The organism is Microvirga pakistanensis (assembly GCF_004458765.1).
In the GTDB taxonomy this organism is placed as follows: domain Bacteria; phylum Pseudomonadota; class Alphaproteobacteria; order Rhizobiales; family Beijerinckiaceae; genus Microvirga; species Microvirga pakistanensis.
In genome coordinates, this window is record NZ_SPJX01000251.1 from 1 (window position 1) to 50,392 (window position 50,392).

The following is a 50,392-nucleotide window of genomic DNA, read 5'->3' on the forward strand; positions in this document are numbered from 1 at the left end:
GGCGCGCGCCCCTTGAAGCGCGTGATCCAGAAGTACGTGCAGGACCCGCTGGCCGAGGCCATCCTCGCCGGCGAGATCAAGGACGGCGAGACCGTGCCCGTGCATGCGGGACCGATCGGCTTGACGATCGGGAATGAAGCTGAGAGCCCGAGCCAAAAGATTGCGGCATAAGGCTCAAGGCCGGAAGGATCGAGGATGCTCGTCCTCACATTGATCCGCGTTCTGTATGCGCTTCGTCCATGTGGCCAGCTCTCAGGGCGGCCACATGAACCTTCCTCGTCAAGGGAGGGCAGGGGATGAACATGCTGACACCTTTCGTTCTCGGGAGCATCGTCTCCGGTGGGCTTGTTATGTTTTCATGTCCGTTGGTCTTCGGGGTCCCGACGTCTCTGCGGTATCCGCGGCCACAGCGAGGGCGGCGGACGGTTGGAGCTAACCAACAGAGTGGCCGAGCCACGAGCATGCTGTCGTCGCAGCGAAGTATGTCTCCTCTGCGAACCCCAAATTGGCAGCGTACTGACAGGGGTATCCGCGGCATCCATAAGAGGCGACAGCGGGTTCATGGGATTTATCATCCGGAACTGCGTCATGCGGCAAGGCTGGCCCGGGCTGCGCAGGCGAGAGCTCGTAAGGCTGGTAATGAATCACGATGACACCGGTGTCCTATCACTCACAGCGGGAATCCGCTTGAGAGAATGGACCCCTCTATGGTTGGAGGATCCTTATGCATCGGAGACTTCTTACAGCGTTGTTCCTGAGCCTTGCGGCTCTTCCGGCGGCCTCGGCGCACCAGGGCCCGACGCTGGTTTCACAAGCGCAGACCGCCACGTACGAACGGGATCTGAGCAGAGTGGAGGACGCACAGAAGTCGAAACCTGACGGTCGGCAGCGTGTCGGGCTGTCCAAGAAGCACGAGCGGCTTCTGAGTAGAGACCCGAGAGAAATCATCCCAGATATCTGCATCGGCTGCTGATCAGCCCGACGGCACCCCTGGACTGTCATAGGCGAAGTCGCCGGCAGTCGACGCTCACCGGTGTATTGCCGAATCGCGAAAAATCCCTTGTCCGGCCCTTGTGTTGAAAGCGGTACGACTTGCAAGCGTTGCTGCGCATTCTCATCTCTATAGCGTCAAGCCGGCACCTCGCGGACATGGCTTGGCCGATGCACTCCGACGAGGCTTAGGACGGACCCTCTCGCGCCACTTTGCGGGGCAGGGATGTCTCCTCGGGCGAGATCCGCATGAGCCTTTTCGAGTCGTCGCTGAACCTGATCGGCAACTGTTTTGAAGAGGTTTGTCATGTCTCGGTGGAATGACAATTCTCGCCTGGCGCCATACGGGTTTGGGCCAGGCACGTTCGCGCCGTCGCGGGTCGAGTTTGACGCCGGCCTGCGGGCGCATATGATCGGCGTCTACAACTACCTGATGCTTGGGCTCGCCTTGAGCGGTGCCGTCGCTTACGCGGTGGTGAACACGGCGTTGGGCGAACTCTTCTACTCCGGCCCACGCGAACTGACCCCGCTCGGCTGGGTCGCGCTGCTGGCTCCCTTGGGCTTGATCCTGATCGCGTCGTTCGGGGCTCACAGCCTATCTCCGGCGAGCCTGCAGGGGATCTACTGGGGCATCACGGCCCTCCAGGGCGTCGGCCTCGCGGCCTTGCTCCAGACCTATACCGGTGAGAGCGTCACGCGCGTCTTCTTCATCACGGCCGCGTCCTTCGGTGCCTTGAGCCTGTGGGGCTACACCACGCGCAGCCATCTGTCCGGCTGGGGATCGTTCCTGCTCATGGGCCTGGTCGGGTTGATCCTGGCCTCGTTGGTCAACCTGTTCCTCGCGAGTTCGGCCCTGCAGTTCACGATTACGGTCATCGGCCTGTTCGTGTTCGCGGGCCTGACCGCATGGGATACCCAGCGGATCAAGGAGGAGTATGTCGCGGGCCTTGCCCACGGTGATGCTGCTCTCACCAGCAGGGTCTTCGGGGCGCTGAGCCTCTACCTCAACTTCCTCAACCTCTTCCAGCTTCTGCTGTCCCTCCTGGGCCAGCGGGAGGAGTAACGGAACGGAGGAAGCCATGCCCCTGACTGGACGATTCAATCTCCGCCGCACCATAGGCGGCAAGATCGTGCTGCAGGTTGAGGAAGAGGTCAGACGGCTCTGGCCGTTCTCCCGCAACCAGCTCACAAAACGGCGTTGGCGCGACGCAACCATCATGGACCTGGCGCAGCCTGAGCTGCGCCCGCTCATGGATCTGCGCTACAAGTCAGGTTTTGAATGGGCCCGGGTTTACGGTCAGCTCGGTCCGGCACGCCAAGATGGGTCTGTCGGTAGTGCGTCATCGCAGGACAACCCGTCGCTTGCCGTCGCTCCCGAGCCCTCGGTCAAGGCGAACGCTGCCATGTCGGCACCCCAGGGCGTGCCCGCTTAGGCCAGAGGATTCAAGAACAGCCGGGACGGCAGCATGCTGCCGTCCCGGCTCTTGCACCCCAGGGCGTAACGCCGATCTAAGGCCGCACTCTTCATGTGGCGCCCCAGAAGGCGTGGTCCGGCAAGCCCAAGAACGTCGAGGCGGGCCAGCGCGCTTTCAGGCACCCAGGCACCGCGCAAGAATGAGTGGTTTGGCCTCTATGGGGTAGTGGCGAAGAGAACGGAAGGAAACAGCAGCGTAGTCCTGGTCCAAGGGAGTGATACCTGGACGCGCGGGCGTCTTCCAGGGCGCTGCCGATTCTGCGTTCCGAACGTCGTGCCCGGGCCGGCTGGCCTATGACCTGGGCGGACCGCCGGCTTCGGCATGGAGGAACTCGCGCAGAATGCTCCGCAGGCCATGAACCTGGTCGACGAGGTTCAGAACGATGCCAATGCCCTCGTCGTTGACCCCGATCCCGTCCTTGAGGTCACGGATCAGCCGGACTCGTGCTACATCCAGCTCGGAAAAGGCGAAGCCTGCCTGGTCCCGCTGCGGAAGAAGCCAGCCTTCCTCAATCCAGACCTGGACCGTTCCCGCATCGACGTCCAGACGCAACTGGAACTCCTCCATGGTCAGCATCTACGCCTCCATGCCATCTCGGGGATTGTAGGACGCGCCGCCTGTCCACCGCTCCGCAAAGGCTTCGAGTTCCGGATCCGGGCGGTCCGGCAGGACGACCTTCAGGATGGCATGCAGGTCGCCATGGGTCCCGTCCGGCCGTGGTGCGCCCTTGCCTCTGAGCCGCAGGATCCGTCCCGTGTTGCTGCCCTTCGGAACGCTGACCATGACGGGGCCCCTCGGGGTCGGGATCTGAATGCGGCCTCCGAGGACGGCCTCGCGCAGGGAAATCGGCACCTCGAGGCAAATGTCGTCGTCCTCCCGCACAAAGAGGCGGTGCGGACGCACGTGGATTTCGATCAAGGCGTCGCCGGGCAGGCCGCCGATGCCTGGCTCCCCTTTGCCGGCGAGCCGCACCACCTGGCCGTCCCGGATGCCGGCCGGAATAGTGATGTCGAGCGACTGGCCGTTCGGCAGGGTTACGGTCTTGCGGGTGCCGTTCACCGCCTCAAGGAAGTCGATGACGAGACGGAAGCGAAGATCCTGCCCGGGCATCGCGAACCGGGTTCGTGCGCCGCGGCGGAGCAGTTCCGACAGGATGTCCTGATCCATGAAATCCGCAAAGCCGGAATCGCTGTGGTAGGACGGCCCAGCGTCCTCGGCCGCGAAGTCGCGATAGGATCGCCGCCGGGGCCGCTCGGCACCGGAAGCGTCGATCTCGCCACGGTCGAAACGGGCCCGCTTCTCAGGGGCGCTCAGCAGGTCGTAGGCGGCCGATATCGCCTTGAAGCGGTCCTCAGCCTTCCGGTCGCCAGGGTTCAGATCCGGGTGGTACTTCTTGGCCAGTTTCCGGTACGCCTTTTGGATCTTGTCCGCAGACGCATTGGGCTTTACGCCGAGCAATTCGTAAGGGGACTCGGTCACGACCTCCCTCCATTCAGCCGAGCGTTACAACTCCTTTTCAATGAATCGTGCGTTCCTGACGCAGGTTCACAACGCCGGTTCCGCTGGTCCGGATCCCTGAAATTGGAGGCCCTGCCGGAGGCTGTGGAAACACCGATCCCGTTCCGATGCGGTCGACATCCGGACCCAGGCCGGCCGGCGTGTTGTCCGCTCCGACAGAAATTCGTGACAGATTTGACGCTGACTTCGTTCAATTCGGCACGACCTGAAGATAGGAACCTTCCCAGTCCATCAATGTTAGTACGACGCGGACGGAAGCAATGTGCTGTTGCACGCGTCCGCTTCTCTCCCACACAGCGACAGGTCTTCCCGAGAAGTGGAAAGCTGTCGCATTCCTTGTGACGAAACTGAAAAAGCAGGGTGCCTGCTGCACCTTATTTTGGAGGAATGGTCATGAGAAAAACCCTGATTGGTCTTACCTCAGCACTCGCCATCGCAGCCTCAGCGGCCGCTGTGCCGACGCCGGCTTCGGCCTATCCGGGCTGGGTCATACCGGCGATTGCCGCCGCCGGGGTTGGCGGGATTGCTCTTGGGGCAGGGATCAGCTCCGCCCAGGCACAGACCACAGGATCGATCTTTTCCGTGTCTCCGGGTACCCCGATTCAGCCTCAGATCAGCTATGATCCAAATACGATGGTCCAGCCGGGCTGCCATCTTGCCCGCGAGCGCATTCGTGGAGAATGGCGCCGAGTCGAGGTCTGCCCCTAATCCTGCTGGTTAGCGCAAAAGCGCAATAACCGAACTTTTTGCCCTGTCGCGAGTGCCGGGACAGCCCCTCTCTCCTGAAGCCGGGGAGGGGATCGGCTGCCCCGGTGCTTCCGGCAAAATCTGGACCCCCAAGCCCGATGAATGGCCTGTCCTCCGGTTCAAGACTACGGACCGGCGATCGTGGCAGGGGCGACCATGAGGATGTTGCCGCACGGCGCCTGTGGGGTGATGACCGCGCTCGCCACGCCTACTAGCAGTGGGCCGCTCCTGCTCGGGATGACGACAGGACCTCCCGAGTCGCCCATGCAGACGCGGGCGCCGACCGTGCGCGCGATGATCAGTCCCGTTTCGGTCATCACAAGAGGCCTCAGCGCGGCTGTCTTGAGCGTTCCTGCCGCGTGTCCCGAGAGGCCAACGCCAGCCAGCTGCAGGGTCGAGGGAATGCGCTGCAATCGGTCAGCGAGCCTCAGGGGACTGCGTCCCCTGACTGGCGTCTCCAGGCGCAAGACAGCAATGTCGAGGGAGATCTCGTTGAGCATATCCGCCAGATCGCGGGACGCGAGGCGACCTGACCCGACAGCATGACGAGCCGCCGCGGCGACACGATGGGCGGAGGCAATTCGCCTGCTGCCCTGATAGAGACCAACCACAGCCCCCACCGGGTTCCCCCTGATGCAGTGCGCTGCTGTGAGAACAAGATCTGGAGCAATGAGAGCTCCTGAACAGCGGCTCAACCGGAGAGAGCCATCCGGCTGAACGAGTGTACCGACGGCGACTGTGGCGCGGGCGAGTTGATCGTTAGTCCGTGCGAGGGTGCCTCCTTCGATGCCGTGAGCCGGGCCAATGGACCATGTAAGTGCCATGGCCATGAGCCACCCGGGCAAATGACTGATGATGTGGCGCTTCTCGCCTTTCGCAGGAACGTGGAGGTGTTTCATGGTCATAACCAAAGTCAGATCATGAACGAACAAAGTCAGCTTTCAGCGACCTGTCCATAGAGCCGATGCTGTGGTGGCGGATGAGGTAAGAAAGCATCCCCTCGCTTCAAGGGTTGAGGATACCTCTGGAGTGGCGCGCTCCAGGCTCGTGCGATCCCTCAGGAACCCAGAACACGGTCTGCTGTTTTGAAGCATAGGCCATGACATTGAATATGCAGAGGAGGTCGACTTGCTCAAGCGCACGTTCCCCGGTGCATTGGCGGCTGCAGTCATAGGCGTTGCCGCCTCTGGATCATCGCTCCCCGATTTCGCTCAGGATATGCCAGCCCGCTGCCTGCCACAGGAGGTACAGGCCAGCGCCCTTCACGACGGGTGCAGCGGGGCCGTCACGTTCGGCATGAGAGGGCCCATGGTGGTGCCAGGCCAGGCTCCTGACATCGAGGCGACCGGCAGCATCACTCGAACCATGAGCGAGGACTCAACGGGGGGCAGCAGCGATCGCCCTGAGTGAGTCCTCGCATGGGTCAGCGCAAGCTGCAGCCGCGGGCGTGCTGCGGCTGCGCTGCTGCTATCCCTCGATGGCGACGAACAGGTACTGATCCTCACGTTTCACGCGCAGGAGCACCGGTCGCTTCTGACCCTGGGCGTCCGTCCAGGCTCTCGCCACATCCGCCGGAGCGCTCACCGGCTGGTTGTTGGCCGAGACAATCACGTCCCCCTGACGGAGACCGGCCTCCGCGGCGGGGCTGTTCCGATCAACCCGCTGGATCAGCACGCCCGACGTGCCGAGCTCCAGCCCCAGCTGACCTCTCGCTGCCTCAGGGATCGGACTGAGCGCCAGCCCGAGCCGCTTGCCGTCACCCGCTCCGTTGGGAGCTGTCGAGCTGGCGGCCTGCTCGTCGCTGCGCTGGCCGATGACGATGGCCAGTTCCTGAGGCTTGCCGTCCCGGATCACGGTCACCGACGCCTGGGTGCCGGGCTTCATGGCAGCGACCGCACGGGAGAGATCGCGACCACTCTCCACCGGTTTTTGTTCGAACTGCGTGATCAAGTCACCTGACTGGAAGCCCGCCTTGTCGGCCGGCCCGCCGGGCTCCACCGAGGCCACCAGCACGCCCTTGTCGTCCGAGCGGCCGAGCGCCTGAGCAATGGCCGGCGTGAGCTCCTGCAGGCGCAGTCCCACATAGCCCCGCTCGACCCGTCCGGTGCGGATCAGCTGGTCCGCCACCGCTTGAGCAGTCTTCGAAGGAACGGCAAAGCCGATGCCGATATTGACGCCGGAGGGCGAGAAGATCGCCGTATTCACGCCGATTACTTCGCCACGGGCGTTGAACAGCGGTCCACCGGAGTTGCCGCGGTTGATCGAGGCATCGGTTTGGATGTAGTCGTCATACGGGCCTGAGCGAATGTCGCGGGAGCGGGCCGAGACGACACCAACCGTCACCGTGCCGCCGAGGCCGAACGGGCTGCCGATGGCAATTACCCAGGAGCCCGGCTCGGCAGCATCCGAGTCGCCCCAGGTGGCGATGGCCATGTTGGGCTGAGGATCGACTTTTAGCACGGCAATATCAGTGGCCGGATCCCGGCCGACGAGGGTGGCAGGGACATTGGTTCTGTCACCGAACACAACGTGGATTTCGGCCGCATCCTCAACCACGTGGTTGTTGGTGATGATGTGTCCGTCTGAACTGATCACAAACCCTGACCCGAGTGCCTGCCGGGGCTGTTGCCGGCGGGGCTCCGGGCCTTCGCCATAGTAGCGGCGGAAGAACTCGCGGAAGGGCAGGTCGTCCGGCAGCGATTGCGCCTGCTCCTGTTCCTCGACGCGCTGCCTGGTGGTAATGGCGACGACGGCAGGCATCTTCTGCTTCACAATGGCTGTGAAGTCGGTCGGAACCTGCTGGGCCGCTGCTGGTGGCGCGGTGAATGCCAGGAGAGCGATAACTCCGGCTAGCACATGCCTTCTCAAGTTTAAGCTTGATCCAGAACGAGGCATAAGATCCTCCTGTGCAGAACATGAACGGCTCCGAGAGGCCAGAGCGCGGTGCCGAGGCCGGGGAAAGGAAGCGGTTCCCGTAGCCCGGCTTTGGACAATAGCTTTAGATAGGAGCCGTTCTCAGGCATCACTACTCCACGCGGAAACGACACGACTTTTCACGGCTGATTGGTTTTCCTCCTGCTGGGTGAGATATCCTCTATGGAATCAGGGAGTTCCTCGGGGGCCGGGTGGCCTAATGCTCGCACGCTCGGCGCGACCTCCCATGCGAGCTCACACAAAGGCCAGGCAAGGGCTGCTCGTGGCACTGCTGAGAAGTAAGCGCTCGGTCCGCTTCGACACTCAGGTGCTGACGTTCGATAATCGGCAGGAACGTGAGATTTTGACCCTGAGGCGACCTTGAGACCTGCGGCTACGTCGAACGTATGAGTCAGTATCACGTCTTCGTGATCCGCCTGCGGCACGTTGTCAGGTACTCTCATCAGCCTGTAGGAGCGTTGCGGACCGCCTTGGTAAGGAAGCTACCGAAAGACCATCGTGCCAACCGGTTCCTGGCCGCCTTAGAGCCCGACGACTTCACCCTGCTTGAACCCCATCTGGAGGCCGTCATCCTGCCCCGTGGGACTGTACTGTACGAGCCCGGGGATCCCATCCGCTACACCTACTTCCCGCACGATGTCATCGTCTCCCTTGTTGATGTCATGGAGGATGGCCGTCTGGCAGAAGTGGCCATCTTCGGCTGTGAGGGATTGTTCGGTCTCTTGACCGCGTTTGCGAGCCGAGAAGCTTTCGGGCGCTACGTTGTGCAGATCCCTGGAACCGCCTCCCGCATTCCCCTGGCCCGCCTCCATGAGGCGATCAGGACGCGCCCCGCTCTTCAGCGGCTGGTGTTGGCCTACAACGAGGCGCTGCTCGCGCAAGCGTATCATACCGTAGCCTGCAATGCCGTGCACACGGTCGAGGCCCGGTGTTGCCGCTGGATTCTGAGCACACATGATCGCTTGAACCAGGACACCTTGCCCTCGAAGGACTCGCTGCCCCTGACACACCAGTTCCTCGCCGAAATGCTTGGTGTGCAGCGTTCCACGGTCAGCCCCATCTTACGCGGCCTCCAGATGTCGGGCCTGATTGAGCAACGACGAGGCGGCATCGATGTGATCGACCGCGCCGGGCTCGAACGAGGGGCCTGCGAGTGCTATCGCAAAATCCGCTCCCGCTTCGACAAGTTCCTGTCCGGTACCCATGCCTCGGCTGGACGCGGCAGTCTGAGCAAAGCTACGGATTGAGTTCGATGCTGAGACTATGCGAGGTGGTTCACCACCGCAGGCCTGATGCTGTTCCAGCGCCTGATCGTCGTGCTGGGTCCGGTAGCGAGCATTGCGGATTCCCTGACTGTACTGGCACAGGAAAAGGCAATCGACGGGGCTATTCTTGACGTGAACCTCAAGGGCGAGAAGCCTTCCCGTAGCCGATGCCCTGCGCAAGTGCGCCATCCCTGCGTGCTTGCAACCGGCTACGAGCAATGGGCGCTGCCGGAGGCCTACAAGGAATCCCCCGCTGCGACAAGCCCGTCGACCTGCGCCTCCTTGCCCGAGCTCTGTTTGGCTGATAGGGCCAACCGACTCCGTCGTCGGCGGGAAGGGCAGCTATTGGCACGACGCGGAAGTAGAGCTGACTGTAAATCAGCATCGAATAAGGCCCCTGAGCCGACTGCCGCTACGCACGTGATATTGCGAGTGGACTCGTAGCGTCGGCGGGGTCACGATCGGCGCCGATCGTGNAGGGGTCAAGCTTCGGTGTCGATTCAAACAGGTCAGGAATATTCATCGATCAACCTTCTGGTGAACGTAGGCCCCTCATCGAAGCCTGAACTCGATCCGGTTGGGCCGGGGACCTGGGCGCCCCGTGGCGTAGAAGCCCATCTTCGTCAGCAGCCGGATGGAAGCGGCATTGTCGGGGCGCGTCTCAGCCAACACGGGGCGTGACGCCAGCAGCGGATCGGCTGCGATCTGGTCCAGTGTCGCCCGGAGCGCCTCAGACGCATAGCCCTTGCCCTGGTAGTCGACCCCGAACCAGTAGCCGACCTCGATGGTGCCGTCAGGATGGTCAATGATCCCCATGGCCCCAATCAGCGTCCCATCAGGGAGCCGCACCGCAAAGAAGTATTCCTTGGTCTGATCCTGGCTGGTGATGAGGGCCTGCGCCTTTTCCAGCGGGAAGCCGCCCTCCATGAAGGCCATCCATTGGCTCACAGCCGGGACATCGCTTATCCTGGCCAACTCGGGGGCGTCCTGGAGTTCCAGTTGGCGAATTGCGAGGCGTTCCGTCGTGAACGGCTTTAACATGCGTCGACCCTCCGACCGCCCCCCTTTGTACCATCGAATCTGGATGCGGTGAGGGCCGGATCGAGCGTTCCATGCAGCGTCTTCTCGGAAATTCGTGTGAGGCTCTATTCGATCACCTCATCGGTTTGAGCCAGGATTGTCGCCGGAACGTCCAGGCCCAGGGCTGCTGCGACCTTGAGGTTAATCACCAACTCGAACTTGGTCGATTGGATCACCGGAAGGTCCGCTGGTTTCTCACCTTTCAGAATGCGACCCACGTAGGCGCCAACCAAGCGGTATGCATCTGTAAAGCTCGTCCCGTAGCTCATGAGGCCGCCAGCCGCCGGGAAGTTCCGCGACTCGTAGATGGCCGGGATGCGATGCTGAGCAGCCAGTTCAACCAAACGGCGGTGCCGGGTGAAAAAGAAGGGGTCCGGGGTCACCATGAGGCCTCCTGCGCCCTTGCTTGCTAACGTCGCGAAAGCCGGCTCGAATTCTTCTTCCTCACGGGCTTGAACGATCACAACCTGGCACTTGCTTGCGGCAGCCGCTTCTCGCAGCTCCCTGATCTTCTCGGGGGCACTCGCACGAGCAGGATTGACGATTGCGCCAATAACATCAGCCTTTGGCAGGAGAGTACGCAGAAGTTCAAGCCGCTTGGCGTCCAGCGCGAAAGTCACTGTGACTACGCCAGTCATGTTGCCGCCGGGCCGGTTCCAACTCTTCACGAGGCCGCGCTGCACCGGATCACTGCCGATCGAGAACACAACTGGGATGGTGGAGGTCGCGGCCTTGGCGGCTAGGGCTGAGACCTCGCCTCCCGTGGCCGCGATGACGTTGACCCGCTGCTGAACAAGCTCGGCAGCCAGCACAGCCATTTGGTTGTAGTCTCCGTCAGCCCAGCGGAATTCCAAGTTTGCGTCCCGACCTGGGTTGAAGCCGACCTCCTTCAAGCCATTCAAGAATGCGATCCTTAGCCGGTCAAAGGTCTCCGGGGAGCCAGTGCTGAGGAAGCCGACGACGGGTACCTCCGCTTGTGCATGGACACGGTGGGCGGCGATGCTGGCGGTGAGAGCGAGAAAGGTTCGCCGTCTCATTCGACCACTCCATCAGGCTAGGTCAGACGAGGTCTACCTTAGTTCAGCCCAGCAGATGTGACGAGGTCTGTTCCACACGGCCTTCCGCAAAACTCGCCCACCCGGAAGGCATAGCTGCCGCGCCGCCCTGGAGGTCGCGCGAGCAGGGCGCTCGGTTGTAGGAACTCAAAGTCACCTGCGATCTGGCGCGGAGGCTGCGCGATCGCGGGCGGCGGCAGCGGCCCGTGACTTCCTGGGCCGATCCACGGCTGGTTTACGGAGGGCTTCGACGTCGATGATCTGGAGCGGGCGAAGACGTTGCGGGTGGGTCTGCCTGCCTTCGCCCCATACGCCTGATCGGCATCATCGCCGGTGAGACGTAACGCCGAAAGGCAGGCTGGCGAACCCGCCACTGCGTAAAGCCTACATGAAGCGTGCGCCACGCAATCTGCTATAGTGCGGTGGGGAGCACTGATGACGGGAACCTCCACGGGGGGACAGCGTCATGACGAAGACCATCGCATCCCTTGCCTGCGGCGTTGTGGCGGCGGGCCTCATGGCCACCGGTGTCTCGGCCCAGGCCACGCTCGCCAGCGTGAAGCAGAAGGGCTTTCTGACCTGCGGCGCGAGCAGCGGCTCCATTGGCTTCGGCATGCCCGATGCCCGAGGCAACGGGACGGGCTTCGACGTGGACTTTTGCCGCGCCATCGCGGCCGCGATCTTCGATGATCCGACCAAGGTCCGTTTCATTCCCCTCAATGCCAAGGACCGCTTCAGTGCGCTTCAGGCGGGCGAGGTGGATGTCCTGTCCCGTAACTCGACGCACACGATGTCGCGCGACACCCAGCTCGGCCTCGACTTCCCGGCGATCACCTACTTCGACGGCCAGGGTTTCATGGTCCGCAGGAAGCTTGGTGTCTCCTCTACCAAGCAGCTGAATGGCAGGTCAGTCTGCGTCCAGCAGGGCACCACGACTGAGCTGAACCTCGCCGACTACTTCCGCGCCAACACCATGAAGTACCAGACTGTCCTCTTCGCCACGGCGGACGAGGCCAAGAAGGCCTATGATGCCGGCCGGTGCGATGCCTTCACCACCGATGTGTCCGGGCTTTATGTGGCTCGCTCCTGGGTCTCGAATCCTGATGAGGACCTCATCCTGCCCGAGGTCATCTCGAAGGAGCCGCTTGGCCCGGCAGTCCGCCACGGTGACAATCAGTGGGGCGACATCGTCCGCTGGACCCACAATGCCATGCTGAACGCCGAAGAGCTCGGCGTGACCAAGGCGGATGTCGATCAGATGAAGACCTCCGACAACCCGGAGATCAAGCGCCTGCTCGGCACCGAGGGCAGGTTCGGTGAGGCCATCGGTCTGACCAACGACTGGGCTGTTCGCGTCATCAAGCACGTGGGCAACTACGGCGAGTCGTTCGAGAAGAACGTCGGCGAAGGCTCGCGCCTGAAGATCAAGCGCGGCCAGAACGCGCTCTGGACCAAAGGCGGCCTGCAATATGGGATCCCGGTGCGGTAGCCTGACAAGCACATCAGAGAATTACATTCCATGACGCGACACACATGACGTCAGTCGGGCGTCCAAGGCTGTGGCTGATGCCATTCCGTGGTAGCCTTGGGTCAACTCGCTTGAAGAGGTGGTCGCATGAGGCGACGCGATCTCATCCGGCTTCTCTGCGCATCGGCGTTGCTCCGGGCCACGCAGCCGGCAGCCCAGGTGTCAGGTGAGTCCGGCGGATCGGATGGGTGGAAACCTGGACTCTGCTCGCGCGGAACGACTGGGGGGACGTTGCCGAACACCTCCGGCCCCTGGGCTGGACGAGAGGCGTCAACGTGCAGGTCGAGATGCACGTGGCAACAGCCCCGGCCCAACTGCCAGGGCTGGCAAAGGAGGCCGTTGCGGCGCGTCCTGAGCTCATCGTGACGAACGGCACGCCCGCAATCCTGGCCGTGCTCGCCGAAACCAAAACCATCCCTGTGCTCTTCTTCGAGGTCGCCGACCCGGTCGGCAACGGCATCGTCGGCAATCTCTCCCGCCCCGGCGGCAACGCGACCGGGTTCACAACCTTTGAGCCGTCGCTTGGAGGTAAGTGGTTGCAGCTTCTCAAGGAGATCGATCCGCAGGTCAGGCGGGCCGCAATCCTGTTCAACCCGGAGACAGCGCGCAACCATGCGTCGCCTTTCATCCGTGAGTTCGAGGCGGTCGCCGCCTCTCTTTCGGTTGTGCCCGTCCTTGCATTCACCCAGGACGCTTCCGGGATCGAGCCAGTGATTGCGGATCTTGCAGCCGCACCTGGCGGGGCGCTCCTGGTGCTGCCAGATGTGTTCACCTTCGCGCAGCGGCGGTTGATCGTCGACCTTGCCGAGCAGCATCGGGTGCCGGCAATCTACGGTAGCCGCTACATGGCGGCGACCGGAGGCCTGCTCGCCTATGGTCCCACCGCGGAAGGACTTCACCAGGGCGTCGCGTCCTACATGGACCGGATTCTCAGGGGAGCCAGCCCCGGCGAGTTGCCGGTTCAGGCGCCGACACGGTACGAGCTTGTGGTCAATCTCGGGACCGCCAAGGCGCTGGGCCTCGCGATCCCGCCAAGCCTGCTGGCCGCTGCCGACGAGGTGATCGAATAGCGGGCACTATGAAAGGCCGCGATCCTACGGGGCGGATGGCCTCTCATCCACGGCTCTACCAAACACGGGCAGCTCCTCGTCATAACCCTTGATAGGCCGTGTTCCGAGAGGGATCAGGGGGCGCTTGTCCTTCACGGCGCCGGCAACAGTCTCATCCGTCAGGATCTCCCGATCCGCTGCTGCCGCGCAGAGCCGGGCGGCGAGGTTCACGACGCTGCCGATCGCCGTGTAGTCGAAGCGGCTCTCATACCCGATCCGCCCGACCGTGGCCGTTCCCATGGCTAGTCCCACCCCGAAGCCGATGCGGTGGCCGCGTGCTCGCCAGCCGATGATCAGTTCCTGCACCCTTTCCTGCATCTCCACCGCCAAGTCGACGGCCCGCAAGGCAGGCTCCTCGACTGGAACGGGCGCGTTGACGAGCACCATCAGGCCGTCACCCGAGAAGCTGGTGAGTGTGGCGGCATACCTGGTGATGATTGCTCCAAGCGCCTCGTAGTACTCGGAGAGCACACGCATGACCTCCTCCGGCGCCGCTTTAGCCGAGAAGGCGGTGAAGCCCCGCAGATCGCAGAACACCGCCACCACCTCGGTGCGCCGGCCCTCGAGCACAGTATCGTCACCAACGTGGTCGACGAGTTCGGCCACCTGCGGCGCCAGGAACCGCTTGAGCTTGGCGATGCGCTCCTGGCGCTCCTGCGAGACGGCAAGTTCAGCGGCCATGGCGTTGAAGCTGTCGGCCAGCCGCTGAAGCTCATCTCCCGTGCTGATTTTGATCCGGTGGTCGAACTGCCCGGCGCCAATGCGTTCAGTGCCTTCCTCGAGCAGGCGAATGGGCTCGGTCATCCTGCGTGCCAGGATGAAGGCGAGCATGGCGGCAAAGGCAGCACCGCCCAGCAGAAGGCCTCCGGTCCGCCAGAGGGCGGCATAGATCGGCCCGAACGCCTCGGAAAGTGGCTGCTCGACCACAACAGTCCAATCGGGGCCTGTGATGGGTGCAGCCGCCGCCGCAATGGCATTACCCTCTGCGTCCCAGCTCGTTGTGAGCCCGGCGCCGGCTCGCATGGTAGCCTCCCGGATCGCCCGGAAAGGGTTCAATGTCGCCTCGTCCGCCCCACGTAGGACGAGGCTGATGTCCGGGTGGGCAACGAGCCGGCCTGGTCCGTCCAGCACGAAGGCGTAGCCTGTCTCGCCAACCTTGATGGCCGAAATCACGTCCCAGATCAGCTTCAGGTTCACCTCGGCCACGACGATGCCGACCGACGGGCGATTGCCGGAGATCGCGACTGTCAGGTAGGGCTCGGAGCCGCGGTAGTAGCTAACCTGTCCGTACCAGATCCGCGCCGATCGGGCTCCGGCCACAGCGGGGTCCCCTGTTCGGTCGGTGCGGTTCTCGGTCCGGTTGAGGCCGATGCGCGACACGTACAACCGCTCGCGTCCGGTGCCGTCGACGAGCGTGAGGCTGACGATGGCGGGCACTTGGCGCAGCAGGCGCAGGGCATCAATCCGCCGCCGCTCGTCCGGCTCCTCGCTCCAGGGGAGTTGCACCAGCCACCCGAGCTGGTTGGTGATGCCGTCAAGAAAGCCCTGAATTCTGGCGGCCGCCGAGCGTGCCTCGACACCGAGCAGTTGGTCGAGCCTGGCCCGCTGATCGCGGTAGCCGAACCAGGCTTCGCTGATGCCGTTGGCAGCGAGCGGAATGACCACCGCCAGGAACAGCACAATGAAGTACTTCTGGAACAGGCCACGAAACCGGCGACGCCTCCTTATCATGGCCCTGAGCCTCAGCGGATCTCGCTCGAGGTGGAGTGGCCCGGGCGCAACCCGCGCATTGGGAAGCGGGAATGCTGCGCAATCATCATTCAATCACCTCATCAGCTTGCGACAGGAGGGACGGCGGCACAGTGAGACCGAGCGCCCTTGCGGTCTTGATGTTGACGATCAGGTTGTACCGGGACGGCTGCTCGACCGGCATGTCGGCGGGAGAGGCACCGCGCAAGATGCGGTCCACATACTGGGCGTGGCGGCGGGCAATCGCGAGCATGTCCGGGGTGTAGGCGATCAGTCCTCCAGCCAGTACCGGGTCACGGTTTGCGTACAGCGCCGGGAGCGGTGTCCGGGCCAGCAGATTGGGCACGCGGTTGGGGGGCGTGTTCAGGATCGCATCGCCTAGAACCAACAGCCCCTCGGCGCGGAGCCTCCTTGCACTCTCGACCGCAGCAGGAACATCGTTGGGTGCGCGAACCTCAATCACGTCAACGCGCAACCCGAACTGGGCAGCCATAGGCACTTCGCGGGCAAGGGCCAAACGATGGTCGTCATTGGCGGGGTTCACCAGCACCGCCACCCTTTGGGCCTGTGGCAGAAGCTCGCGCAGGATCTCGAACTGCTTGGCGAGGAAGGCTCCGGGCGTGATTGAAGCCACCCCAGTGACGTTGCGCCCGGGATGAGCCAAACTTTGCACCAGACCGATTTGGACGGGATTGGCCACGAAGGAGAACGCAATGGGGATCTCCGATGTAGCGTCCTTAAGGGCTCGGGCTATTGGTGCGCTCGGACCAACGATAAGGTTGGGGCGTGACCGAACGATTTCGGCAGCAAGCTCAGACGCACGCTCATAGCGCCCCTCCAGCGCCCGCCGCTCGATGGTGAGATTATGGCCCTCGACCCAGCCGAGCTTGCGTAGCTCGTCCTCGAAGGCGGTGTAGCCGGGACCGGCGCACCGGACGGGACACAGCATTCCAAGGCGGACCGGTTTGGCGGGCGTCTGGGCTGCTAAGATCGAGGTAAGCAGGACCGAAACAAGCGCAGCGAAGCATAGAGAGCGGCCCATCGGGAAGCCTCCTCTTGTTCGCATTCGAAGGAGCAAGCCTACTCGACTCCCCGCTCGTCAGCTAGATCCTCATCGACACCTTGGGTGTCTTTGATGCGGCAGTCGACCGTAGCAGAGCCGAGTTGGAGCTTCGAAGAATACGCCTGCTGATGCATGGTCGAGGTGGATCGGAGTGGCTGGCGTCGGGTTCGCCGCAGGGGTAACATCATGGCTGCCTTACGTGCATACAGATTCCTATGCGCATCTGGCGAGGTGGCCCAATGAGGCGGCGAGAGTTTCTTTCGCTGATTGGCGGGGCGATACTTTATCGATCGCGTGTCGCTCGCGGGCAGGCCGGCAGGATCCCGAGCGTCGGTGTTCTCTGGCACGCCGCCAGTGCCGAGGCACAAGGAGTGTACTACACGGCTGTTGTCGAGGGCTTCCGGGATCTCGGCTACATGGACGGGCGCACCATCGCCCTCGAGCACCGGTTCGCCGGCGAAAGCCCTGAGCGCTTCCGGAGTATGGCAGCCGAGTTGGTTCGGCTCGGCGTTGATGTGTTGGTGACGGTGGGCCCGCAGACGGCACCCTATGCCAAGAGCGCGACCAGCACGATCCCTGTTGTCTTCATGGGCGTTCCCGATCCCGTGGGAAGTGGTTTCGTCGACAGCCTCGCGCGACCGGGGAGGAACATGACGGGGCTGTCCAACTTCGGGGCAGATATCGTCTCGAAGCGCCTGCAATACCTCAAGTACATGAGGGAGGACCTGCTCCGGGTTGCCTTGCTCGTTAATCCCACTTCGCAACTGGCGCCCCTGTACAGGCGTGTCACTGAAACCGCAGCAGCCGAACTGGGGCTTGAAAACGTCACGTTCGAAGCACGTTCGCCTGATGAACTGGAGCGCGCCTTCAAGGCCATGGCTGAGGCTGGTATGCAGGCGGTGACGATCAACGGGGACGGTTTGGTTTACCAGCATCGATCCCTTGTCGGGAAGCTGGCCCTAACCCATCACCTACCCCTGGCGGTGTGGTCGAGGGAGACGTTTGATGGGGGCGCACTGATGTCCTATGGTCCCGATCAGGTTGCGATGTGCCGCCGCGCGCCTGCTTTCGTCGACAAAATCTTGAGAGGAGCCAAGCCGGCGGATCTGCCGGTTGAACAGCCCGCAAAGCTGGAGTTTTTCATCAATCTCAAGGTGGCGGGAGCACTAGGCCTGACAGTCCCGCCGATGTTGCTTGCGCTTGCCGACGACGTGATCGAATGAGACCTGAATGTGACGGCAGTCGCCCAGAGGATCTGCCGCCCCCCTCATCGGGCTGTACGGGACACTATGCGAGTTGGCTCTCGGCGTGTGGCATCGTAAGACCAGTCTCGCGTGGACATTGCGTCCTCCTTGAAGGTCAGGTTCTGGCACATCTGAGACATTGCGGCTTGGTCTGCATGCAGCCGCTAAGCGGAAGGTCAGGAACGTCCCGGCGCCTGCAGGGCCGAACGCTCTGACTCGCATCTTCGTGTGACCTTGTCCGACACTGAGTGCAATACGATCCTCGAGTACCCCGTACTGTAAGTAAGTTACGCTCTAATCGACTGCTCACGCCTTTCTGTCGAGCATTTCCGAGAAGCTTTGAGCCATAGGGATGGTCATTGTGACGCCCAAAGGCGGGACACTTTAAGCTTGACCGACCCTAGACGCTCAGAGGACTCTGCCATCACGAAAGCTTCGTTCGAGGGGCTAGGAACGAAGCAAACCAAAGAACATGATGTCTGCACCTGATACTGTCGCACCTGCCGCTGAGCGCCTTCACAATCTTCTGGGATATGTCGAGCAAGTGGTCCGGCTGGATGAGCGGCCAGCCCTGCGGCTGTCGGAGCATCGGCTTCCTACCGGACAGACCTTTGTGCTGCACCAGCACGAACTGCATGCCATGCCTGGGGTTCGTCACGATCTGGTGGACGAGGATGGCCCGGTGTGGCTGGCTGTGGAGCGGCTCCGGCGCAGTGATCCTCCCGCACCGCCAGAACCCACAGCAGACTGGCTGGAGATCACCCCCGATCCCGAGCGGGAGCCGAAACTGCGGGACTACCTGCTTCGGACGGTGGCGGAGACGGAACGGGATGAACTCCTCGCCTCCGGAGCCGTGCGCCCGGAGGATGTGGCGGAAGCCATCAAGAAGGACGAGACCATTCCCCGCTGGGATGTGCGCCTGCGCCTGGAGGATCGCCCCGACGTCTGGAGCGCTGCCGAGACGTGGATCACCGAACAATGGTTGCCCTGGTCGGTGGCGGAACGTCCAGTTCGGCGGTCCCTAGCGCTGTATCAGCGGCTGTTTGAGGTCACCCAACTCGCCGAACTCGGAGGAGGCGACAAGTCCTTCGAGCTTGTTTGGGGTATGGGGCTCTCTCGCTGGCTCAGGGATGGCAATGAGGTCGACCTTCCTCTGGTCGAGCGTCTCGTTGAGATCGAAATCGACGATTTCGGCGGCGGTGAGATCAAGGTCAGGCCCCGGGCGGCCACAGCCGGGGTTAACATGCGCCCGTTCGAAGAACTCGGTGTCGAAGGGGCTTCTCTGGCGTTAGACGCGTCTCGTCGGGCGATCGCGGCCGTCGATGCCGATGAGGGTGTCTCGCCTTATCGGCGCGAGGGATTCGAGCCTATCCTTCGTGCCTGTCAGGCCCGTCTGGATGCCGAAGGCGTGTATTTGCCCGATCGCCAGGCATTGGCACCCGATCAGCCTGTCCCTTCGGCCGGCGAGCACCTGACCGTCTCGGACCGTTGGGTTCTGTTTGCCCGGAGACGGTCCGACAGCTTCATCCTGGCCGATCTTGAGAACCTGAAGAAGTCGGTCGAGAAGGCCGCCGAGGAAGGCACTCTGCCGGGCCCGGCTCAGACCCTTGTGATGGGGCCTTCCTCCGAGCAGCCGAACGATATCTGGGCTCCACTGGGAAATCGCGTCGGCGAGACCATGGGCGGGACAGCCGAGGCAGCGCCCCAGGCCGAGGCGACGGACCTCTTCTTCCCCAAGCCCTTCAACGATGACCAGATCGAGATCGTGCGCCGTCTGGAAGGCACCGATGGCATCGTTGTGCAGGGTCCGCCCGGCACGGGCAAGACGCATACGATCTCCAACATCATCTGCCACTACATGGCCACGGGCCGGCGGGTCCTGGTCGTGTCGCATGGCGAGCCTGCCCTTGCGGTCCTGCGGAACCAGCTGCCCGAAGGGGTTCGGGATCTCGCGATCAGTATTACGGCCACGGAGCGAGAAGGATTTAAGCAACTCGAGACGGCTGTGCGCCTCCTGCAGTCAGTGGTGGAGAGTATCAAGCCCAGCGAGCAATCGCGTCTGATCCGGGACCTAGAAGCCTCTGTTGTTGGCCTCCGGACCCGACTTGAGGCGGTCGATAAGGAGATCGAGCGCTTCGCCCTGCTGCAGCTCGCCCCGACAGCGGCTGGTGAGCGGCCGGCGGAGCTTGCAAAGCGGATTGTCTCCTCGGCAGAGCAATACAGGTGGTTCGAGGATCGCCCGGAGCAGTCCGCGCAGGATGCTGGTCTGTCAGACGATGAGATCTCCGCTCTTCGAGCGGCCCGTTTGACCCTCGGTTCCCGTCTCGAGTACCTGGATGCGGTGCTCCCGTCGGTTGAGGATCTACCCGACGGGGAGGTCATTGCCCGGCTGCATGAGGACCTCGTCCGGTCCGAGCGCTTCGCGGGGGCAGCCTCACGAGATAGCTCGCTGACGATCCGCATTGGTTCCGCTGGTGCCATTGGGCAGGCGCTGCGAGGAGCCGAAGCCCTTGAGACCCTCCAGCGTGTTCAAGCGATTACCAAGGCCAATTCCTGGCTTGAGCCGGTGGCTCAGCATGCGATCGCTGACGAGCGGGGAGTTGGCGCTCTCGATCTGCTCCTGCGGTTCGTGGAAGACGCAAAGCCGATTGTCGAGGAGCGGAAGCGCTACCTGGCCCAGCCGGTGGAACTGCCTGATACCTTCGAGCCAGCAGCCGCTGAGGCGACCACGTTGATCGGTCGCCTCGCCAACGGCGAGGAGGTCTTTGGCTTCTTTGCCTTTCGCGAGAAAGCCCTCCGGCCGGTTGTGCAGGCCATTAAGGTGCAAGGGCGCGTGCCGGCTGCTCGGGAGGACTGGGATCACATTCGCCAATACCTCGTCTGGCGGGAGCAGATCACTTCACTGAGCGTCCGGTGGCGGGCGCTGGCCGAGGAGATTGGCGCTCCGTCTGCAGGGTCGGCGCGGGAAATCGAGCAACTCGTCAGCCTCCTTGATGCCGTCCTCGTGGAGGGGGCTGGCGCCATGCGCACGCTTGAGGATGTCTTCGGCCAGGTCGTACCTGGGGCGAGCGCGCCCCGGGATCTGTGGCGCGATCCTGGCCGGATGACAAACGTCGAGGAAGCGCTTCGAAATGCGGCCGCCTCCGCACAGCTCGCTGCCGCGGGCGTTGAAGTGTCCCGGCTCGAGGCGCTTTTCTCGGATGCATCAGGCAAGATCGGAAAACTGGCTCGCGACCTGCTGGGCGAGGCTATTGGCCGATCCAATATCGGGACAGAGACCGTTGCCCGCCTCTGGGGTGCCTTGAGGCGCCAAATCGATGATCTGAATCAGCATAAGAACCATTTGGGGCTTGCCCGCACCGTCACAGACCGGATCCGCGAAGCAGGGGCTCCTCTCTGGAGCCGGCGTCTGGCCATAGAACCAGTCGAAGGTGAGACGGATGCCTTGATCCCTGTCGACTGGCGTGAGGCATGGGATTGGGCGGCAGCCTCGGCCTACCTGGCGCGGATCGATGACCGGGATCGGCTGCGTAGCCTGGCCGAGGAACGGGTCCGCCTTGATGCTGAAATTCGGAAAACCTTTAAGCGGGTGGTGCGCGAGCGAACCTTCTATGAGCTTGGTCGGTCCATGTCTGGGCCGGTGCGCTCTGCCCTGATGATGTTCGCCACAGCCCTCCGTAGGACCGGTAAGGGCACCGGCAAGGGAGCCGTCCGGCATCGCCGCGACGCCCGTAGCGCTATGGCGCAGTGCTACGACGCCATTCCGTGCTGGATCATGCCGACATGGCGCGTTGCGGAGCAGTTGCCTGGCGAGGTCGGCTCATTCGACCTCGTCATTATGGACGAGGCCTCTCAATCGGACATCCGTGAGGTGCCGGCACTCCTTCGCGGCAAGAAGATCCTCGTGGTCGGCGACGACAAGCAGGTGAGCCCGACGGCTGCCTTTATCGAGAACGCGAAGATTGACCGCCTTGAGAACGGCTTCCTCAAAGGGCAGCCCTTTAAGACGCTTCTGCTTCCGGGAGCCTCGCTCTACGACCTCGCCAAGGTCATGTTCCCAGACAAGCTGGTCATGCTCAAGGAGCACTTCAGGTGCGTTGAACCGATTATCCGGTTCTCCATGCAGTTCTACCCTGAGCCTCTGGTGCCGTTGCGCGTGCCGACGGCGCATGAGCGGCTCGATCCGCCGCTCGTCGACATCTACGTGCCGGACGGGCGCCGCCAGGGGGATAAGCAGAACCCGCGGGAGGCGGAGGTGATCGTCAGTGAGATCCGCAAGATTGTTGAGGATCCCGCCCTTGCTCGTATCGAGGCCCAGGATCGCTGGCGCAGCATCGGTGTGGTGTCGCTGATTGGAGCGAAGCAGGCTGCCCTCATTAACCGCACGCTTCTCGATAAGCTCGGGGAAGATCTGATGATGCGCCACCGGATCGCCTGCGGTGACAGTGCTACCTTCCAGGGCAACGAGCGCGATATCGTCTTCCTGTCCATGATCGCTGATCCCAACAGCAAGCAGGCTCAGACGGCAGCCCAGTTCGAGCAGCGCTTCAACGTGGCGCTCTCACGTGCCCGCGACCGTCTCGTGCTCGTCCGCTCGGTCCGCGAGGAGGAACTCAAACCTGAGGACCTGAAGGCGCGTGTGATCCGTCACTTCCGTGATCCGATGGCCGGTGCGGCCACGCCCACGGGCGACCTTGAGGCCATGTGCGAGTCGGACTTCGAGCGTGAGGTGCTACGGCGTCTTCTGGAGCGCGGGTATCGGGTGACTCCGCAGGTCGGCGCCATGGGGTACCGCATCGACCTTGTCGTCGAGGGAGCCAACGGGCGGCGCCTAGCCATCGAATGTGACGGGGATCAGTATCATGGTCCGGAGCGCTGGGCGGACGACATGCGCCGTCAGCGCATTCTCGAACGGGTTGGTTGGCGCTTCTGGCGCTGCTGGGCGTCGAGTTTCACGCTCGATCCGAATGGTTGCATGGATGATCTGTTTGCGACACTCGAGCGCCACGGGATTGAGCCTTCCAATGGTGTGATAAGTCATAGGGTTTTCACCGCCCATATTACCTTGCCGTCGAGACTGGCTGATGCAGGGGCTGGCGATTCAGAGAAATCTGAAGAGCAGGTCGAACCTCAAGTTCAGGAGTACAATGGGGCAAGTCTCAACGATGTAGAGAAGCCAATTGGTTCCTCCACTGGGATCCGTGCTGGTGACCGAGTTGTCATCAGATACCTCGACGATAACAAGACGGCGACATTCACATTGAGCCCAATCCGGGACGATCTGACGAACGGCTTCCTTGCAGCGCACTCGCCGCTAGGCAAAGAATTGATCGGTCTGACAGAGGAAGACGAGGTCGAGTTTGAGGTGGATGGCCGACTGAGACGTGTCCTCGTGGTGCGAACTGAGAAAACAATTGTTGCTCAGTAGCAGGCAAAGCTAGGAGCTTCTATTCGCACATGATCAAGGGAAATGACGCAACCCGGACGAGGCGCTAAGGAAATTAAGATCGAAGCCCCTTCCAAGCGGAATGCGCTAGCGATGTTCGGAAGTGATCCACCTGTTCACCCAAAGGCTCAAAGTATGCAGTGGGTTCGACATAGCATCACAGGTATCCGCCGCACGCTAAAGAGCAAGGGTTAGCCTACATAAGGTCGGTGCGGATATGAATAGGGCCGCGGCAGTCGGGTAGACTAGCCTTGCTTCTATGCCTTAAGCAAGGCTGGCGTCTGTAGTAGCGCGACTTGGCAGGTCTAGACTGGGAAAGCTCGCTTATGGATCCTTTGACCTCGGAAGAAAAGCAATCAGCGACGTCAACTGAGCTAACAGGCGGAGCCGGCTTTACCTACGAAGACTCAGTGGTCGCCTATCATCTGGCCGCGTTGTTGCGAGAGGAGCGCATTGCCGGACTGAATGGCATCGTGAAGACGGTGGCGGTTCAGCAGGAGGGGCACGGCGACCCCATGGACGACATTATCGTCGAGCTTGACGATGCCGGCTTGCCACGGAGGCTGAGCCTCCAGGCAAAACGTACGATCCAGATTAGCGCCGCCAATGATGCCTTCCGCGACATCCTCGCGCGCGCCGTCGCGACCCGCGCAACTGATCGCTTCAATGGCGACTTCGATGCCTATGGCTTCGTCGTCGAGAATGTCGCCATCGGGCGTTTCCGGACGCTGAACCGGCTGATCGACTGGGCCAAAAGCAGTCCTTCCGGTGATGATTTTGCGCAGCGATTCGCTCCTGGAGGCGCTGCGGCCGCTGCCGAGCGATCCCTGCGTGAGGAACTGGCCCCGCTTCTTGGGGCCCAATCCCCTGATGAGGAGCGCAAGTTCTATGCCCATTTCGTGGCGCTGCACCTCGCTGGCACGGCTGAAGGGGGTATCTTTGGAACGGAGATAGCCAACCGCCTCCAGGAGCTTGTTGCAGCCAACGAGGATGGCCAAGACCTTTTGCTTTTCGACCGTCTCCGCCGCATTGCGCGCGATGGCGCCGGCACCGCCCGCAAGTGGACGCGGCAGACGCTGCTGAGCGAACTCCGTGGTGCCGTACGGCTCAAAGTCGCTCCGAACTACCGGCGCGATATCGATCTCTTGCAGGCGCTTTCAGGTGACTGGATGGCAGATGTGTCCGAAGAGATCGAGGGCTTTCGCGTCGAACGCCCCACTCTGGAAAGAAGCATCAGGGACCGCTTGGCCGAGTGCCGTCTCGTCAACCTTAGCGGCCTTCCAGGGTGCGGCAAATCCGCGATACTCAAACGGATCGCCAGAATCGAGGGATCCAAAGGGTCGATTCTCTTCCTGAAGTCCGACCGCCTTGAGGGAACCAGTTGGTTGACCTTCGCGGCCGCCCTCGGACTCCAGCACCGCAGGGTTGCCGATCTCCTGGCCGAGATCAGCGTGACGGGGACGCCGGTCCTGTTCATCGATGGCATCGACCGCATCAGGCCCGATCAGAAAGGCATTGTCACCGATATTCTCCGAGCAATCGAGGAAAACGAACAGCTTGCACACTGGAAGGTCCTGGCGACCTCGCGCGACCGAGGGCTTGAGCCGTACCGGGCGTGGTTTCCGGCAAGCTTCTATCGGGGAACCGGCATCGGGGACGTTCCCGTCGAGAGCTTCTCAGACGAGGAGGCTGAGGCTTTAGCGCGGCAACAGCCTAATCTGAGGCGGTTGCTCTTCGGCCCGGCAGGCGTCCGCGAGATCGCTCGGCGACCGTTCTTCGCAGCTGTGCTCGCGCGAAGTTTCCCAGACGACTTGACAACACCGCAGACCGAGGTCGACCTCATCTCGGCCTGGTGGGCGCGTGCCGGCCATGATGCACCGGAAGAAGCGGTGCCGCAACGGCAAAGGGCGCTGTTGGACCTAGCCGAAACGGGCGTGCGCAATCTCGGAAAGAGCATCCCAGCCCGCCCGCTCAAGGATGCCACGGTAGCCCAGATCGCCGCTTTGAAGGCCGATCACGTCATCCGCGTCCACGATGCCGGCGCGGCATACTCCTTCACGCATGACATCTTCTTCGAGTGGGCGTTCTTCCGGCTGCTCATCGACCTTGGTGACGACTGGACGAGCGCCCTGATCGGCGCGGGCGAGCCGCCGTTGCTCGGCCGCGTGGTTGGACTACTCGCGCAAAACGCTCTCGCGTCGCCGGGCAGATGGTCGGCGGGCTACCGGGACCTTGAGCGTCAGCCACTGCGCACGCAGTGGCTACGGGAGTGGCTGACGGCTCCACCGCTCACACCAGCCTTCGTCCAACGCCATGAGGAGTTCCAGGCGCTCCTCGCCGAGAACGATTATGCGCTGCTTGAGAAGCTGCTTGTCTGGTTCCAAGCCCAGCACACGATCCCCAGCCCAGCCATCCTCCAAGGTGATGCTGGCATGGACGGTGTGGATCGCCTCAGTTTGGCCGACAGGCTTGGCTGGCCATCGGACTTCGAGGGCTGGGGCCGGCTCCTGGATTGGCTGCTGTCGATCGCCTCGATCCTGCCCGCTCGATTGCAGCCTATCGTGGTTGAAGTCTTCGGTGTCTGGCAGAACGTTTTCGCGGACCTCCAGAACCCGCGCTCCGCAGCCCTCATCTATGTGTGCTCCAACTGGCTAGTTGAGTTAGAGAGCGTCGAGTACTCCGAAAAACTCACTTTTAAGCATGGCCGGTGGGAGAGCCTCGGCTCCGAGGCACGGTCGCGCCTCGCAATTGGCCTGCGTACGATCATCATGCGGTCCGCACGTTCCTATCCTGCACCGGCGATCGCGCTTTTCGAACGCGCAGCAAACAACGAGCGCATGCGACGGGAAGCCTATGGTGACCTGATGGCGTTCACGCCAATCATGGCAGAAGTGGCTCCGACGGCAGTGGTTGCCGTCGCGAAAGCGGAATTGATCGAAGAGCTCCCGCAGGATCGGCTTGACCGTGAAGAGCGCGAGTATCGAGAACATGTGGAATGGCTCGAACAGCTTCGCGCCATTCCGGAGCAAGACCGGACGATGAAGCAAATCCTTGCTCTGCAGGGTCCGCACTTCCCGATCAAGGGACGCAACCGGATTGATCTCGACGACATTGGGATCGACCGCCATAGCTTCTACTACCATCCGACATCACCCCTTCACGAGCCGTTTGCCGGCCTCTTCGCCAAAAGACCCGAGGCCGCGCTCGCGCTGATCCACGATCTCGCTAACCATGCGACCAAGGGCTGGCGCCAAGTTCAGCTCCTCAACCGTGACAGCATGGGGACGCCGGTTCCCGTGATCCTTGAGTTTCCCTGGGGTAAGCAGGAGTTCTGGGGCGACTGGCATGTTTACAGCTGGTTCCTCGGGTATCTCGCACCCAATCCGCTTGAGTGCGCTTTCCTATCCCTTAGTTACTGGGCATTCAGACAGCTCGAGGCCAACCGGCCGACGGACGAGGTGATCCGCGCCGTTGTCGAAGGGAGCGAATGCTATGCGGTCCTCGGGCTCGCGCTCGCTCTAGCGCTTGAGACATACGATACGTCCGAGACGACACTTCCAATCGTGGCCTGTCAGCGCCTCTGGCACCACGATTTGGCCCGTGTCGCGCAAGAGCCGACGCGGGACGTCGACTTGTTCGGTTTCGGATTTCTGTCGCGCCTGACCGGACAGAAGGCCAAAGCGAAGGAGTTCCTCGACACCCGGCGGAGTCGCAGGCGCGATGTTCGTGAGCTTGCGATGCAATTTGCTCTGACCGCGGACCATGGCCTGCAGCGGCGCTTCAAGGAGGCCCTGGCCGGTTTTCCGCGTGATCTGCCCTACGAGGTCGAAGAGGCACGGACGAGTGCCCGCACCGCGGCATCGCTGAAAGAGTCTGCGGAGCGATGGGCGGGCCTCGGCGACGTTCGGAACTACCGCCAGCATCGAACTGTCGCGGACGAAGCCCTGATCACCTATGAGCCGCCTGTCCCACTGACGCCGGCGCAGGAAAAGCGCTTGGAGGAGAGCACCGCCACGTTGCAGGAGTATAGCGTTATCGCGTGGGCCACGAAGTCGCTTCAGGAGAACGTCCTTGCCGACGGTCTGACCTTAGCCGACGCTGTGGTGTTCGCCAAAGCCCGAGACAACGCCACGATCTTGACTGAGCGGCACGAGGCAGGCACGCACTCCGCACAGACGACGATCACTGCCGTTGCCGCAGCCGTCATCCGTTTCGGTTCTGCCGCCAGCGCGGACTACGAGTGGGCTTGGGATGTTATGGGTCGCGTCGCGATCATGGCGGAGCCAGAGGAGGCGTTTAGCCGCTCGAAGATCCCTTGGCATCCGGCCAACCACCTTGTCGCCGCGTTGGTGCATGACCGCCGATCAGGCTCGCCGCGCAGAGATTCGGTGCTCCGGCTGTTTGATCTTACGCTCCACCCGATCCATGATGTGGTGCAGCTCGCGTTTGCTGGCCTCTTTATGGACCCGGACGAGCATGTGCGGTGGGTTGCCGCCCAACTCGCCATGGAGCTCTCGTTCCATCACCGGTTCGAGATCAAGAACGGGCGTCAGGACGACGGCGCCGACCGAGAGGCGCGGGAGCAAAGCCTCGCTCGCGCGCGTGAGCGGTTGTACGAGACCGCTGACTCCTCATTGGCATCCATTCCGCCGGCTTGGGTCAAGTTGTCGGGAAAAGTGCATTATAGCCATTCTGACGAAGCCGGCTGGCACGAACCCAATCCGTTCTTTGATGCGACCTACGCAGCGCACCTGTTTCCGCTGTTCCCCGTCGAGGCATGGTGTCAATCTGATCGCTATAAGCCGATGCTGGCCGCCGCCTTGAAGGAGCTTGTAGTCTGGACTGCGGAACGGCTCATGCCGTCATGGCTTCAGGACAGGCCTCGGCGGCGATCTGATACCGATGGTTCCTTGTTGATTGAATGGAACCACGTCTTGGGCGATTTGCTCGCGCGGGCTGCGCCTTTGCTTGAAGTCGAGTTCGTGCGCAAGGAACTGCTGGCGCCGTTCCTGACAGACGACGAGGCCGGATTGGGCATCCTGGCTGAATTTGCTGACAAGATGGTAACACGGCACGTCCTTGATGCCCCGACAATTCTCCCCAATGCCTTCGACCTGCTGAATGATTGTGTCGAGCGGGTCGTCCGGGATCCCGTGTTCGATCCGGACAGCTATCGCGCCGGTCAGGTTCACGGATGGGACTTGCCAAAGCTAATCCGGGCGCTCCTGTTCGTGCCTGTCGACAAGGAGGCTCCGGGCGCCGCCCGGTTTGCCAACGGTGATTGGTCGCAAGTTCGCATAGTGATGCCGCTCGTAACCCGGTTGGTCGCCGCTACCGGTTGGTCGTCCTACGTCATGGATCAATTTCTGACGCTTTGCGAGCGGGCGGGTAGCGCGTATCCACTCGACATGTTTGCAGTCCAGGCGAACGCTGTCCTCAACTCGCTTACGACCACCAAGAGCGTCTGGACTGCAACCACGCTGCCCGCCCGTACAGCGGCGACAGTCCAGCGGCTTGCTGAAGCCAATTTTCCGCTTCGTGCCGACCAGGCACGGCAGTTGCTCCGAGTTCTTGATGCACTAATTGATCTCGGCGATCGCCGTAGCGCGGCGCTTGAGCAAGCCGAGGCATTCAGAGGGATCCAGTTGCTCTGATGTGGCGAAGTCCTCCATCGGCTTGTTGTCCGATCATTGGTGTCGACAACTGGATCGAGCAAGCACCGCGAGAGGAAGGGAGCCTCGGCGATTAGGTTGCGGTTGGATGCTATGACGTAACCCTCTGCCACGGTGTTGGAAAAGCTAAACCATAAACAAAGCAAGGCCTCTCAGTAGCTGGAGTCGCTATGTCGGGAGAAGTCGGTCTAGTTGCTTGTTGGAACCCTCCACCCGGAGCAACATCACGCGCTAACCCTAGCCATTGAGAGGGGGCTCCCTAATGGCCTCGCAGCGAGGCTCTACCACGCTACGCATGAGCTTCACGAACAGCTCTTTCCCATCGGTCCTGCTACATGTCTGAGCAGGGAATAGATCTGGCTATATCAGCGAAGCGAAACGAGAAATTGGAACTGTTGGATATGCTTTAACATCGGGGTTGCGCGCACCCGCAAGCCAGTAAGCGGGTAGACGGTCCCTAAATGGCATAACCTCCTCGGTAGCGGAGCCAACCGAGGAGGCCTATATCCTCACTTCCGCTTATGGAAGAGACGAGAGTCAGTCCAACGTCTCATCAGACGCAAACGGGAGCGGGTGCCAGAAGGTACGCGACTCGTATTCTTTACGAGCTTCCTCGAGCTCAGATTCCCAACCGGGGTTTGGCCCTTCAAGGAACCGCTCGATTAGCGGGAAAAGTGGCCAGTCCCGATTCTGAAGATAATACCAGATAGCCTCGATTTCTCGACCGCGCACTCGGGGATCGCAAAGAAGATAGTGGAACAAATCCTTTGCTATATCAGCTCCTTGGTCCATCATCTCTTGATCATGGCGATCGGCCTCACTTTCATAGTGATCCAGCTCCAGATCGACAGTTTTCGTTGTCATTAAATACATCCTTCTATGGTTGTGGCCGTATCGGCCGACTGTGGGCAGATCACGCATCTGCGTGACTACCGTTCGAGCGCACTTAAAACAGATCTTCAGACGGACATCGTCTGTGTTTCAGACGCGACATTCAGGGCTGGGGACTTCCGTAACGTAGGGAATTCTAGGGACAGTTGACCTGATGAGCAGCTTCAGATGCTGCTCGTCGCTGTACCGGTACCGTTCACTCCATTCACCATCGTCACTCTTTGAGAGAGGGAGTGAATAGAGTGAACGAGGTGTACAGGGGCGCCCGCAGATGAGTACGTCCCACGAGCCGACTTGGTGATTTCGCCTGTAGTAACAAGCCGCCGAACCAAATGCTTGACGGAGGCATGCCCAAGGCCTGACCGCTCGGCTATCTGCTTAGGACTGAGCGGTTGGTCTGCCGCCGTGAGTATTGCGATAATGGCGTTCCGCTCATCAGAGCGGTTTACGTCTGCCGCATCTCCGATGAGCTTCCAAGTTCCGGTGTTTCGCTCAAATACGAGCGCAACCTCAACTTCCTCCATGTCGCGGCCACGGCCATATAGCGTTGGACCAGTGCTGTTGCGGTCCAGGATCAGAATGCTGTCCGCCGCGCCGGCCAGCCCTGTCGTGGCTGAGATGCTGTCAAAGGGGTCAACAGCAGCTGGCTCCTTCCTAGTGTGAGTACACGCAATGATCCCGAGCTCTAACTCATCAGCGAGGGACTTGAGCGGCAGGGCGCTGTCATAATCAGCCTCGTACAGGCGAGCGCCAGACTGTGCCCTGGGGCGCACCCGGGCAAAGACGTCGACGATAATCAAGCGAGGATTATCAAGGCGACGACACCAGTCCCGGATCGCCGCTAGACCACCTTGGTCTAGAGCAGGGCAGACTGTGGCAAGGTGCAGACGTGAGGGAGCTATTTCACCCGCAAGCATGAGATTGAGCCGGGCCTGGAGCCGCCGCTCGTTGTCCTCAAGTGCTAGGAGGAGAACGTCGCCTGGCGCCGCTACCTTCTCCCCTAGAATGTTCCGGCCAGTAGCAACCGCGAGGGCGATATTCATGAGAAGCCATGACTTCCCTACCTTGGGCCGTCCACCGAGCAGGGTCAGGCCCTCAGTGATGAACCGAGGAACAACAAATCGGGCTGGCGGCATCTGCCGAATTGCGAGCTCCGCCGCAGTGAAGGTAGTCAGGGTCGGTCTTCTCGGGAGGTTGGTCATTGTGCGCCTCCTCGATTGCTTGCGCAGACGCGACCCATCGCATCAGTGGGGCTAAGAAGAGGTTGTGCATTGGCTCCGATAGTGAGGTTTGCGGCTGAGAGAGCAGCCGCAGCGAGCCGCCTGTTCGGAAAGGTGCCAAGCGTAATTTGGGCAGGCCAGCTTACCGCTGTGCAATTTCGACCATGCTCAAGAATATGGCCGAGGAGATTCCGTCCATCGTAGACAGACAGTTCCAGCGGCTCGGGGCTACGCTGCGGCGGGCGGGGATGACGAGCGGATACCATGATCTTCACGCCATCCGCTTGCGAGCGGCAAATTCCGCTTGGGTACGCTCAAACTTCTCAATCTCTGAGAGATCGTAGTACTTCCGACCGTTGATCTCGAGGGCCCTTGGGAACCCGAGCTTCTCGTCGTGTTCCCAGCGCCAGAGGGTCATCTCGGAGATGCCCCCGTAGCGGGCTCGAAGGGCCTTTCGGGTGATGTAGTGCCTATGCATCAAGGTGTTCGCTCCTGTGTTAACGGGCGAACACAGGATTGAACTACCGCATTGGAACTCTCAAAAAGCCAGTTCCAGCGATGGTTGGAAGCATCTATCTGATGCTTCCAATTTTCTGCGGCGAGAGGTCTCCGATGACATCCCGGACCGCGCGATCACTGCTTGGAAGACTGGAGTAGCCCGCATCGACCAAACGTTTGCGCACGCGTCGAGCTGTCTCTGAGATTGAAAGCTCTGGGCGCTCTCGCCAAACTTCTCGTGCAACCTTCCGTGCAGGCGCGCGCCATTCTTCGGCTCTCGCCTTACGGACACCAGCCCCGCGCTGGCGAGCTTCGGCCATATTCATTCTCGCCTTCTGCCCAGATATGGCAGGTCCCTCCCACTCTAACTTGAGCTTCAATGACGCTGCGATATGACCTAATGAGAAAGCTGCCGCTTCCGCCCCTGGTGCATTGTTGGTCTCTCTACTCAGTTCCAAATCCCAAATCGCCTGTGCAATCCGAGCCGCAAAATGCGGAGTACTGTCAGAGCCGAACTTGGCCTCAGCAATTTCGGTGAGCGGCTGGTATCGATCATCAATCAGTGATGGATAGTTATAGTAGCGGCTTGGAAGATCCTCTGCCTCATTTGTCTGAAAGAAGGCTTTGTGCAGCGCTAGAAGGCTTTCTCTAAAACAACCGTCTTCGACCCAGTGACCCGTCTCATTCTGATAATAGTTCCCAAAACAAGGGGGCAGACCATGGGTTTTGAGAACGGAAGCCGCATAAGAACGCCACTCTTCGTACCAGTTCTGGGAAGGGAGCTTGGAAAGGGTCCATACGAACCGCTTAAGCAGTTGATCAGGCTCATCGTCCGCAGAAAGCCACTTACGGTCGATCTCATCTCGCACAGTAATTCCCGTTCCGACACGGCGACGCTTAGGCTGCATAAGATGTTTCCGCAGGTTCTACTAGTTGAGGTACCCGACGGATTAGGTCAGCAACGTGATCTGCCCAGACGTTCATGGCACGGCGACGCTCATCCAAGAACTCATGACGTTGATACACCGCTACGATGCCGCCAAACGTGCCTGAGGTGTGGTTCAGAGTCTTCTCCACTACATGCAGAGAGACTCCAAGCCGAGCGCATCCCGTTGCAAAGGTCCGCCGGAGGTCGTGTAGGCGCCAGGGAGCAAGCACGCCGCCGGGATCGGAGTTCAGATACTCCGCAGCTAGATTGGAGAGCCTCTCCGCAGCCCTGGAAACGCCTGAAAAGGGTGTTGCCCCGTTCGTGGTGAATAGGAGCTGTTGTCCCTGCCCGACCCGGGGCATACCTCGGATCAGTTCCAAGGCGAGTGGTGAGAGCGGGACTACGTGCCCAGTGCCATTCTTCGCCCGCTCCCGCGGGATACTCCAGAGACGCCGCTCCAGATCAAACTCTGACCACTCCGCCTCTAGAACTTCGGAGCGGCGCTGGCCGGTCAGGATCATCAGCTGCACGGCCCGCCCAAAGGGATAACCGATGTCCTCGGCCGCCAGCCAGATCGCCCGAAGCTCCCCGTCAGCCAGTACTCGGTCTCGGGCCTCCTCTGCCGAAGGAGGTTTGAGCGAAGCCACAGGCGAGGCGTCTAAGAGTCCACGCTCGACCGCCCAGCCGAAGAAACGGCGCAGGGCCGCGACCAAGCGATTGGCCTGAATGGGAGCTCCCCGCTCCACTATGGCGTCCAGTACCGCAAGGATCTCCTGGCGGGAAATCGAGCGTAGGTCCCGATCCTGCCAAGGTGCGAGGTCTGCTTTCGTGAGCAGTCGCTCCGTCTCGGGCCATGTGCGGTTGCGCGGCTTGGCGTAGCGCTCGATGAACTCCGCTACGACGGAGCCAAAGCGCAGTTTGGTGGAAGCCTCGGCTTCCCGCTCGGCGGCTGTGCGCATGGCAGCAGGATCACGGCCCTCAGAGGCCAGGCGCAGGGCGGTACGGGCCTGCTCCCTGGCATCTCCAAGCGAGAGGCGAGGGTAGGGGCCCAGGGTAAACTTCTTGGGCTTTCCTTCAGCCCGATACCGTACGGCCCAGGACTTGGCTCCAGAGGGCTGGACCACAAGGTAGAAGCCGGGGAGGGCTCCATCGGGAAGCTCGAGGCGGCGGCTGGGGTCAGGCTTGATGTTCTCGACAGATCGAGCGGTGAGGGGAGCAGGCATCGTGTATTCCGGGTAACGCCAGGGTAACGGGAGGAGGGTGTTACCGGCTGTTATCGCCTGATACTAACGAAGCTTAACAAATGCAACCAACTCCTTGCAGCGCTTGGTCGATAGCCTTTATGAATGTGATCAGACGTTAGGTGCTGATCAGGGCTAGGAACTGACTTTTAATCAGAGGGTCCTGGGTTCGAGTCCCAGCGCGCTCACCATACTTCCCAAGAGGTTAGCTCCTGAGTGGCCAGCCGGCAGGCCGCAGATCTCAATCCTGGTAATCACATAGTAAGCACCGGGAGCACTTTGGTGCTGCAGGGCTCGTTTAAGCCCATGGACGTCATGGCTAAGGCTGTCGATAGCTATGGTTCGAGCAATTGCACTGTAGCTGTACGAGAACCCAAGGCTAAACTGGATGGCGGTTTTGAGCCTCTAAACGGACTCTGGCGCGATTGTCTGTGGGGGCCGAGTTTGACCCACAACTGACCTTTGTTTCATTCTGCTCCAGGCGTTCGAGCCTCTTTTGCGGTGAACCAACTATTAGGCGCAGACGAGATTTGTAACCTGCCTCAACCCTCGAGGCGATCTAACGAGACGCGCCATCTTTACTATTCCGACCTGAGCGGCGCCGGGCGTCAGCAGGGCGAAAAACAGGCTCCCCTGCGTTCGGTTGCGTACGTAACGATTGAGAACTGCTCCAGGCAGTGCTACCGCGGCCCCATCGCAGCCGGGACGGTCGAGTTCGACGACGAGATCGCGAGCGGCTGGCCGCTCGTTCCGGACTTGCGCTCACAAAAGGGGGAGCGGCCGGAACTCCGCTGCCTCTCAATAGGCAATCGCCGGTGCCTTGCACAGATAGGCTTGGTCCGTTGTGCTTGCCGCAACATGAAGTGGGCGACGTCCGCCCGCGTGATGTGGGTTCCATTGGCAGGAATGCCATCAACAGCGATCCGATACCGTCTAGTTGGTACGCCATTGGTCAGCGGCAGGGGGCGCACTGCAATCCACTCCGGCACATGTTCCTGGATTATGTCCAATGCCTGTCGGTGGTCGTCCAACGTGTGGCGGAGAACTCGCTTGGCGAGGAACAGGAGCGCCACTTCCCGAATGTCCGTTGCCGTCTCAACCAAGACGCCGAAGTTCGACAGAAAGATGAGGCGCCGTACCCGTTGCAACCGCATTCCCCGCACGATGTTGCGGGCAGCTGTCGAGTACAGGTCGGTCCTTCCCCGGGTGTCCGCCGTAACCTTATGACCCTCCGACAGGGCTCTCTCGACGAGGCAGCGCCCCACACCTCCACTCGCGCCGAAAACGATGATGTTCATGAATGTCTGCCCTTCGGGCCTGAGAGAGCAGATCCCATCCCTTGAAACAGCATGACCATTCGATCTCACCTTGCCGAGGTCACAGGAGCAGCTTCGTATGTCATGCCGCTCCCGATTCTACCTGTAATGTTTGCACCATCTGCCCAAACGGGGGGTGACCAAGCGCACGGATCGGGGGTGTCTCGTGCCGTATAACCGCTGCCGAAGCGAGGACCACCCACCGTGCGCAGTTGCACTCAACCATTCGGGGGCTCGATGTCCGCGTCGTCAATTATCGCCAAGCCGGGTTTGCCGCCCATCGCGGCGGGTGGAGAAACCTTGGTCATCCATGAGTGGACCGACTCCGGACCGTCCTACCTGCACATTCACCGTTCAGATGACGAAGCCTGGCACGTACTCGAAGGAAACCTCCGCTTCAGGTTCGAGGACGGCGAGGTCGACGCCCCCGCAGGGACCACGGTCTTCGTGCCGGCAGGGCTCGCCCACACCTATAGGGTCACGGAGCCGAGCCGCTACCTGATCGTGCTCACCCCGCGGCTGGATCGGCTCATCGCTCGATTACGCCGGCTGACGGATCAAGGCCAACTGCGGGATACGCTGGCGGAATTCGACACCATAATGGTGAACTGACTCACCTGCTGTTTCCAACCGCTGAGAGCACTCCTTGCCAATTCCCGGCGAACGCCTCAGCGCCATATGCCGAACCTGTTCCCCATGAGGAACGAGTGTATGCCCGAATGCATGACCTGACCGTAAGGAGCCGATACCCAGGGCTGGTTGCTCCTCATCGGAAGGTCATTCATGCGAACGAGCGGCCTGCCCAGGATCCGCATCTGACCAGCATCGGCGCAAAAGATCGATCCACCCGGCGACTACTTCGATGGACGCAGAGCCTGGGGAGGCGCGGTCGAGGTTTTGGAAGCGGCGAGCGCCAACATTGCGATGGCAGTGCTCGAGGTGTGCTCCGAAGCTCCTAAGGACGTCCTGGTGGCTGCTCCGGCGGGAATCGGTCCTCGTGAACGAGTGCCACGGCCTGCGCGAGGCCATCTCGCACCTCAAAGCCGATCCAATGGCCGTCCAAAAGGTGGATTTGTCTGGCACAGGCCAGGAAATAGCTTCCGGACTAGGCATCGGTCGCGGTCTCGATCGAGGCTGCCGAGCCACCAGCGAGCACGACATACGCGAACGCCACGACACCGGGCTTCCTGAGCCTGTTCATGGCCGCCTCCAGGTGGGAGGTAAGGCAATCCGCCGGGCGTGTCGCAATCATACGCCCGGCAGGCGGTGGCTCAAAGCGGACAAGTCCGGGTGACGGCGCCCGTCCAGGCCTTGCCGCATTCCAGGCCGGATCCCGCCAGTCAGCCCTTCACCAGAGGACAGCCACCCTCGTTGAGCGGACGGAAAGCCTGGTCGGCTGGAACTGTGGCCAAGTGCTTGTACAGGTCCCACGCACCTCTCGACTCGGCGGGTTTCTTAACCTCGAACAGGTGCATGTCATGGATCTTGCGCCCGTCTGCCCGGATGCTGCCCTTGCCGAACACGGGGTCGTCCGTGGGCATCTCCTTCATCTTGGCCATGACCTTAGCCGCATCCTTGTCCTTCAGGGCCTCAACGGCCTTAAGGTAATGAAGCGTCGCGGAGTAGACCCCGGCATGGGCCGTCGATGGCATCTTGCCTCCCATCTTCTCCGCATAGCGCTTGGACCAGGCCCGGGTTTGGTCGTTGAAGTCCCAGTAAAACGCCTCCGTCATCACCAGACCCTGCGCCACCTGGAGACCGAGCGAGTGGACGTCCGTGATGAACACCAGAAGCCCGGCGAGACTCTGGCCGCCCTGCACGACGCCGAACTCCGCCGCCTGCTTCATGGCGTTGACGAAGTCGCCACCCGCATTGGCCAGTCCGATGACCTTTGCCCCCGATGACTGCGCCTGGAGGATGAACGATGCGAAGTCCTGGCCCGGGAACGGGTGCCGGACTGTGCCGAGGACCTTGCCTCCGGCCTTGCTCACTTGGGCTGCCGCATCGCGCTCGAGCGCGTGCCCGAAGGCGTAGTCCGCAGTCAGGAAGAACCAGGTGTCGCCGCCACGCTTGACCATCGCGCTGGCCGTGCCGTTTGCGAGCGCCCAGGTGTCGTAGGTCCAGTGAATCGTGTTGGGCGAGCATTGCGTCCCGGTCAGGTCGGAGGTTCCGCCGCCCGAGCTGATCATGATCTTGTTCTTGTCACGGGTGAGGGCGTTGACAGCGAGCACCACCGAAGAGGTCGGAACGTCGAGGATGACGTCAACACCTTCCTGATCGTACCACTGCCGTGCGATGCTGGCGCCGACATCCGGCTTGTTCTGGTGATCCGCCGAGATGATGTCGACCTTTATGCCTTTGTCGACGGGCCTGAAGTCTTCGACCGCCAGACGTGCGGCGACCACCGAGCCTTGGCCCGTGAGATCGGAGTAGACTCCTGACTGGTCATTCAGGACACCCAGCTTGACGGAGACTTGTGCCTGCGCGGCGCCTGTCAGGAAAAACGCCAACACGGCGCTGCGAACGAGCCTTGCCTTCATTGCTCCCTCCCTGTTGGGACGGTGCGTCCGGTCAGCGGTTGCTTGCCATCCCGAGTATCTTTGGACGGTTGGAGCAGGTGTGTGCTGAGCCAAAGCCCGAAGCCCGACCTCCAACAGCAACAGGACGTCCAACTGCCCGTTGGCACTATAGCAGCGGTGACCCTTTGAGCGAAATCGATCCAGCCTCACGGATCTTCCTTGGCTGGGGTGACGACAGGCTTTCAGATCGGGAGTAGCGTGGTCTCGATGCTCTGACGGGCGCAGCCGGCCCATCATCGGGGAAAGTGGCATGTTCCTCAAGCTGGATCTCTGCATATGCCTTTTCCCGTTCGGCTTCGCGCCGCCCACCGAGCCCACGACATCGGCAATTCTGGACACAGTTCCGCTTAGTTCCACCTATGAGTCGGAATGTCTGCTAGCGGCACTTCGCGGAAGTAGACCAGATGTCAGCTTAGCGGCCGTCTGCAATGCCGCCACGATCTGCCCTTTACTGCGCGGCGTTCAACGGCTGAGGTTGACCTTCAACTGACTTTCACAGGTTGATTCCGCCCGTTAGCCGGCCCTCGGTCGGGATCTCGGGGCAGTGGCCGCCGTATGGCACTCTGTTGGCGGGGACGACACGTTCAACTCGAGGTTCCGTTTCGAGGTGTGGCGGCTGGGAGGCGCACCTGCCAAGATGTTCAGCGCAGCCATCTGAGTGCGGAGGGTTTCGATGACAATCCCGCAATGGGCGCTTCTCGGATTTGCCGTCTGGACGGTGCTCGTACTCTTCGGAACTGTCGGGGTTTATCGCTGGTCAAGGATCCTCACGGGACGGGTGAGGATTTCTGAATGGCAGGCCGACCGGCCCCAGGGCAGCAACTGGTACCAGCGCGCCATGCGTGCCCACATGAACTGCGTCGAGAACCTGCCGGTCTTTGGCGCGATCACCCTGTGCGCCACCGCGGTCGGTGCGGATAGCCGTCTCCTCAACTGGCTGGCTGGGGCCATTCTGGTCGCGCGCATCTGCCAGACGACGGTCCACATCGCCTTCGCGCCCTCGGATGCAGCCGCCTCGGCACGGTTCGCGTTCTTCTTCGTGCAAGCGATTTGCATGCTCACGATGGCCGTGGCCGTTGCAGCCTTGGCGGTTGGATAACGGCAGCCTCCGAGCACCGAGGATCTGCCTGTTCAGCCCATCTGGGCTCTCGCAATGTGGTGATGACGCCCGCGCCGTCTGCACCGGGCCATCTGGCAGAGTCAAGCGGTGTCCGCAGCCATCCATGGAAATGGGGAGCTGAAGGATGGCGGACTGGACGCCTTCAGCGTCGAGTTGCGCAATTGCGGGAAGAGCGTGCAGTCCCTTTGGTCTTTCCCAACTTCCAGCCCCTGACAGATCGGCTTGGGTTTTCAGCCGCACTGCCGTTGTGAATTCTGCTCCTGAAGCCATGCGGTCAGCGGCCGGAAGTATTCCACCAGCGCGTCGGCCGACAGCCCGTGGGTGCCGGTGGAGGTTCCAAGTGCGTGAAGCTCCCGACGATTACTCCCTTTTTGTCTGCCTCTGACCAACTGGCTGAGCCGGACCTCGGGATTGCAGGCGCGAAGGGGTTCCAATCCGTAATTGGCAACCGCCCGGACAGCGATGCCGAGGACCAGCCGCAGAGCGAAATTCTTGCGGTGGCGGCCGAGCGCTTAGGCCTCGCCTATCGGTACATCCCCGTGGGGGCCGGCAAAGTCACGAACCAGGATGCCAGCGTCTTTGCGCAGATGCTAAGCGACGTTGCGGCAGTGCCGGCCCGCAATGGGCGGATCGAGCCGCGAAACTCGAAGAAAATGTCAGATGGCACTCCTCGGATCAAAGAGTTCGGTCAACCCTGGCCGGCAGAGCAGACCTTTCTTGAGCGTTATGATCATTATGGTTTGACCTGAGGGGCCTGCAGTCGAACGGACTGTGCGGAGGAGTCCAGCCTGCCTTGATCAGGCTCGGACGCGGCATAGGTGGCGGGCAACAGCGTCTCGAAGCGAAAGCGGATCTTGCGGTAGCACTCGCAGGCGGCCTGCTCGAGACCAGACCGGTCGAGTACCGCAATGCCGCCGCGGTATTGCTCAATCAGGCCGCTGCCTTGCAGTCCGCGCAGGACGGTGCTGACCGTGGAGCGCTGCACGCCGAGCATCTCGGCCAGGAACTCATGGGTGAGCGGCAGGGCGTCCTCGTCCAGGCGGTCATGGGTGCTCAGCAGCCATCGGCAGCAGCGCGCCTCGACCGGATGCACCGCATTGCAGGCCACGGTGTGATATGCTTGGGCGAGCAGCGCCTCATTGTAGGCGAGCACCTGCCGTTGCAGAGCGGGGCGGGCCTGGATGGCCGCGTGCATCTGATCGAGGGGCACCCGCGAGGCAGTGCCGGGGATCTGCACGACGTAGCGCCCGAAGGCCTCCCGGCTGACGAAGGCGCTCAGCAGGCCGAACAAGCCCTCTCGCCCGAACATCGCCACTTCGGCCAGGCGGCCATCCTCCATCACATCGACCAGGGACACGATGGCATCGTGCGGGAAGTAGGTGTACCGGATCGGATCGCCTGGCTCGTACACCACGGTGCCGCGCGGCAGGATCACCGCCTCGAGATGAGGTTCAAGAAGGGCAAAGTCCTCTGGATCCAGCGCGGCGAGGAACCGGTTGGCCTGGTGGTTCGATGGCGGTCCCGGAGCCTGGAGAGAGTGACGTTGTTCCTTTGAAGGCATGATCCTCTCGCGACCAGGGGCGATCATCCGATCAACCACGGATAACGCGTGGAAAGCCAACTGGTTTGGCCGGAGAGATTCTCCACCGGAACGGGTCTTCGTCGGAGCAAGGACTTGGTCCGCGTGGATCGGCTAAGCCGACCTTCCATAGATTGCGCGAACTTCACACCCTGACTTGAAAGGATCTTTAGCTTGCGTTTGATCGACATGACCGGGTTGGCGGTTTATGGTCAAACCCGAGCCATGGTGGAGGCATGCTGCTAAGCTGCCTCCTGCAATGGCTCCGTTGCCACTCCAGACGTGGCGAGGCTGCCTGGCATGTCGAGCGATTGCGCCCCTGCTCCTTTCCGGTCGGCCTTTGTCGAGGTGAACGCCATCACGCTCCATTATCTCGACTGGGGCGGTGATGGGCCAGTGCTCGTTCTGGTTCATGGGATCGGCGACAATCCGCACGTCTTCCAGGATTTCGCAACTTGCCTGCGCGCCGACTTCCGCATCATTGCATATGCCCGGCGCGGTCACGGACGGTCGGATGCCCCGCCCGGGCCCTATGACGGCTCGATGCTGACCGAAGACCTTCACCAGCTCTTGGATGCGCTCGGCATTCAGCAGGCGCATCTGCTGGGGTGGTCCATGGGCGGCAACGAGATCACAGAACTGGCAGGCCGCTATCCGGACCGTGTCGGAGCGCTCGTTTACCTGGATGCAGCCTATGACTGGTCCACGCCCACCTTCTTGAAGGCCTTCGGCGACATTCTCGCGGTGAACAGCCCCGGAGCCGAAGACCTGCGGTCACTCGATGCATTTCGGGCGTGGCACCGTGCAGCCTGGCTGGGCGACATTCCATGGACAGAGGGGCTTGAGGCCTATCTTCAAGAGCTCGCCCGGCCCGATGCTGCCGGCACGCTGCATCCGGTACCGGACGAGGAGGCCTTCGCGGCATCATTTGCCGCGCTCGGGGCGTGGCAGCGCAACTACACGCGGGTGCAGGCACCGGCCCTTGCGCTCTACGCCAGCACGTTCTTTCCCCTTGATCACAGCGATGCCGCGCTCGCCCAGAAGCTCCGAACCTTCGAGCAGGATGTGATGGTGCCGTTCCGGCAGGCGAGCATGGAACGCTTTCGACGGGAGTTGCCGAGCCCTACGGCACTGAAGTTCGCCGGCCGGACCCATATGTCTATCGGCGTCGACCGGCTGGACGAGCTTGGCGCCGCAGTTCGTGATTTCCTGCGCGGGCCGGCACCGCGCTGAGGCCATTGTGCGAAGGCAGGCACACAGAGCATGGTGGGTGCGCAGGTGATCCTTAAAGCCAGAGCCGAAACCATTTTTGCGGTCAATCAAGGAGAACGGCGTACACGACGATTGAACCATTCCTTCGAAGCAACCCATTTCTTGGTGCTCCAGATCGTGAAGTTCGCGATGGGTCTGCGCAGGAATGGGATATCATAGGCCAGCAGAAGCAGCCCGAGCGGAATCATCCAGACCCCAAGGATCGGCACCACCGGCGCCAGAAGACCGCCCAGCACGAACAATACACCAAGCGGGAGCCGGACCCATCGAGCATTGGGATGACGCAGGTTGCGGACCTGTCGGGCCACGCCTTCCGGCACCTCTTTCTCAAGATGCAGGAACGCCTCCCTGAGCTTGGCCTTGCTGCTCTTTCTCATTCAAGACTCCAAGCCTAGCTGTTTCATCGATCGGCATGCGAACATGATCAACGACGTTAATGCTGGCGTTGCGCGGCAGTTCGAATAGGTCGATTAGATCGCCGCGGCGGGGCACGAGGATGCGGTTCGAAGAGGGCACTGCGATCCTGAATGCGGTTGCAGCGCAAGCTGCCATCGTTAGCCCAGCCATCGCCGAACACCTGCCCGGGAACGCGGTCAAACAGTCTCGCCACCTGCGTCGTTGTCGCCCCTCGGTGACGCAGAGTACTCGGGAACGACGGCTTCTGGGCACCTTCCGGAGGTACGCCGAACTTCTGCCAAGGCGCGACGAGCGGACCTTTATTTGGTTCTCTCAACATTATGTTTCTGCCCATTTCGGACGTTAGCCGTAGCCTGCGGACTGGAAGGATTGGTGGATTCGAAGGCCGAGTGGGCGCAGCAACCGCCGAGGCGCCACCAGTTTATCTGACCCAATCCGCTCAGGAAATCCAAGTACAGCATCGCCAATTCGCCCAATTGGCGCTACGCTGGGCCGGTGCCGCCCGGATGCCATAGGCGCCGAACCATGTCAGTGGGAACTATGCCAGCAGGACTGGCAAACGCCCTTTCGCACGCACGCCATCTGCCTCTTGGCACGCTGGTGTTCCTGCTGGCTGGAGCGCTGGCTCATGCGCAGACCCAGGCCACCTCTTCGAACCCCTTTGCCGGCTTTGCCGGATCATGGTCGGGCAGCGGCACGGTAGCCCTGTCGAACGGCACCACCGAACGCCTTCGCTGTCAGGCCACGTATGCGGTGACGTCCGCCGGCACAAACCTTCGGCAGAATCTTCGCTGCACCAGCGACAGTTACAATTTCGAGCTCAGGACGGACATCAATGCCGAGGGAGGACGTGTCGCTGGCCTTTGGATGGAAACCACGCGCAACATGCAAGGGAGGATCTCCGGCCGGGTCTCGGCAGGACGGATCGATGCCGTGGCAGAGGGACCCGGCTTCTCGGCAGGAATTGCCATGGCTCCTCAAGGTACGCGCCAAGCGGTGAGCATCCGCTCCCAGGGCACCGAGCTATCGCAGGTGTCGGTTACCATGGTCCGGGCTCGATAGCCGGGATGTTCGAGCGTTTCAGGAGTTTTGCGAAGGCGCAAACATGGAGACACAGGCGCGGTTCTCGCTCATCGGACTGTTCACGCTTTGTGTGGTCGCGGCCGCCTTTGGTTTTGTGTACTGGCTGCGCGGCACCGGCGGATTCAGCGACCGTGAAATCTATCGCGTCGTGTTCGAGACCCCCGTCACAGGGGTGCTGCCGGGCTCGCCGGTCCTGTTCAACGGCATTGCGGTCGGGGAGGTCGCCGACCTGCGGCTCAACCCGGGTGACCCCAATCAGGTGATCGCCACACTTTCCCTTGACCGCAGCACTCCCGTCAGGAGCGACACTCAGGCCGGCCTCGTATCCCAAGGCCTCATGGGTGCGCCGACCATCGCCCTCCAAGGCGGCACGCCCACCGCGCCGCGCCCCAGCTCAACGGGAGGTGCACCTGTTCTGAAGGCGGATCCGGACGCGAGCCAGGATCTGAGCCAGGCGGCGCGGGGAGCCTTGCGGCGCCTCGATACTCTGATTGCCGATAATGCGGAACCGCTGCACGGCATCCTTGCCAATCTCAATGCCTTCTCAGAGGCTCTCGCGCGCAATTCCGGCCGCCTCGACCGGATCCTGGACGCCCTTGAGCGCCTTGGCGGCGGAGGGCCCTCCAAAGCGCCGGCCAGGATCTACGACCTGTCGGCGCCCCGCGCCTTCCCACCCGTCGACAAGGTTGCAAGCGGGCAGCTGGCGATCCCAGAGCCGAGCGCGATCGTTCTGTTCGACACACAAAAGATCCTCGTGCGGCCGCAGGAGGAAGAGAGCGTCGCACTGGACTCACAATGGAGTGATAGCCTGCCGAAGCTTCTGCAGTCAAAGATCATACAGAGCTTCGAGAATGCGAACTATCCGCAGGCTGTCGCGCGTCCCACGGAAGGCCTCACAGCTGACTACCAGCTCCTGATCGACATCCGCAGCTTTCAGGTGGAGCTGCTGCCCGAACCTAGCGCTGCTGTTGAGTTCTCGGCGAAGATCCTGGCCGGAGACGGACGGCTCGTCGGCTCGCGCGTTGTGCACGCAAGCGTTCCGGTTCAGGCCACAGATGCGGCAGCGGCGGCGGCAGGCCTCAACGAGGCCTTCGGCAAGGCCGCAACTGAACTGGTGCTTTGGGTGTCGAATATCATTTAAAGGACCCGATCTGACGCAGAACCATCAGCATCGGGCTTTGTGACCTCCTTCAACCGGCAGAGGAGGACATGATGGCTGGGTCGTCCGCCTCTTGATGATTGCAGCGGGTTTCGTGACGAGCTGGTTTGTGGCGAAAAACGGCGTGAACTTCGGCGTCGTCCAGATGATGGCGGCGCTCCTGCTGCTGACGTTCATCCTGGCCGTGCTGGCGTTTTGGCCGTCCCGCCGGACGGTCGGGCTCAATCGCCTACAGAGATCCCGACAGCTGATGTCATGCGCCTGTTCGCCAATGGGATTCGAACACGGGCGAACCTGAAGCCATGTGACCGGAGGTTTTGCGAGGAACCCCGCCCTTCGCAGCGAGATCCTCGCCATCCTGGATGGCGCGAACGACATGACCCCCGCGACCACCCGCCCCGACGGCTACCCGCAGGCGACAACGGTGAGCTACACCCACGATGGATTGACCCTCTACCTCGGCTGTGGGGCTTCTCGCAGAAGGCCCAGAACCCGGTGGGCAATGACCGAGTCTCGTCGGCGATCAATCTACCCTATGTGAATTGGGGCGAGATCCGCGCCGTGTCGGTGGGCGGCCGGGCGACATAGGTCAACGACCCGGGCGAGGTCGAGCACGCGGCGCGGCTCCTGGCGCGGAATTTCCCCGAAGGGATCACTGAGTATGCATATGACGTGCTGCTGGGCGTTGCCTTCTTCCGCGTCACGCCGGAGGTGATTTCTGTGCTCGACTAACGCAGGGGCTTTGGGCACACGGACCTAGTCAGCGCTGCCGGCGCCTTGGCAGAGGCTCCCGACATTGTCGATGCCAAATGAGGAGGCGCAACGAGGTGGCGAAGCTGAACTTTCCCCTGATGCGCGTGCAGGCGGAGCACGTAGGTTCTGTATGACAGTCAACGCGATGGGCTGAGGATACGGCTGTTGGCTTGGTGAGAGTCGTCCAGATAGGAACGTGGGATGCGGCAGCGCGGACTAAGCGTTGATCGGCCAAAACCAACAGTCCGTCTACCGCTTTGGAGGTAGGAGCAAGCCTATGTATCAATAGCGCCCCCTACCGGCCCTCCGAGACTGATGACATCAGCCGCTAGGTGCAGGTTGTCCGTGAGTTCGCTGGGACGATCTCGGAATTAGGCCGGACTTCCGAGAAGTGGCGAAGAGCCGACCATTATACAGCCCGCTTACGGCCTCTTTGACCCAAGATGACCTTCAAGTCGCGAGTGGTTCGATGGAAGGTGCTATAATCCGCAGCAGAGTGGTTATACCTGAGCATCCTGATGGAGCCGAGGCATGAGCGATCAGTGGCAATACCAGTTGCGGCTCTACTTAGCTCACGAGCTTGCGGAGACTGCACGGCATGATGCAGGCGCTCCGGCGCTCGGAACGCTGCGCCGCATCCTAGAAAAGCACGACGCAACCATGAAATGCCAACTCGATGCTTTTGCAAACTATGTGGCGCAGGCCGAGGCGGATGGGGTCGAGCGCTACCCACTCTACGAATGGACTAAGGCAACCATCGAGGATCCTGTAAAGAAGGCCAAACACCTCAAATCGTTTGCTCTCCACATCAAAGGCAGGGAAGTCTACCCGAAGGAGGAGGCGGATGCCCTGGAGGCTGATTTACGACCCCTGGTGGATGGCACGGCGATCACACGATTGTCGCGTCACGACACAAACCCCGCCAATAACCCCCAGATGCCAGACCGCTTTCGCAAACCCCAGGCATAGTGAGTTTCAGCCACCATAGGACGCCCGGTCTGCTTTGAGAGCAATGTCAGACATCCACCAGCCCTCCTTGCCCAAGCGCATTCCCCTGGAGCTTGCCGTACTCGAAAAGCAGGCACCCTTGAGTTGCGTGAACACAAGGTGCTGCGAGACGATCATAGATCGCTCGGTACCGACGACATCAGGAACGCGTCGGCGCTCTTCATGATCAAGCCTCATGCACGATCCGATCGCCGGCCGGGTCGCCACCCGCCGGGAGGATGCATAGCGCCTCAGCGGCGGCCTGGCGGGCATCCGCCAGTTCCATTCGGGGACAGCGGGCGAGGGTGAGCTTGCGAGGCTTGCCGTCGGCCTTATGGCGGACGCTCCAACTTTTGGCGCGACCGGGCTCAAGGATGAGGTAGAGACCGACCGACGCCTCGTCGGGGATCTCCAACCCCCTGGCTGGATCCCGTTTGAGGTTCTCGATGATCTTCTGGTTCAGCGGGCGCGCCATCAGTCACCTGTGTCACGGATGGAGGCTGGCCAGCCGTGTTTCCCGCGTCAGGGCCGGGGCCTATCCTCTGGCCGCATGGGAAGCAGCAGAATAGCAAAGTTTAGGGTGTGGTGATCAACGGCATGGACTGAGGATCGCGGATTGAGCAGTACGTGGTTTCTGGCAGGCGGCACCATGGGCCCCGCAGCTGTCCACCAGACCCACTCTAAATAGTTATCGAACAGGTGCTGGCTTCTGCTGACCAAGAAGCCATGCTACCTTTACTTCAAAGAGTCTTCGAAGTGCCCCTCGCAGTACTTCGGTTCAGGCCCTGGACCGAAATGTAACATCGCAAGTTCAAGGCGAGCCTGAGAGGCTGAAATGACGCAAGATCCGGACGGGCCGGTTATTGGGAAACGTACCACCGGATGTCGCGTCGACATCCATATCAAGAATAAGGGTGACGTTCACGTCCACGCCTGCTGCTCGGACGATAAGGATGCGACGAAATCCCCCTGCCCGGGCGAGGAGGTGCCACCCCGCATCGTGGGTGCCTGCATTCCGCTTGGGTTGGGTTGCAAGCCGAAGCAGAGCCGCACTCATAAGCTCGAGCGGCTGCGCGCCCGCACCTCCATTCCGAGCGTATTGGCTGCATCGTTTTTCCAGACGGCACGACGGCATCTGGCGGGACACAATGCAGCAAACGATTTCGAAGCCGCAGTCTTTCCAGTGTTTGAAAACATGTCGCCCACGGTTCGGGCGGTCCTGGCGTGCGCGGTCGACAGCTACAGGACGACGGAGCCCGATTTGCGAGATGCGGGGCTGGAGCCATCGCTCCTTGCTGATCCCACCAAGCCCGTGGATATGGCGACACTAACGACGGCAGTCGTCCAGGAGATAAAGCTGCGGTCTGCCGAGGCGGCGTTCGGAGACGCCGCCGCGCTCCAAGAGCGGCCGGGTCTCAATCGATTCTTCAACCCTGGCGGCGAGTTCTTCGAGGCCCAGCTGCAGATTTGCCGGGTCAATAACCTCCGTACGGCCTCCCATCGACCTCCCATATCGCTGGGCGACAGGCTCCCGGCGGAGATCCAGCAAAAATGCGCGCTTGTGCTGGGCGCCGACGGGGTAATTCGGCAGAACTGCAGCGTCCAAACCGGCAACTGCCCGGGCAATGAATTGCCCGACTCGGTTTGCGCGAGGGTGCCCGACGTCGCCAACGGTGACAGCGTGATGCTGAGCGGCGTCAACTTCATGAACCTCGACATCAAAGTGCGCCTGAAGGCGCGGGACGGGTCTGGCTCTGCGGAAGTGGATGCGCATGTCTTTGGCGATCTGACCACCCCCTTGTCTGAGCAGATCAACGGACAGACAGCGCTTATTCGCGATTGCCGCGTGAAAGATCAGTTGAGCTTCGTCATACCGGACGACCTGCCCCCTGGCATCTATGAGTTGCAACTGGCGATGCCAAACACCACCGGACTTCCGATTTTCGGCCCAACGGTGCTGTCGAACGTTGAGTTCATCAACATCGTGCCGCCGGAGACGGCACGGTTTCAGATAGTCGCGGAGCGGTTGCGCGCTCGGCAGGAGACTTCGCCGCAGTCCTTCGGTTCAGACGAGGTCGCGCTCACTTTCCTCGCAGCGGAGCTTCTGCCAGACGGATCAACCGGCTCGTTGCAGAAGCTTACGAAGCGTTTCAGCGATGTCGATTCAGGTGAGAACCGGACAATCGAGCAACCCGTATTCAACCAGTCCCAGCCGGCACTCGGGTTGGCGATGAGTGTGGTCGGCTTCGAGGTCGACAGTGAGCGCGCGTTTCGTGAGCAGCTGAACGATTTCCAGGACGCCTTCGTCGACTATCTGAGTCGGGCGTGGGAGAAGTTGAAAGAGACGCTGTCGGCCGGGGCAGGGGCAGCGATCAAGGCCCTTGGCTTCGTCAAGGGAGCGATCGCGATCGCCATCGCCGCCGTGGTGGGCATTGCCGTCATAGCCGTCATTGCGCGCTGGGCGCCGGCGGACCTGATCATGGATGACGCGATCGGATTCTCGGTCATCGAGCTGGCGGAACTAACCAACGTTGATTTGCCGATCAGTGGTATCACGAGGCACCCATCACCCCAGGATCTAGAGGTGGTGGTGACACCACTCGGCAAGACCGCGTTAACATATCGGGAGTTCCGCGAGTACGTGGCCGAGGACGAGGATAGCCGCTACGAAGTTCACTTGCGCTACAACAGAACGGCGTAGCGCTTCGCAAAAAGGACGAACGGATTCAAATTCACGGCCATATATCAAGACAGATGTTCGGGTGTTGTCACTTTGACTCGGCCTGAGGGGAGAGCGCGTAGGCGGGCTGACATGATCAATCCCGCCAGCCGCTAGCATCACCGGTTTCCGTTCCAGATCTTCGCCAATCCGGTCCGGGTGCATTTCGGCAGCCGTCTCGTGCATGTGATGTCGGGTGTCCTGCCCAGCTGCAGCTCGAAGGCTGCATCATGCCGGAAGGGAGAGTGCATGATCCAGAACTCGGAGCCCCACCCGTTGCGAGAGCGTGTTCTTGCGGAGGTTCACGCCCGCCCTTTCTCTCCCATCTCAACCCCAAGGCGACTCCTGCATCTTGCCTATGTGACAAACCCGGATGCAGCAGCTGTCCATTGGGGCGCGCTGACGGAGCTTTGTGCGTGCTGCGGCTCACCTGGTCCGACAATCGATGCGAAACACCTTCGCATAGAGGTGCCAGAGGGTGTCCTAGTATGGGAGAGCCATTCGGAGTTTACCACTTGCACCTGGGAGTTCACGGTCCCGGACTGTTCCGCGGCGGAGCCGTTCCATCCGTCTGCAAATTTCTTCCTGAGGCAGGTGAGGCAACTGCCACCTCCGGGTCAACTTCTTGTTGCCGTCGACCTGCATCTCGTTCCGGGCGGCGATATCCGGGCCAGTTTGCAGGAAGTCTTTGGCCAGACGCAGATCGCAGCCTCGGAAGCGGAGGAGAGCAGGGCTCTCATTGCAACGGATTTCAAGCCGGATGCCGACGGCTGGGTGCGGGTTCTGACCATCAACCGCGGCCTGACGCCGGACCAAGCTGGAGCGCTGGTGCAAAGGGTGCTCGAAATCGAGACCTACCGGACATTCGCCCTCCTTGGGTTGCCGGAGGCGCAGGCGCTGGCGCCGTCGATACGCCGGATCGAGGTTGAGCTGCCGGATCTTCTGCGGCAGATGCGGGAGAGTGACGATTTCGAGGCCAATCACCGACTTCTCAACCGCATCACGGCACTTGCGGCGGAGCTGGAGGCCGGTGCGGCCGCCAGTCTCTACCGCTTCGGAGCAACGCGGGCCTATGACGAGCTCGTTCGCCTGCGTCTGAATGCCATCGGCGAGCGCCCGGCGTCAGGGATGCAAAGCTGGTCCGGCTTCCTGTCCCGCCGATTGAATCCCGCCATGCGTACCTGCGCCTCGACTGAGGAGCGGCAGGTCAACCTGTCGCGCAAGCTCGCTCGTGCGGCGCAGCTTCTGCGAGCGCGCGTGGACGTGGCCCTAGAGCAGCAGAACCGCAGCCTGCTCGAAGCCATGAACGAGCGCGCCCGGACCCAGCTCCGACTGCAGCAGACGGTCGAAGGACTATCGGTCGCCGCGATCACATACTATGTTGCGAGTCTGGCCCATCTCTTGTTTGAAGGCGCGCATGCGGCCGACCTTCACGTGGATCCCAATGTGGCGACCGCGTTCACCGTACCGTTCGCCCTCATCGGAGTGGCCTGGCTGGTTCGGCGGATCCGCCGGAGCCACAGCATTGATTGATGGCCAGAACACCGAACAGCACAGCCAATGAACTCTGCGGCCGGTTCAGGAGGGGGAACATCGAAAGCGAGACCGTGCGATGTTGAGCAGCTCTGCTGGGGAAGGCCTGTGATCGGCACACCTAAAACAGAACAATCTTGTCAGCTGCGCGGGGTAAAGCGGACGCACTCGGACGGGTTGGACATGTCAGGTCCGGCTGCCGATGTGGCCGGCAAAATCGAG

At 61.7% G+C, this 50,392-nt stretch carries 39 protein-coding genes and 1 pseudogene; 20 read left to right on the forward strand and 20 right to left on the reverse strand.

Annotation, left to right across the window (positions count from 1 at the left end; all coding sequences use genetic code 11):
- From E4K09_RS14235 to E4K09_RS14245, 3 genes are all read left to right on the forward strand, one after another.
- Positions 1–171 (forward strand): hypothetical protein (locus tag E4K09_RS14235; protein WP_134498062.1); only part of this gene is annotated, 171 nt, incomplete at its 5' end.
- A gap of 1,126 nt (positions 172–1,297) precedes the next feature.
- Positions 1,298–2,053 (forward strand): Bax inhibitor-1/YccA family protein, encoded by a 756-nt coding sequence (locus tag E4K09_RS14240; RefSeq protein WP_134498064.1) that lies wholly within the window; start codon positions 1,298–1,300, stop codon positions 2,051–2,053.
- Positions 2,054–2,069: 16 nt separating this feature from the next.
- A complete protein-coding gene (locus tag E4K09_RS14245; protein WP_193557290.1) occupies positions 2,070–2,423 on the forward strand; it encodes a hypothetical protein in 354 nt (117 codons plus the stop codon).
- A gap of 333 nt (positions 2,424–2,756) precedes the next feature.
- On the opposite strand, the gene E4K09_RS14255 is transcribed toward E4K09_RS14245, so the two are convergent.
- Positions 2,757–3,041: a MerR family transcriptional regulator gene (locus tag E4K09_RS14255; protein ID WP_244610497.1), complete on the reverse strand. Its 285-nt coding sequence runs from the start codon at positions 3,039–3,041 to the stop codon at positions 2,757–2,759.
- Complete coding sequence (locus E4K09_RS14260; protein ID WP_134498066.1) at positions 3,042–3,944, reverse strand: DnaJ C-terminal domain-containing protein; 903 nt, start codon at positions 3,942–3,944, stop codon at positions 3,042–3,044.
- Between the two features lie 432 nt (positions 3,945–4,376).
- Here E4K09_RS14260 and E4K09_RS14265 point away from each other — a divergent pair, with 432 nt between their 5' ends.
- Positions 4,377–4,691 (forward strand): hypothetical protein, encoded by a 315-nt coding sequence (locus E4K09_RS14265; RefSeq protein WP_134498068.1) that lies wholly within the window; start codon positions 4,377–4,379, stop codon positions 4,689–4,691.
- A gap of 164 nt (positions 4,692–4,855) precedes the next feature.
- Here E4K09_RS14265 and E4K09_RS14270 read toward each other — a convergent pair whose 3' ends face one another.
- Entirely contained in the window at positions 4,856–5,635 is a 780-nt protein-coding gene (locus tag E4K09_RS14270; RefSeq protein ID WP_342211353.1) for a trypsin-like serine protease, read from the reverse strand.
- Between the two features lie 562 nt (positions 5,636–6,197).
- A complete protein-coding gene (locus E4K09_RS14275) occupies positions 6,198–7,586 on the reverse strand; it encodes a DegQ family serine endoprotease (protein WP_244610498.1) in 1,389 nt (462 codons plus the stop codon).
- A 548-nt stretch (positions 7,587–8,134) separates the two neighbouring features.
- Here E4K09_RS14275 and E4K09_RS14280 point away from each other — a divergent pair.
- On the forward strand, positions 8,135–8,911 hold the full coding sequence (locus tag E4K09_RS14280; RefSeq protein ID WP_244610499.1) for a Crp/Fnr family transcriptional regulator: 777 nt from the start codon (positions 8,135–8,137) through the stop codon (positions 8,909–8,911).
- A 570-nt stretch (positions 8,912–9,481) separates the two neighbouring features.
- Here the strand turns inward: E4K09_RS14280 and E4K09_RS14285 are convergent.
- Complete coding sequence (locus tag E4K09_RS14285; RefSeq protein ID WP_134498076.1) at positions 9,482–9,970, reverse strand: GNAT family N-acetyltransferase; 489 nt, start codon at positions 9,968–9,970, stop codon at positions 9,482–9,484.
- A 104-nt stretch (positions 9,971–10,074) separates the two neighbouring features.
- The gene (locus E4K09_RS14290) at positions 10,075–11,046 is read right to left on the reverse strand and encodes an ABC transporter substrate-binding protein (RefSeq protein ID WP_134498078.1); all 972 of its coding nucleotides are present in this window, start codon (positions 11,044–11,046) and stop codon (positions 10,075–10,077) included.
- 484 nt (positions 11,047–11,530) lie between these two features.
- Here E4K09_RS14290 and E4K09_RS14295 point away from each other — a divergent pair, with 484 nt between their 5' ends.
- Both E4K09_RS14295 and E4K09_RS14300 read left to right on the forward strand, forming a co-directional pair.
- Entirely contained in the window at positions 11,531–12,553 is a 1,023-nt protein-coding gene (locus tag E4K09_RS14295; protein ID WP_134498080.1) for an amino acid ABC transporter substrate-binding protein, read from the forward strand.
- 227 nt (positions 12,554–12,780) lie between these two features.
- Positions 12,781–13,662, forward strand: coding sequence for an ABC transporter substrate-binding protein (locus tag E4K09_RS14300; RefSeq protein WP_166802324.1), 882 nt, complete (start codon positions 12,781–12,783; stop codon positions 13,660–13,662).
- 24 nt (positions 13,663–13,686) lie between these two features.
- Here the strand turns inward: E4K09_RS14300 and E4K09_RS14305 are convergent, their stop codons facing one another.
- Positions 13,687–15,432, reverse strand: coding sequence for a cache domain-containing protein (locus E4K09_RS14305; protein ID WP_134498084.1), 1,746 nt, complete (start codon positions 15,430–15,432; stop codon positions 13,687–13,689).
- An 85-nt stretch (positions 15,433–15,517) separates the two neighbouring features.
- Positions 15,518–16,492 (reverse strand): ABC transporter substrate-binding protein, encoded by a 975-nt coding sequence (locus E4K09_RS14310; RefSeq protein ID WP_166802325.1) that lies wholly within the window; start codon positions 16,490–16,492, stop codon positions 15,518–15,520.
- A gap of 392 nt (positions 16,493–16,884) precedes the next feature.
- Here E4K09_RS14310 and E4K09_RS14315 point away from each other — a divergent pair, with 392 nt between their 5' ends.
- From E4K09_RS14315 to E4K09_RS14325, 3 genes are all read left to right on the forward strand, one after another.
- Positions 16,885–17,736: an ABC transporter substrate-binding protein gene (locus E4K09_RS14315; RefSeq protein ID WP_166802326.1), complete on the forward strand. Its 852-nt coding sequence runs from the start codon at positions 16,885–16,887 to the stop codon at positions 17,734–17,736.
- Positions 17,737–18,229: 493 nt separating this feature from the next.
- Entirely contained in the window at positions 18,230–23,185 is a 4,956-nt protein-coding gene (locus E4K09_RS14320) for an AAA domain-containing protein (protein ID WP_134498090.1), read from the forward strand.
- A gap of 344 nt (positions 23,186–23,529) precedes the next feature.
- Entirely contained in the window at positions 23,530–28,857 is a 5,328-nt protein-coding gene (locus E4K09_RS14325; RefSeq protein ID WP_193557291.1) for an AAA family ATPase, read from the forward strand.
- Between the two features lie 555 nt (positions 28,858–29,412).
- Here E4K09_RS14325 and E4K09_RS14330 read toward each other — a convergent pair.
- From E4K09_RS14330 to E4K09_RS14360, 7 genes and pseudogenes are all read right to left on the reverse strand, one after another.
- Positions 29,413–29,739 (reverse strand): hypothetical protein, encoded by a 327-nt coding sequence (locus E4K09_RS14330; protein ID WP_134498092.1) that lies wholly within the window; start codon positions 29,737–29,739, stop codon positions 29,413–29,415.
- A gap of 191 nt (positions 29,740–29,930) precedes the next feature.
- On the reverse strand, positions 29,931–30,968 hold the full coding sequence (locus E4K09_RS14335) for an AAA family ATPase (RefSeq protein WP_134498094.1): 1,038 nt from the start codon (positions 30,966–30,968) through the stop codon (positions 29,931–29,933).
- A gap of 289 nt (positions 30,969–31,257) precedes the next feature.
- The gene (locus E4K09_RS14340; RefSeq protein ID WP_134498096.1) at positions 31,258–31,464 is read right to left on the reverse strand and encodes a DNA-binding protein; all 207 of its coding nucleotides are present in this window, start codon (positions 31,462–31,464) and stop codon (positions 31,258–31,260) included.
- 94 nt (positions 31,465–31,558) lie between these two features.
- A complete protein-coding gene (locus E4K09_RS14345) occupies positions 31,559–32,392 on the reverse strand; it encodes a hypothetical protein (RefSeq protein WP_134498098.1) in 834 nt (277 codons plus the stop codon).
- Positions 32,382–33,371 carry a tyrosine-type recombinase/integrase gene (locus tag E4K09_RS14350; RefSeq protein WP_244610500.1) on the reverse strand — a complete coding sequence of 330 codons (990 nt, stop codon included), beginning with the start codon at positions 33,369–33,371 and terminating at the stop codon, positions 32,382–32,384. Before E4K09_RS14350 ends, E4K09_RS14345 begins: the two co-directional genes overlap by 11 nt.
- A pseudogene (locus E4K09_RS31055) lies at positions 33,372–33,635 on the reverse strand (Arm DNA-binding domain-containing protein); the annotation flags it as partial. It abuts the gene before it with no gap.
- 698 nt (positions 33,636–34,333) lie between these two features.
- Positions 34,334–34,951 carry an NAD(P)-dependent oxidoreductase gene (locus E4K09_RS14360; protein ID WP_134498101.1) on the reverse strand — a complete coding sequence of 206 codons (618 nt, stop codon included), beginning with the start codon at positions 34,949–34,951 and terminating at the stop codon, positions 34,334–34,336.
- Between the two features lie 255 nt (positions 34,952–35,206).
- Between E4K09_RS14360 and E4K09_RS14365 the strand changes: the two genes are divergently transcribed.
- The gene (locus tag E4K09_RS14365; RefSeq protein WP_134498103.1) at positions 35,207–35,581 is read left to right on the forward strand and encodes a cupin domain-containing protein; all 375 of its coding nucleotides are present in this window, start codon (positions 35,207–35,209) and stop codon (positions 35,579–35,581) included.
- A 728-nt stretch (positions 35,582–36,309) separates the two neighbouring features.
- Here E4K09_RS14365 and E4K09_RS14370 read toward each other — a convergent pair.
- A complete protein-coding gene (locus E4K09_RS14370; RefSeq protein WP_134498105.1) occupies positions 36,310–37,509 on the reverse strand; it encodes an ABC transporter substrate-binding protein in 1,200 nt (399 codons plus the stop codon).
- 712 nt (positions 37,510–38,221) lie between these two features.
- Here E4K09_RS14370 and E4K09_RS14375 point away from each other — a divergent pair.
- On the forward strand, positions 38,222–38,647 hold the full coding sequence (locus E4K09_RS14375) for an MAPEG family protein (protein WP_134498107.1): 426 nt from the start codon (positions 38,222–38,224) through the stop codon (positions 38,645–38,647).
- Between the two features lie 251 nt (positions 38,648–38,898).
- Here the strand turns inward: E4K09_RS14375 and E4K09_RS31060 are convergent, their stop codons facing one another.
- Positions 38,899–39,102 carry a M2 family metallopeptidase gene (locus E4K09_RS31060; RefSeq protein WP_425293847.1) on the reverse strand — a complete coding sequence of 68 codons (204 nt, stop codon included), beginning with the start codon at positions 39,100–39,102 and terminating at the stop codon, positions 38,899–38,901.
- Here E4K09_RS31060 and E4K09_RS14380 point away from each other — a divergent pair.
- On the forward strand, positions 39,013–39,417 hold the full coding sequence (locus tag E4K09_RS14380) for a beta-lactamase hydrolase domain-containing protein (protein WP_244610501.1): 405 nt from the start codon (positions 39,013–39,015) through the stop codon (positions 39,415–39,417). The genes E4K09_RS31060 and E4K09_RS14380 overlap by 90 nt on opposite strands.
- Here the strand turns inward: E4K09_RS14380 and E4K09_RS14385 are convergent.
- Positions 39,402–40,229 carry a Crp/Fnr family transcriptional regulator gene (locus E4K09_RS14385; protein ID WP_134498111.1) on the reverse strand — a complete coding sequence of 276 codons (828 nt, stop codon included), beginning with the start codon at positions 40,227–40,229 and terminating at the stop codon, positions 39,402–39,404. The two genes, E4K09_RS14380 and E4K09_RS14385, sit on opposite strands and share 16 nt — an antisense overlap.
- 318 nt (positions 40,230–40,547) lie before the next feature.
- Here E4K09_RS14385 and E4K09_RS14390 point away from each other — a divergent pair, with 318 nt between their 5' ends.
- On the forward strand, positions 40,548–41,480 hold the full coding sequence (locus E4K09_RS14390; protein ID WP_134498113.1) for an alpha/beta fold hydrolase: 933 nt from the start codon (positions 40,548–40,550) through the stop codon (positions 41,478–41,480).
- A gap of 86 nt (positions 41,481–41,566) precedes the next feature.
- Here the strand turns inward: E4K09_RS14390 and E4K09_RS14395 are convergent, their stop codons facing one another.
- On the reverse strand, positions 41,567–41,896 hold the full coding sequence (locus tag E4K09_RS14395) for a hypothetical protein (protein WP_134498115.1): 330 nt from the start codon (positions 41,894–41,896) through the stop codon (positions 41,567–41,569).
- A gap of 565 nt (positions 41,897–42,461) precedes the next feature.
- Between E4K09_RS14395 and E4K09_RS14400 the strand changes: the two genes are divergently transcribed.
- The 4 genes from E4K09_RS14400 to E4K09_RS14420 all read left to right on the forward strand — a co-directional run bounded on the left by E4K09_RS14400 (position 42,462) and on the right by E4K09_RS14420 (position 45,900).
- Positions 42,462–42,998 carry a hypothetical protein gene (locus E4K09_RS14400; protein WP_244610502.1) on the forward strand — a complete coding sequence of 179 codons (537 nt, stop codon included), beginning with the start codon at positions 42,462–42,464 and terminating at the stop codon, positions 42,996–42,998.
- Positions 42,999–43,041: 43 nt separating this feature from the next.
- The gene (locus E4K09_RS14405) at positions 43,042–44,160 is read left to right on the forward strand and encodes an ABC-type transport auxiliary lipoprotein family protein (protein ID WP_134498117.1); all 1,119 of its coding nucleotides are present in this window, start codon (positions 43,042–43,044) and stop codon (positions 44,158–44,160) included.
- A 112-nt stretch (positions 44,161–44,272) separates the two neighbouring features.
- A complete protein-coding gene (locus tag E4K09_RS14410; RefSeq protein WP_166802322.1) occupies positions 44,273–44,476 on the forward strand; it encodes a hypothetical protein in 204 nt (67 codons plus the stop codon).
- A gap of 986 nt (positions 44,477–45,462) precedes the next feature.
- A complete protein-coding gene (locus tag E4K09_RS14420; RefSeq protein WP_134498121.1) occupies positions 45,463–45,900 on the forward strand; it encodes a hypothetical protein in 438 nt (145 codons plus the stop codon).
- Between the two features lie 205 nt (positions 45,901–46,105).
- Here E4K09_RS14420 and E4K09_RS14425 read toward each other — a convergent pair whose 3' ends face one another.
- Positions 46,106–46,393, reverse strand: coding sequence for an integrase arm-type DNA-binding domain-containing protein (locus tag E4K09_RS14425; RefSeq protein ID WP_134498123.1), 288 nt, complete (start codon positions 46,391–46,393; stop codon positions 46,106–46,108).
- Positions 46,394–46,753: 360 nt separating this feature from the next.
- On the opposite strand from E4K09_RS14425, the gene E4K09_RS14430 reads away from it, so the two are divergent.
- Positions 46,754–48,619, forward strand: coding sequence for a hypothetical protein (locus tag E4K09_RS14430; protein ID WP_134498125.1), 1,866 nt, complete (start codon positions 46,754–46,756; stop codon positions 48,617–48,619).
- Positions 48,620–48,886: 267 nt separating this feature from the next.
- Positions 48,887–50,170 carry a DUF3422 family protein gene (locus tag E4K09_RS14435; RefSeq protein WP_244610503.1) on the forward strand — a complete coding sequence of 428 codons (1,284 nt, stop codon included), beginning with the start codon at positions 48,887–48,889 and terminating at the stop codon, positions 50,168–50,170.
- The last annotated feature ends 222 nt before the right edge of the window (positions 50,171–50,392 follow it).

Excerpts from the sequence above, each read along its gene's own strand:
- E4K09_RS14390 (WP_134498113.1), top strand. The coding sequence starts at position 40,548 with ATGTCGAGCGATTGCGCCCCTGCTCCTTTCCGGTCGGCCTTTGTCGAG.
- E4K09_RS14375 (WP_134498107.1), top strand. The coding sequence starts at position 38,222 with ATGACAATCCCGCAATGGGCGCTTCTCGGATTTGCCGTCTGGACGGTG.
- E4K09_RS14425 (WP_134498123.1), bottom strand. The coding sequence starts at position 46,393 with ATGGCGCGCCCGCTGAACCAGAAGATCATCGAGAACCTCAAACGGGAT.
- E4K09_RS14370 (WP_134498105.1), bottom strand. The coding sequence starts at position 37,509 with ATGAAGGCAAGGCTCGTTCGCAGCGCCGTGTTGGCGTTTTTCCTGACA.
- E4K09_RS14285 (WP_134498076.1), bottom strand. The coding sequence starts at position 9,970 with ATGTTAAAGCCGTTCACGACGGAACGCCTCGCAATTCGCCAACTGGAA.
- E4K09_RS14265 (WP_134498068.1), top strand. The coding sequence starts at position 4,377 with ATGAGAAAAACCCTGATTGGTCTTACCTCAGCACTCGCCATCGCAGCC.
- E4K09_RS14255 (WP_244610497.1), bottom strand. The coding sequence starts at position 3,041 with ATGCTGACCATGGAGGAGTTCCAGTTGCGTCTGGACGTCGATGCGGGA.
- E4K09_RS14395 (WP_134498115.1), bottom strand. The coding sequence starts at position 41,896 with ATGAGAAAGAGCAGCAAGGCCAAGCTCAGGGAGGCGTTCCTGCATCTT.
- E4K09_RS14400 (WP_244610502.1), top strand. The coding sequence starts at position 42,462 with ATGTCAGTGGGAACTATGCCAGCAGGACTGGCAAACGCCCTTTCGCAC.
- E4K09_RS14310 (WP_166802325.1), bottom strand. The coding sequence starts at position 16,492 with ATGGGCCGCTCTCTATGCTTCGCTGCGCTTGTTTCGGTCCTGCTTACC.
- E4K09_RS14385 (WP_134498111.1), bottom strand. The coding sequence starts at position 40,229 with ATGCCTTCAAAGGAACAACGTCACTCTCTCCAGGCTCCGGGACCGCCA.
- E4K09_RS14435 (WP_244610503.1), top strand. The coding sequence starts at position 48,887 with ATGATCCAGAACTCGGAGCCCCACCCGTTGCGAGAGCGTGTTCTTGCG.
- E4K09_RS14340 (WP_134498096.1), bottom strand. The coding sequence starts at position 31,464 with ATGCATAGGCACTACATCACCCGAAAGGCCCTTCGAGCCCGCTACGGG.
- E4K09_RS14325 (WP_193557291.1), top strand. The coding sequence starts at position 23,530 with ATGGATCCTTTGACCTCGGAAGAAAAGCAATCAGCGACGTCAACTGAG.
- E4K09_RS14330 (WP_134498092.1), bottom strand. The coding sequence starts at position 29,739 with ATGACAACGAAAACTGTCGATCTGGAGCTGGATCACTATGAAAGTGAG.
- E4K09_RS14360 (WP_134498101.1), bottom strand. The coding sequence starts at position 34,951 with ATGAACATCATCGTTTTCGGCGCGAGTGGAGGTGTGGGGCGCTGCCTC.
- E4K09_RS14295 (WP_134498080.1), top strand. The coding sequence starts at position 11,531 with ATGACGAAGACCATCGCATCCCTTGCCTGCGGCGTTGTGGCGGCGGGC.
- E4K09_RS14405 (WP_134498117.1), top strand. The coding sequence starts at position 43,042 with ATGGAGACACAGGCGCGGTTCTCGCTCATCGGACTGTTCACGCTTTGT.
- E4K09_RS14270 (WP_342211353.1), bottom strand. The coding sequence starts at position 5,635 with ATGACCATGAAACACCTCCACGTTCCTGCGAAAGGCGAGAAGCGCCAC.
- E4K09_RS14245 (WP_193557290.1), top strand. The coding sequence starts at position 2,070 with ATGCCCCTGACTGGACGATTCAATCTCCGCCGCACCATAGGCGGCAAG.
- E4K09_RS14290 (WP_134498078.1), bottom strand. The coding sequence starts at position 11,046 with ATGAGACGGCGAACCTTTCTCGCTCTCACCGCCAGCATCGCCGCCCAC.
- E4K09_RS14345 (WP_134498098.1), bottom strand. The coding sequence starts at position 32,392 with ATGCAGCCTAAGCGTCGCCGTGTCGGAACGGGAATTACTGTGCGAGAT.
- E4K09_RS14320 (WP_134498090.1), top strand. The coding sequence starts at position 18,230 with ATGATGTCTGCACCTGATACTGTCGCACCTGCCGCTGAGCGCCTTCAC.
- E4K09_RS14420 (WP_134498121.1), top strand. The coding sequence starts at position 45,463 with ATGAGCGATCAGTGGCAATACCAGTTGCGGCTCTACTTAGCTCACGAG.
- E4K09_RS14430 (WP_134498125.1), top strand. The coding sequence starts at position 46,754 with ATGACGCAAGATCCGGACGGGCCGGTTATTGGGAAACGTACCACCGGA.
- E4K09_RS14240 (WP_134498064.1), top strand. The coding sequence starts at position 1,298 with ATGTCTCGGTGGAATGACAATTCTCGCCTGGCGCCATACGGGTTTGGG.
- E4K09_RS14305 (WP_134498084.1), bottom strand. The coding sequence starts at position 15,432 with ATGATAAGGAGGCGTCGCCGGTTTCGTGGCCTGTTCCAGAAGTACTTC.
- E4K09_RS14365 (WP_134498103.1), top strand. The coding sequence starts at position 35,207 with ATGTCCGCGTCGTCAATTATCGCCAAGCCGGGTTTGCCGCCCATCGCG.
- E4K09_RS14350 (WP_244610500.1), bottom strand. The coding sequence starts at position 33,371 with ATGCGCACAGCCGCCGAGCGGGAAGCCGAGGCTTCCACCAAACTGCGC.
- E4K09_RS14335 (WP_134498094.1), bottom strand. The coding sequence starts at position 30,968 with ATGACCAACCTCCCGAGAAGACCGACCCTGACTACCTTCACTGCGGCG.